The 57,671-nt window shown below is 53.9% G+C and carries 47 protein-coding genes, 2 tRNA genes and 1 riboswitch; of the genes, 25 read left to right on the top strand and 24 right to left on the bottom strand.

Translation table 11 applies throughout. The features are described 5' to 3' along the window. Positions 1-662: 662 nt before the first annotated feature. From I2G69_RS06555 to I2G69_RS06545, 3 genes are all read left to right on the top strand, one after another. Positions 663-1,625 carry a site-specific integrase gene (locus tag I2G69_RS06555; protein WP_195560459.1) on the top strand — a complete coding sequence of 321 codons (963 nt, stop codon included), beginning with the start codon at positions 663-665 and terminating at the stop codon, positions 1,623-1,625. 71 nt (positions 1,626-1,696) lie between these two features. Then, the gene (locus I2G69_RS06550) at positions 1,697-1,903 is read left to right on the top strand and encodes an excisionase (RefSeq protein ID WP_442858886.1); all 207 of its coding nucleotides are present in this window, start codon (positions 1,697-1,699) and stop codon (positions 1,901-1,903) included. A 187-nt stretch (positions 1,904-2,090) separates the two neighbouring features. Next, positions 2,091-3,278 carry a tyrosine-type recombinase/integrase gene (locus I2G69_RS06545; protein ID WP_195560457.1) on the top strand — a complete coding sequence of 396 codons (1,188 nt, stop codon included), beginning with the start codon at positions 2,091-2,093 and terminating at the stop codon, positions 3,276-3,278. A gap of 324 nt (positions 3,279-3,602) precedes the next feature. Here I2G69_RS06545 and I2G69_RS06540 read toward each other — a convergent pair whose 3' ends face one another. From I2G69_RS06540 to I2G69_RS06495, 10 genes are all read right to left on the bottom strand, one after another. Beyond that, entirely contained in the window at positions 3,603-3,938 is a 336-nt protein-coding gene (locus tag I2G69_RS06540) for a type II toxin-antitoxin system RelE/ParE family toxin (protein ID WP_195560456.1), read from the bottom strand. Next, positions 3,931-4,185, bottom strand: coding sequence for a type II toxin-antitoxin system prevent-host-death family antitoxin (locus I2G69_RS06535; RefSeq protein WP_195560455.1), 255 nt, complete (start codon positions 4,183-4,185; stop codon positions 3,931-3,933). Before I2G69_RS06535 ends, I2G69_RS06540 begins: the two co-directional genes overlap by 8 nt. An 87-nt stretch (positions 4,186-4,272) precedes the next feature. Continuing rightward, positions 4,273-6,078 (bottom strand): MobP3 family relaxase, encoded by a 1,806-nt coding sequence (mobP3, locus tag I2G69_RS06530; protein WP_195560454.1) that lies wholly within the window; start codon positions 6,076-6,078, stop codon positions 4,273-4,275. Beyond that, positions 6,078-6,491: a hypothetical protein gene (locus tag I2G69_RS06525; RefSeq protein ID WP_087242096.1), complete on the bottom strand. Its 414-nt coding sequence runs from the start codon at positions 6,489-6,491 to the stop codon at positions 6,078-6,080. The genes mobP3 and I2G69_RS06525 overlap by 1 nt, the downstream gene beginning before the upstream one ends. Positions 6,492-6,939: 448 nt before the next feature. Further along, positions 6,940-7,272: a (deoxy)nucleoside triphosphate pyrophosphohydrolase gene (locus tag I2G69_RS06520; protein ID WP_195560453.1), complete on the bottom strand. Its 333-nt coding sequence runs from the start codon at positions 7,270-7,272 to the stop codon at positions 6,940-6,942. 38 nt (positions 7,273-7,310) lie between these two features. Continuing rightward, positions 7,311-8,336: a topoisomerase DNA-binding C4 zinc finger domain-containing protein gene (locus I2G69_RS06515; protein ID WP_195560452.1), complete on the bottom strand. Its 1,026-nt coding sequence runs from the start codon at positions 8,334-8,336 to the stop codon at positions 7,311-7,313. Next, positions 8,337-11,492 (bottom strand): DUF3427 domain-containing protein, encoded by a 3,156-nt coding sequence (locus I2G69_RS06510; protein WP_195560451.1) that lies wholly within the window; start codon positions 11,490-11,492, stop codon positions 8,337-8,339. A gap of 107 nt (positions 11,493-11,599) precedes the next feature. After that, the gene (locus I2G69_RS06505) at positions 11,600-14,092 is read right to left on the bottom strand and encodes a pPIWI_RE module domain-containing protein (protein WP_195560450.1); all 2,493 of its coding nucleotides are present in this window, start codon (positions 14,090-14,092) and stop codon (positions 11,600-11,602) included. Beyond that, positions 14,082-17,165: a hypothetical protein gene (locus I2G69_RS06500; protein ID WP_195560449.1), complete on the bottom strand. Its 3,084-nt coding sequence runs from the start codon at positions 17,163-17,165 to the stop codon at positions 14,082-14,084. The genes I2G69_RS06505 and I2G69_RS06500 overlap by 11 nt, the downstream gene beginning before the upstream one ends. Continuing rightward, the gene (locus I2G69_RS06495; protein WP_195560448.1) at positions 17,155-18,282 is read right to left on the bottom strand and encodes a restriction endonuclease-related protein; all 1,128 of its coding nucleotides are present in this window, start codon (positions 18,280-18,282) and stop codon (positions 17,155-17,157) included. The genes I2G69_RS06500 and I2G69_RS06495 overlap by 11 nt, the downstream gene beginning before the upstream one ends. Before the next feature lie 371 nt (positions 18,283-18,653). On the opposite strand from I2G69_RS06495, the gene I2G69_RS06490 reads away from it, so the two are divergent. Beyond that, positions 18,654-19,328, top strand: coding sequence for an alpha/beta hydrolase (locus I2G69_RS06490; protein ID WP_195560447.1), 675 nt, complete (start codon positions 18,654-18,656; stop codon positions 19,326-19,328). A gap of 235 nt (positions 19,329-19,563) precedes the next feature. Next, the gene (locus I2G69_RS06485) at positions 19,564-19,812 is read left to right on the top strand and encodes a hypothetical protein (RefSeq protein WP_195560446.1); all 249 of its coding nucleotides are present in this window, start codon (positions 19,564-19,566) and stop codon (positions 19,810-19,812) included. A 460-nt stretch (positions 19,813-20,272) separates the two neighbouring features. Here the strand turns inward: I2G69_RS06485 and I2G69_RS06480 are convergent, their stop codons facing one another. From I2G69_RS06480 to murD, 7 genes are all read right to left on the bottom strand, one after another. Next, positions 20,273-21,544: a methionine gamma-lyase family protein gene (locus tag I2G69_RS06480; protein ID WP_195560445.1), complete on the bottom strand. Its 1,272-nt coding sequence runs from the start codon at positions 21,542-21,544 to the stop codon at positions 20,273-20,275. Further along, positions 21,541-22,002 carry an NUDIX hydrolase gene (locus tag I2G69_RS06475; RefSeq protein ID WP_087234666.1) on the bottom strand — a complete coding sequence of 154 codons (462 nt, stop codon included), beginning with the start codon at positions 22,000-22,002 and terminating at the stop codon, positions 21,541-21,543. Before I2G69_RS06475 ends, I2G69_RS06480 begins: the two co-directional genes overlap by 4 nt. After that, positions 21,995-22,180 (bottom strand): DUF6440 family protein, encoded by a 186-nt coding sequence (locus tag I2G69_RS06470; protein ID WP_087234665.1) that lies wholly within the window; start codon positions 22,178-22,180, stop codon positions 21,995-21,997. Before I2G69_RS06470 ends, I2G69_RS06475 begins: the two co-directional genes overlap by 8 nt. After that, positions 22,177-22,929 (bottom strand): GNAT family N-acetyltransferase, encoded by a 753-nt coding sequence (locus I2G69_RS06465; protein ID WP_195560444.1) that lies wholly within the window; start codon positions 22,927-22,929, stop codon positions 22,177-22,179. Before I2G69_RS06465 ends, I2G69_RS06470 begins: the two co-directional genes overlap by 4 nt. Continuing rightward, positions 22,926-23,951 carry a M42 family metallopeptidase gene (locus tag I2G69_RS06460; protein ID WP_195560443.1) on the bottom strand — a complete coding sequence of 342 codons (1,026 nt, stop codon included), beginning with the start codon at positions 23,949-23,951 and terminating at the stop codon, positions 22,926-22,928. Before I2G69_RS06460 ends, I2G69_RS06465 begins: the two co-directional genes overlap by 4 nt. A gap of 1 nt (position 23,952) precedes the next feature. Continuing rightward, entirely contained in the window at positions 23,953-24,972 is a 1,020-nt protein-coding gene (locus I2G69_RS06455; protein ID WP_191395648.1) for a M28 family peptidase, read from the bottom strand. Between the two features lie 169 nt (positions 24,973-25,141). Continuing rightward, on the bottom strand, positions 25,142-26,536 hold the full coding sequence (gene murD / locus I2G69_RS06450) for a UDP-N-acetylmuramoyl-L-alanine--D-glutamate ligase (protein WP_195560442.1): 1,395 nt from the start codon (positions 26,534-26,536) through the stop codon (positions 25,142-25,144). 172 nt (positions 26,537-26,708) lie between these two features. Between murD and I2G69_RS06445 the strand changes: the two genes are divergently transcribed. The 15 genes from I2G69_RS06445 (at position 26,709) to I2G69_RS06375 (ending at position 47,417) form a co-directional block, all read left to right on the top strand. Further along, on the top strand, positions 26,709-27,986 hold the full coding sequence (locus tag I2G69_RS06445) for a PepSY1/2 domain-containing protein (RefSeq protein ID WP_087234660.1): 1,278 nt from the start codon (positions 26,709-26,711) through the stop codon (positions 27,984-27,986). A gap of 130 nt (positions 27,987-28,116) precedes the next feature. After that, the gene (locus I2G69_RS14515; protein WP_195560441.1) at positions 28,117-28,248 is read left to right on the top strand and encodes a hypothetical protein; all 132 of its coding nucleotides are present in this window, start codon (positions 28,117-28,119) and stop codon (positions 28,246-28,248) included. A 143-nt stretch (positions 28,249-28,391) separates the two neighbouring features. Beyond that, complete coding sequence (locus I2G69_RS06435) at positions 28,392-28,694, top strand: helix-turn-helix domain-containing protein (RefSeq protein WP_237967009.1); 303 nt, start codon at positions 28,392-28,394, stop codon at positions 28,692-28,694. A gap of 319 nt (positions 28,695-29,013) precedes the next feature. Then, positions 29,014-30,249, top strand: a complete 1,236-nt coding sequence (fabF, locus tag I2G69_RS06430; RefSeq protein ID WP_191395645.1) for a beta-ketoacyl-ACP synthase II — start codon at positions 29,014-29,016, stop codon at positions 30,247-30,249. A 12-nt stretch (positions 30,250-30,261) separates the two neighbouring features. Continuing rightward, on the top strand, positions 30,262-31,905 hold the full coding sequence (locus I2G69_RS06425; protein ID WP_207740555.1) for a class I adenylate-forming enzyme family protein: 1,644 nt from the start codon (positions 30,262-30,264) through the stop codon (positions 31,903-31,905). Positions 31,906-32,111: 206 nt separating this feature from the next. Then, complete coding sequence (locus I2G69_RS06420; protein ID WP_195560440.1) at positions 32,112-33,677, top strand: response regulator transcription factor; 1,566 nt, start codon at positions 32,112-32,114, stop codon at positions 33,675-33,677. Continuing rightward, positions 33,662-35,458: a cache domain-containing sensor histidine kinase gene (locus I2G69_RS06415; protein WP_172749735.1), complete on the top strand. Its 1,797-nt coding sequence runs from the start codon at positions 33,662-33,664 to the stop codon at positions 35,456-35,458. Before I2G69_RS06420 ends, I2G69_RS06415 begins: the two co-directional genes overlap by 16 nt. Positions 35,459-35,647: 189 nt before the next feature. After that, positions 35,648-36,961 (top strand): ABC transporter substrate-binding protein, encoded by a 1,314-nt coding sequence (locus I2G69_RS06410; RefSeq protein WP_087234655.1) that lies wholly within the window; start codon positions 35,648-35,650, stop codon positions 36,959-36,961. An 87-nt stretch (positions 36,962-37,048) separates the two neighbouring features. Continuing rightward, a complete protein-coding gene (locus I2G69_RS06405) occupies positions 37,049-41,326 on the top strand; it encodes a family 43 glycosylhydrolase (protein WP_195560439.1) in 4,278 nt (1,425 codons plus the stop codon). Between the two features lie 630 nt (positions 41,327-41,956). Continuing rightward, a riboswitch (cobalamin riboswitch) is annotated at positions 41,957-42,148 on the top strand. A 162-nt stretch (positions 42,149-42,310) separates the two neighbouring features. Next, positions 42,311-43,354, top strand: a complete 1,044-nt coding sequence (locus I2G69_RS06400; protein WP_191441670.1) for an ABC transporter substrate-binding protein — start codon at positions 42,311-42,313, stop codon at positions 43,352-43,354. After that, positions 43,338-44,486 (top strand): FecCD family ABC transporter permease, encoded by a 1,149-nt coding sequence (locus tag I2G69_RS06395; protein WP_242969702.1) that lies wholly within the window; start codon positions 43,338-43,340, stop codon positions 44,484-44,486. Before I2G69_RS06400 ends, I2G69_RS06395 begins: the two co-directional genes overlap by 17 nt. Further along, entirely contained in the window at positions 44,483-45,244 is a 762-nt protein-coding gene (locus I2G69_RS06390) for an ABC transporter ATP-binding protein (protein WP_195560438.1), read from the top strand. Before I2G69_RS06395 ends, I2G69_RS06390 begins: the two co-directional genes overlap by 4 nt. Positions 45,245-45,454: 210 nt before the next feature. After that, entirely contained in the window at positions 45,455-46,234 is a 780-nt protein-coding gene (locus tag I2G69_RS06385; protein ID WP_191363163.1) for a class I SAM-dependent methyltransferase, read from the top strand. A gap of 3 nt (positions 46,235-46,237) precedes the next feature. After that, positions 46,238-46,711, top strand: coding sequence for a methylated-DNA--[protein]-cysteine S-methyltransferase (locus I2G69_RS14195; RefSeq protein ID WP_330608916.1), 474 nt, complete (start codon positions 46,238-46,240; stop codon positions 46,709-46,711). Next, positions 46,698-47,417 carry a DNA alkylation repair protein gene (locus I2G69_RS06375; RefSeq protein WP_243254876.1) on the top strand — a complete coding sequence of 240 codons (720 nt, stop codon included), beginning with the start codon at positions 46,698-46,700 and terminating at the stop codon, positions 47,415-47,417. Before I2G69_RS14195 ends, I2G69_RS06375 begins: the two co-directional genes overlap by 14 nt. Positions 47,418-47,558: 141 nt before the next feature. Here the strand turns inward: I2G69_RS06375 and I2G69_RS06370 are convergent, their stop codons facing one another. Both I2G69_RS06370 and I2G69_RS06365 read right to left on the bottom strand, forming a co-directional pair. Beyond that, the gene (locus I2G69_RS06370) at positions 47,559-47,948 is read right to left on the bottom strand and encodes a YybH family protein (protein WP_195560437.1); all 390 of its coding nucleotides are present in this window, start codon (positions 47,946-47,948) and stop codon (positions 47,559-47,561) included. 66 nt (positions 47,949-48,014) lie between these two features. Next, entirely contained in the window at positions 48,015-48,434 is a 420-nt protein-coding gene (locus tag I2G69_RS06365) for a YjdF family protein (protein ID WP_087234648.1), read from the bottom strand. 509 nt (positions 48,435-48,943) lie between these two features. Here I2G69_RS06365 and I2G69_RS06360 point away from each other — a divergent pair. The 4 genes from I2G69_RS06360 to I2G69_RS06345 all read left to right on the top strand — a co-directional run bounded on the left by I2G69_RS06360 (position 48,944) and on the right by I2G69_RS06345 (position 51,248). Further along, on the top strand, positions 48,944-49,609 hold the full coding sequence (locus I2G69_RS06360) for an HAD hydrolase-like protein (protein ID WP_191406006.1): 666 nt from the start codon (positions 48,944-48,946) through the stop codon (positions 49,607-49,609). Between the two features lie 90 nt (positions 49,610-49,699). Then, a tRNA-Thr gene (locus I2G69_RS06355) sits at positions 49,700-49,775 on the top strand. A 100-nt stretch (positions 49,776-49,875) separates the two neighbouring features. Continuing rightward, positions 49,876-49,961, top strand: a tRNA-Tyr gene (locus I2G69_RS06350). Between the two features lie 288 nt (positions 49,962-50,249). Further along, positions 50,250-51,248, top strand: coding sequence for an ADP-ribosylglycohydrolase family protein (locus tag I2G69_RS06345; protein ID WP_195560436.1), 999 nt, complete (start codon positions 50,250-50,252; stop codon positions 51,246-51,248). Positions 51,249-51,453: 205 nt separating this feature from the next. Here the strand turns inward: I2G69_RS06345 and I2G69_RS06340 are convergent, their stop codons facing one another. The 4 genes from I2G69_RS06340 to I2G69_RS06325 all read right to left on the bottom strand — a co-directional run bounded on the left by I2G69_RS06340 (position 51,454) and on the right by I2G69_RS06325 (position 55,283). Beyond that, positions 51,454-51,894, bottom strand: coding sequence for an ACT domain-containing protein (locus I2G69_RS06340; protein WP_191363167.1), 441 nt, complete (start codon positions 51,892-51,894; stop codon positions 51,454-51,456). 16 nt (positions 51,895-51,910) lie between these two features. Continuing rightward, complete coding sequence (locus tag I2G69_RS06335) at positions 51,911-53,212, bottom strand: phenylacetate--CoA ligase family protein (protein ID WP_087234610.1); 1,302 nt, start codon at positions 53,210-53,212, stop codon at positions 51,911-51,913. Between the two features lie 425 nt (positions 53,213-53,637). After that, the gene (locus tag I2G69_RS06330) at positions 53,638-54,021 is read right to left on the bottom strand and encodes a P-II family nitrogen regulator (protein ID WP_191363168.1); all 384 of its coding nucleotides are present in this window, start codon (positions 54,019-54,021) and stop codon (positions 53,638-53,640) included. Between the two features lie 20 nt (positions 54,022-54,041). After that, positions 54,042-55,283: an ammonium transporter gene (locus tag I2G69_RS06325; protein ID WP_087234608.1), complete on the bottom strand. Its 1,242-nt coding sequence runs from the start codon at positions 55,281-55,283 to the stop codon at positions 54,042-54,044. 462 nt (positions 55,284-55,745) lie between these two features. Here I2G69_RS06325 and I2G69_RS06320 point away from each other — a divergent pair, with 462 nt between their 5' ends. Further along, on the top strand, positions 55,746-56,876 hold the full coding sequence (locus I2G69_RS06320; RefSeq protein ID WP_191396059.1) for a DUF4317 domain-containing protein: 1,131 nt from the start codon (positions 55,746-55,748) through the stop codon (positions 56,874-56,876). Positions 56,877-56,924: 48 nt separating this feature from the next. On the opposite strand, the gene I2G69_RS06315 is transcribed toward I2G69_RS06320, so the two are convergent. After that, positions 56,925-57,200: a DUF1905 domain-containing protein gene (locus I2G69_RS06315; protein WP_191363169.1), complete on the bottom strand. Its 276-nt coding sequence runs from the start codon at positions 57,198-57,200 to the stop codon at positions 56,925-56,927. Between the last annotated feature and the right edge of the window lie 471 nt (positions 57,201-57,671).

Here is a 57,671-nt window from a genome sequence, read left to right as displayed (position 1 = left end):
AAACGCTTTTTTATGGACGAAAGGCGCTATCCATCGAACAGCATGGGAAATGGAGAAGGAGGCAGAGATAATGTGCGAATGTCGCTTCAATTAAAGAAATTTTTATGATAGGCTGATATTTTTTTGAGAATTCACATATAGTAAGTCAGTCAATCGAGGAAAGACGAAAAAAGGCATATCGAAAACAGGTACGATTCTGTATCGTAATCTACAACAGGCTACATCAACACCAAGGCGGCAGGGTGCCGTACAATCTTGGAAGTCAAAAAGGAGGGTATTACAAGCAACAGGTTCCAGCAAAAGCAAAGGTGCAGAGACGGCAGGGCGATCCACCCCACACGGCAGCCAGCCGTGGAGGGACAGAGAACCCCAGGACAACGAGGGTCATGCGGTTTCCCGGCGGAAACCGCTGACGGTGGGGGCGATACACCCCCAAAGCCGTTGCCGTGTCCCGTTCCTCCCGGCTCCGGCCGGGAAAACGGGCACGGGAACGGCCCCATGATGGAAGCGCAACCATCTGAAAAAACGCGCTTGTCTCAACACACCTTTTGCTTTTGAATTTCGCGTGAAAATTCACTTTTTAGAGTGGGAGGGCGGCAAGTAAACGGGCGGGCATGAAATGCACGCACGGTTACTTGTCATGCCTGGAAGGGGGAACCTGTATGAAGAAACTGAAAGGGGCGGCAAAACGGATCTTCGGCGGCCTGCAACACCGGCTGTCAGACTTGGCACGGTTCGGCAAAAGCAAGCACGAGGCCAAGCAAGTTGCACGGGAAGCGTACATAAAAGAACACGGAACTCTGGAGGGCTATAACCCGGCCAAGGTGGACGGGATTTTTAGTATCGGCACCATGGAGACCTACCGGGCCGCTATGAAACCTTTCGCGGAGTGGTGTGCCGCCCACAAGGTGAAAAATGCCGCTCAAATCACCAGGGCCCATGCCGCCGCTTACTTGTTGGAGCGGGAGACCAAGGGGCTGTCCCCCTGGACGGTGAGCCGGGACATGGCCGCCATCAACAAGGCGCTGGGTTTTGATCTTTCCAAGAAGGAGTTGGGTCTGCGCTCCCGTAAGAAGTCAGAGATCACCCGCAGCCGGGAGGAGACGGAGAACGACAGGCGGCGGTTTTCAAAATATCAGGATCAGATCACCGTTGCCAGGGCCTGCGGGTGCCGCCGTGCCTCGGTTACCAGGATCATCCCTAATGACTGTGTCCGCAACAGCCAGGGCCAGGTGGTGGGGATCAGGCTGGTGGAAAAGGGCGGCAAGGAACGTGTAGCGCCCGTTCTCAACGACTTTAAGGAGCGGGTGACCTCCATCGTGGACAAGGCCCAGGAAGCCGCCAGGCCCCTGTTTACGGCCTATGACAGCCACATCGACAACCACCGCTTCCGGGCTGAGTACTGCGCCGCCCTGCTCCGCCAGCTGGAACAGGAGCAGGCCCGGGGAAAACCCTGGTTTGGCGGTGACCTGAGTCCTCAGAACTATATCCATCTCTCTGGACGGGACAAGCACTGCGGCGACACCTACCGGGGGCACCCTACTCAGGTGGTCGCAGCCGTCAGTGGGGCCATGGGTCACAACCGCCTGGAGATCGTCTTTTCTCACTACAACTATACGGAGTAGCCGTCCCCTGATAGTCTGGAAAACGCTTGCCTATGATAAGCTACCTGAGTTTTTCGGGAGTTTTGAGAAAGGTGGTGATTTCCGTGCTGACGGTTCCTATTTGGGAAAAAGCAAATCTCTCTTTGGAGGAAGCGGCGGCCTACTACGGGATCGGGATCAACAGGATTCGGGCCCTGACGGATACAGATGACTGTCCCTATGTGCTGTGGGTGGGCAATAAGCGGCTCATCAAGCGCAAGGCCTTCGAGAAGTATCTGGAAACTCTGTATTCTGTCTAGCTGTAGTGGCAATTGGGGCCCTGATATGGTAAAATAGCCGCCCTGCGGCTATTTTACATTCAATTTGAGCCATTTTTCTCGCCCCTTACGGGGCAACCGAAAAATATGGCACATTATATCACCCCGGCTGCCGCCGTTGTGGTATAATATCCCCTGTCAGGGCTCCTTTTGAAAAGGAGCGATTTATATGGCCGAAAGGAGAAAAGACAGCAAAAACCGTGTCCTGCGGGCTGGAGAAAGCCAGCGCAAGGACGGCACCTATATGTACCGTTACACCGACGTCAGGGGCAAGCGTGTCTGCGTCTACGCCCGCACCCTGGAGGACCTGCGGGGCAAGGAGCAGACGATCCAGAAGGAGCTCAACGACGGGATCGACTACGCCGCCGGAAAAGCCACGGTCATTGACCTGGTGGAGCGGTATGTCAGCTTGAAGCAGGGGGCCCGTTACAGCACCAAAGTCGTCTATGACTACATTCTCGGCATTCTGAGAAATGAGGATTTCGGGTACCGGCAGATCCGGGACATCAAGCAGTCTGACGTACAGGCGTGGGTAATCAAGCTGTACCAGGATGGGCGATCCTACGGCACGATCCGGAGCATTCGCAGCGTCCTCCGGCCCGCTTTCAAGATGGCCTATAACGAGGACGTGATCCGCCGGAACCCCTTTGATTTCAACCTGTCTGACGTGATCCCCAACGACACGAAGAAGCGTGCGGCGCTCCCGGAGGACACACGGGAGGCGTGGATGGAGTTCATCAGAACGGACGAAGTCTATCAGAAGTACTATGACGAGTTTGTGGTGCTGCTGGGGACGGGGCTCCGGGTCAGCGAGTTCTGCGGCTTGACGAGGAACGATCTGGATTTTGAAAACCGCCGGATCAGGGTGGAGCACCAGCTCTGCCGCCAGCGGGACGGCACCTATTACATCGGCAAGCCCAAGACGGCCAGCGGAGAGCGGTATATCCCCATGACGGACGAGGTGTACCAGAGTTTGAAGAACATGATCGCCAATCGCCCGAAGGTCAAGGTGGAGCGGATCGTGGACGGGTACAGCGGCTTTCTGATGTTGGACAAGAACGGAAATCCAAAGGTAGCCCAGCATATCGAAAACGAGATCCGGGGGGCGGTGAAGCGGTATCAAAGGTTGCACCCGGACAGCAAGCTCCCGCCCATCTCGCCCCATGTGTACCGCCACACCTTCTGCACGGAGCTTGCCGCCGCCGGGATCGAGGCAAAGTCGTTGCAGTATCTGATGGGACACGCGACGATCTCCACCACGCTGGACACCTACACCCACATCAATTATGAACGTGCCGCCGAGCAGATGGCGCAGGCTGTCAGCAAGGAAAAGGCCCCTGAAAAGGGCCTTGCGTAGCCGGAAGCATACACCGGATTTACACCAGATTGGTGTAAATCTGCGTAGAATGGTGTAGAGTTACGGAGGGGAGAAAAACCGACAAAATCGGAAAAGTTCTGAAAAATGCCAAAAAGCGATAAAACCGGCACAATTTTAGACGAACTTTGTGTCTGGGAGGATAAGAGGGAACAACTTAATATATCAGAAAGTTATCATCTGCGGGCAGGATTTTATCTTTGTATTGCGGTCCAGATTTTGATATGCCTGCCATAGAAAAAACCGCCTGCATCTCTGCAGACGGTTCCGGTGACAAATCGTTTCTCACTATGGAGAAGATTGTCTCTATTCGTTTGTTTCGTCGTCCTGCACATCTCCAAAGAGGATGCGAAGATAATCCCGGCGGCCGTAGAGCACACGATCCACATAGACATCGTTGTCAAGAACTCGGTAAAAAGTGAGGTAACTGCCGGTCACAAGGAAACGATAATCACTCTCGACATCGGCAATCGAGGACAGGGACGCACCAATCAGACTGTGCTCTCGCAACCTGCGGATGTCCTTTGTGATGTTCCGTACCGTGGAGATCGCCGCGCTGGGATTTTCCAAATTCTTTGCGATATAGAACTTGATCCCGGCCAAATCAGCCTGCGCCTCGTCGGATAAATGCAGGTTATTCATCTGCGATTCCGAGATGTTCCTCTACGGCCTCCAGCGTCAACCAGCCCTTCTCTTCCCCGGACTTGCGGCCCTTGGCCAGCTCGTTCATCAGCCGGAGGGTGGCCTGTGTCCGCTCATAGTCCTGCATGTCCACGATGGCGTAGCGGCCCCGGCCATTCTTCGTTAGAAAAACCGGTGCGCCCACTGCCACGTCACGCAGGACCTCCGTGTAATTACGCAGATCGGAGATGGGTTTGATGTTCGGCATGGTATTCAGCCCCTTTCTTGCCCTTAGTATACCTCGATCTGCTGTAAAATTCAACGGCATTTTTTACTGCGGTTTCGTTGGCGATTGCTACCACCCCATGGTCATGCCGCCCATATCCTGCCGGGGAGCTTCCTCATGGTCATCCGGCTTGTGGCCCATGGCGATCTTCTTTTCCCGGATTTTCCTCCGCAGCTTTCGGTCCACCTGCTGTCCTACCGGGGCGGCAGGGGGCACCGAGTTGTCACGAAAGATTTGACTCAGATGGTGGAGCAGCCGGGTGGCCGACAGGAACACATTGGGCCTGCGCGCCTGATCGAAGTGCTCCAGAAAGAAGTCGGCGTATTCGTTTCCCTGTTCTGCCGATTCATAGAAATACGCCCAGGCCCGCTCCCGGTCCTGTTTGATGCCCTGGCCGGTAAGGTACAGCTTTCCCAGAGCGTACTGGGCGTACTGGTTGCCCTGCTGGGCGGACTCGGTGAGATAGGACACCGCTTTGAGCACGTCTTTCGGGACATCTTTCCCCTCCAGATACAGCTTTCCCAGGCGGTAGGCGGCGCAGGAGTTCCCCTGCGCCGCCGCTTTTCCATACCAGGATACCGCCTCGTCCGTTCGGCTTTGGCCTTGCAGGAGCTTTCCCAGCGCGTACTGGGCGAAGTCATATCCTGCGTCCGCCGCCCGCCGGAACCACAGTTCCGCCTGCTCATCATCGGGGAGAACGCCTCGTCCGTCCCGCCAGCATTTGCCCAGCTGATAGGCGGCCAGAGAGAACCCTCTCTGCCAGAGCCGTTCCAGCACCTGCACCTGCTCCGCCTTTTCGCTCTCTGGATTTTCATACTCCTCCAGTACCTCCTTGGCGCTCTGGTAGACCTCAGCCATCCGCCAGTTGGAGTTCCAGGCGAAGTACACCGCATCCTGGTCCTCATCCACCTCGTCTCTCATGCGGGCGTCCTCGAAGGTAACCGTGCCCAGCCGGAGCCGCTCCGCCTCCCCGATGACCATGTTCTGGATGGCTTTGAACTCCTTCTGCTGTGAGAGAGGCAGGTGTTCTCTGGGGGAGTCTTTGTAGTAACGCTCCAGCTCGTCCCGGAGTTGATTCCACTGTTCATAGCACTCGGCCACCTCGGGAACCTTGGCCAGTTCATCCACGATGGCATCCACTTGGGCCTTTGCCGGCTTCTTCAGGTAGCCGTAGACCTTCTTGCCTTTGTGCTCCTCCAGCATCCCGGCCAGCGTCTCCATCTGCTCTGCGATGACCGGGCTATGGCACAGGCCTGTCTCCATCTCCCGAATGAGCCGCCCCATGGCCTCTATCGCGGCGTCCCTCACCTGCTGATAGGACAGATCTTTCTTCTGGTAGAGAGACAGCAGTTCGTCCCGGAAGATCTCATTGGACAGCTGGGAGCGCATTTTTTCGATGCCCTTTTCTGTTAGAAATCCTTGCTTTGGGTCCGCCGACCAGACCATCATGTGGATGTGGGGATGGTGTTTCTCATCGTGGAAGGCGGCCCGCCAGCGGAAATTTTTCGGGGAAATTTTCATGGCCTGAGCCAGTTCCGTCTGGTGGGCCAGCAGGAGCTTCCGCCAGCTCTCGCTGTTCTCATAGCCCAGCCTGTGGGCGTCCTCCCGTTTCAGGGAGTAGACGAAGGTCCACACCGGCCCGGTGTGCCCGTTGATCTCCTCCATGGTGTTCTCCAGATCGGCAGGACCGTCGGCGGAGAACAGACCGTGAGAGCGGGGACGTTGGGCCATGTATTCCAGGTAGCCGCCGCCGTCATGGGAGGGGGATGGAGCCTCGATCAGCTCCACGCCCTCCCGGGTGGCGATGTATTCGGCGTAGTGTCCGCCGCCGTTTCCCGGCTTGATGTAGCCCGACTTCTGGATCAACCCCGGCATCACTCGGCCTCCTGTTGATAGCGGACAGCGTCCTCGAAACTGATCTCACCGTTGGTCTCCTTTACCTCTTTGACACAGCGGACGCGAGCTTTCCGCAGCTGATCCGGGTCGATCTCTATGTCGGCGGCCAGGATATTCCCCATGAGGTTTTGATCCACCGACAGCTTGAACAGCAGGTGTCCCATCCGTTTACCGAATGCATTCAGCTTGCCTTCCAGCACATCGGCGAGAACCCGGGGCAGGTAAGCATCGGCAGATTCTGCGTCCAGGTAACCGGAGTAGAAACGGATGGCCTTTTCGATAAATTCATTTCTGGTGGAGCAGTTATCTTGCTGGTAGCGCGATTCCACCTCGGTCCAGGCGGATTTACTGAGCCAGACGGAATGTTTCTTATTTTCCTTTTTCAAATTCAAAATCCTCTCCTTATTGCATCAGCGCCGCCCGAAAGCCTGTCACAGCGGGGATTCAGGCGGCTTTTGAGAAAAAACAGCGCCAATCTCAAATCGGGTTAGTCGGAACAGCGCCAACTCCAACCCCTGAAACCGCCCGCACTGCGGGCGGAAGTGACCGCCCAGGCGCCATAAAAGCGCCAGGGCTTTCTCCTGCTTTTCCTTTCGTCCTCCGTAAACCAGTTATGGGGCGGCAAATTCCCCGGATAGGCCTCCTCCACAGCGGTGGAACAACGGGCCAAATCCGCCCTGAAAGCCCCAGGTGGGGCAGGGACTCTGCCCTGCCCCAAAAGAGGGCACACAGCCCCTCACAGGCCGTTACACAGGGGAAGCCGCTTGCTGCAGGGAACGGTGTGCTGCGGCAGAAAGATTCGGCAGTATTCCTCCGGCCCGGACACCAGATGCCGGCGCATCATCTCGCCGCACTGAAACATCTGGAACACCGCATTTCGATATGCTCCAGTTTCTGGGGGATACCTTCCTGGATCTTAGCATGAAACAGCGTTAGATGAACGGTTAAATCCGGATATTCATGGACCACGTCCATAAATGCATTGCCCACATCCAGAGTAATGGCCAGCTCCTCCCGACACTCCCGAATAAGAGCTTGTTCCTTTGTTTCTCCGGGTTCCACCTTGCCTCCAACGAACTCCCAGAGAAGGCCACGGCTCTTATGGGCCGGACGTTGACAGATCATAAATTTATCGTTGTCCCAAATCAGGGCCGCGACCACTTCAACAGCCAAATGCTTCACACCCAATCATATAGTCGAATATTAAAATCTTATGAGCCAAATTCTATTTCACCTGTTTGGGGGTCTGGAGATGCCTTAAATCTACAATGTGGATAATTACTACATCCCCAAAATGTTCCAAATGGTCCATTTCTCTCGACCAATCTCCCGCCGCAATTAGGACAAATGTACTTTGTAAAAGAATTGCTTTTGCGCTCTAATATTTCTTTATCACTTATTTTCAATCGCTCATCTTCTGAAATGTGAAAATCTTTTACAGTAGCAACACGTTTTCTCCCGGAGCAGAGCATCCTGCCCTCGAATTGATATGAAATACAATACTTGCAACCATGGCAATCGTCAATATAATTTGCATATGGCTTGCCATGCCAAGTTCGTGCTTCGATTGGGCAATTATCAACATGGAGTGCAAATCCACGTGAAATAATATCTCTTTGGTCTGCGGCTGCATAAAAATATTGCAAGTATTTGTTTGCTACCGAGTTATACACCCACTTCTTTTCGTCACTTTCGTCAAGCAAAACATTTTGCAGCTCTTCCAGAGAAATTGAATGTTCTTTTCGACTTAAATCAATTTCAATAGTGGAAATATCAGATTCTTTCAGTTTCTTTAACTTTACATCATCGATGGCGTGAGTGACATATACTTCAAGAAATAGCTGTTTTCCGCCAGCATATATGACCACATCTGGAATTACATCTTGGAAGCGTTTCTCTAATTCAACTCTTTCAATTTCAATTTCTTTGGATTCGCAATAGAGTTCAGGAGCCTTTGGCGAATTGGGAAATTGAATATATACTGCGGGCAACATAATTCGATTTGCTTTTGATAAAATCTCCTTTGCTGCTAAGTGGAGTGATGTTTCATATCCATACTCACAGTTGTGGCCAGAATAATGGGCAAAATGATGCATCCGCTTTGCCCCCTTCCTTGCAATCAATGGTTCACCACAGGAGGGACATATACAACCACATTTCAATCCACTTTCGACATTTTCGATACTCGTTGCCACTCCATCTTTTATGGCATAAATCAGTTGATTTCTTTTAATCATCTATCCCACCACCAATTTATTTGTCTTCTTCAAAAACTTCGCCGGGATAGGCCGGTCCAGTTTCCATGTGATATTCATGGGCCGACTCCCGTCATGCTTCACATAGTTTGCCGTTCCCAGGAAGGTATAGGCCGCGGCGCCTCCTGCGATCCGGTCCGCCTTGAATTCCCGGACAAACAGCAGCACCTTGCTCCCTCGCTTCTGGTGATGGATATACCGCTGGCCGGTGGGAGAGTCCGCCGCCGTGGTGCTCTGGCTCTGCCAGTGGAACAGGTTTTCATTGATAGAATAATCGTGATACATAGTGGTGGGCGAATAGTCTTTATCTGCCTTATTCAGTGTCACAAAGAACACATCCAGTTGCTTTTCCGGCAACCACTTGACTCCCTCGCGCACCGTCGCCGGTTTCAGAAAATCCATCGCCACCAGCAACTGGTCCCGGGTGTAGGTGCAGTGGAGATCCAAAGGACAATCGAAGCCAAGTTCTGCTGGCTCGTCAATAAAATCGATCTGCTCGTATCGGTAGCGAAGCAGGTCCAGAAGCTCGCCCAGCAGTACGGGACTGCCCGAGAGAGCATGCAGGTTGCTCAGCGCCTCATCGGATGCCCAACTCTCTGCTACCTTGCCCCAGACGGTCACATAGAACATCTGGAGCATCCGCTGCTCCAGCTCACTCAGCGCTGTGAAGTCCACATCGTTCAGACGGGGCAGCACATCCAGCAAAAATCGGATCCATCGCCGGGAGTCCACAACGGCCAGCCGACCAAGGGCTTTTGTGAGCACCTCCTCCAGCGGTTCGCTAAAATCTGCAATCGTATCCGCCCGGGCGCAGATCCGTGAGAAGGAAGAAAACTTGTAAATTGCCCTGGGGTCCAAGTGGTAATAGTCCAGGAAATTTGCCAAGGTCAGCTCCAGACCGCTGTCCTCCGTAAAGCTGGCTACCCGAGATACAAGCCCGGCAGTATTGCCGTAGGAGGCGCGAATGTTGTCCAGAATATACTTGGCGGCCTTCTTTTCCAACTGTATATAACACCCTTTAGGTGCAGAAACGAATCCGTCTTTAATTTCTCGGATCACGCTGCGAGTGGTGTTAGACAACAGGGCGGCGAACTTGTCCTCGAAATTGTACTTCTTATTGGCCTGGCCGATGAAGTCCAGCACCGTCAGGCACTCCTTATCCTCCGCAAGCCGCAGGCCACGGCCCAGCTGCTGGAGGAAGATGGTCAGGGACTCGGTGGGACGTAGGAACAGCACGGTGTTGACCTCAGGAATGTCAACACCCTCGTTGTAGATGTCCACAACGAAGATGAAACGAATCTCGCCACTCACCAGCCGCCCTTTGGCGGCTTTTCTCTCCTCATCGGAGGATTTTCCAGTTAGAAAGATGGACGGAATCCCGCAATCGTTGAAATAGTGACACATAAACTCCGCATACTCGATAGAAACACAGAAGCCCAGGCCCTTTACCTCATCGATGTCGGTCACATACTTCAAGAGCGAGGACACCACCAGATCGGCGCGGCGATTGGCCACAGCTCCGCTGAGAGTGTATAGATTGGAAAGCTCCCCCTTATCGTAGCCGCCGGCGCTCCACTTCAATGTGTTCAGATCCACCGTGTCGGTGACACCGAAATACTGGAAGGGACACAGCAACTTGCGGTCAATGGCTTCCGGTAGACGAATTTCCGCGGCAATCCGGTTATTGAAATAGGGCAGTACACTTTTGCCGTCCATACGCTCCGGCGTGGCGGTCAAACCAAGAAGAATTTTGGGCTGGTAATAGGAAAGCAACTTTTGGTATGTAGGCGCCGCCGCATGATGGAACTCGTCCACAACGATGTAGTCATAAAAGTCCGGGGCAGTCTTGGCGGTGAAATCCTGAGAGTTGAAGGTCTGAATGGAAAGAAACAGGTGGTCGATACTCTCCGGCCGGTAATTACCCACGAACAGCTCTCCGAAATTGGCGTCCTTCAAAACAGCACGGAATGTGTATAGGCTCTGCCGCAGAATCTCTTCCCGGTGGGCCACAAAAAGTAGACGGCAGGGTTTTCCGGAATTTTGCTTACAAAATCGCTTATAATCCAAAGCGGAGATCACCGTCTTGCCAGTACCGGTGGCTGCTACCACTAAGTTACGAGTATATCTTCGGATAGTACGCTCCGCCTCCAGCTTGTCCAGAATCTCCTGCTGGTAGGAATAGGGAGTGATGTCCATGGTGTAGACTTCGGCGTTATTGGAATCGAAGTATTTTTCCGCCTTTAGTGCCCGGGCCAGCCGCTCCTTTTGATCCTCGGAGTAATACTCAAACTCGCTGGAATTCCAGTAGCTCTCGAAGGTGGCGGCAATCTTGTCAATGGTCTCCGGCAGATCCCTGCGGGTAACCTTCACATTCCACTCCAGGCCGCTGGAGATGGCGGCGTTGGACAGGTTGGCGGAGCCCACATAGGCGGTGGTGAAGCCGGTATTCCGGTAGAAGACATAGGTCTTGGCGTGGAGCCGGGTGCGCTTGGTGTCGTAACTGACCTTGATTCTGGTGTTCGGTAATGCTCGGAGCTCCTCGATCGCCTTCACATCGGTAGCTCCCATGTAGGAAGTGGTGATGATACGCAGTTCTCCTACGTTTTGGGTAAACTCCCGCAACTCATCCATCAGGAGGCGCAGGCCGCTCCATTTGATGAAGGACACCAGCATATCGATGCGGTCGGCGGAGACAATCTCCTTTTTCAACTCTGTGTACATCTGTGGCTCATGAATGGCCCCGGTAAACAGGCTGCTCTGGGCGATGGAGGTTTCCGGCCGACTCAGGTCGGCAGCCGTTTTACCTACGGCCAGCCGGGGGTCCTGCTCCCGTAAAAGCGCAAGAAGCTGCTCTGCCCGCTGCTCAACACTCAGCGTGGCAAAGTCAGCTTCTTGGGTTGTGTTCTGAATGAGATCTACGATCTTATTGGCGAGACCAATCTGCGTGGAGATGTCTCCACCGTTGTCCAGTACGTTGTCCAGGCCCTTCTGTACCACATCCGCCAGATACTGCGCCAGTACTTTCGATGCCTCTGCCTTGTCGATGGGCGCAACCGATTTGCGGGCGTCGGGAATCTCCGAAAGCTCGCGGTTCAGGTCAGTATTGATGACTTGTTCGTAAAGACCAGGTTGCAACATATCAGTCACTCTTTCTACGTGGTTATAGATAGAAAAATAGTGGCGTATTTTGTATCCAGTATACCTGCATTCCCAGCATTCTACAAGCATCAATCACTCAGCACACCTTATGCGTCAAACAGGTATTCTTCCAACCCTTCTGCTAAGTGCAACGGGAGAGGGAGGACAAGCGACTGATTATATTGGATGGGAATATGGCGCAATGCATTGGTATAGAATACCCAATTTTTTGCGTTGTCGCCTGGCTGAAGTTGCAGAGGATACAGTTCAATCATGTCCTTTTCGGCAAACCGCTTCGTAGGATGATCAATTCTTGAAGCCTTGAAGCTACTTGTGTATTGGGGATCATTGGGTTTCGCATGGATGCCCCAATATACATCACTGTATTGGAATATGCCAGAGGAAGAAGTCAATTGCAATCGTTCCTCCGTGGATTTTTTGCTAAGATCTGTGTAATAGTCTGGGACTTCCTGATTGCTTCGAATTCGTATGATCCTCACTCCGGAATCCAGAAGAGACATTTTATATGGACTTTTCGGCATTCCAACATTGATTTCCGTGGGGCAGTACGACTCTATCACATCATAGTAGCCAATTTCTTTATCGGAAATTCCGCTCCATAGAGCCCGTGTTGTTCCATCGGATTGCACAACCAACAAAACGCCGTCCTTTTTGCTATAAAAATGATTTTTTAGTTCAATCAGTTTTTGCTTTGCAGGTACACGACTTGCTTCAACACAACGCTGTTCCAGATTACTGTCCCAAAAAAGTTTGGCCATTTCCAGACAGGCTTCTCTATAAGAAACACCTCTTTTGGAAAAAGCATCACAATAAACTGTTGTTTTCCCTTCAGGGATATTCACGGTGACATACAGAGGGAGAAACCGTGCTTTATTGGCAATACCATGAACCTGTGTACAAAGATGCATCCCAATACAAGGGGTATTGGCCAGCGGCGGAAGCTCCTTGGTCGGATCCAGCAAAGTAACAACACCCAGCTGACGATAGAGGTCATATACCGCATTTTGAATTTTGCTGTACCCTTCATTTTCTTCTGGAGTTATAAACTGTACCACACGGCCTGTTTGGGCAAACGCATTCCGAAGCACCTGCTTGGGATCCCCTCCTTTGGAATACTGATCCCGCCCCGGCAGGACAAAAATGCACGCAGTTACGACATCGGTTTTACCAATCTTATCTACAATTTCATCGCAATATTGGATCTTCGTTTTTGTGCTATCATCCGCCATGGCGTCGGTCAAGCTTCCAACTTCTTTGCATATACAGTGGATCTGCAGGCAGGATGTCTGAGTATTGGGGCCAAAATCCTGTTCAATCTTGGCTTGGATTTGATGCAATAATTTTTGCTGCGCAAAATCGTTCCACAGACCGTAAATTTCAAAGTTGATTTCTTCTGTCTCAACACACTTCTTCACCCACTGGCGGAATTCTTCTGAATCCGAATATCCCTGCGGATCCCGAAGACACGAAAAATTTTGTCCTCTAAGGGAAATACGTGTCGCCTCGGGCTGCTCACATACCATATCGTGATCTCGCAACAAATCAAAGATCGATTGGTAGAGGGAAGCCTTGTCCACCACCGAAACTCCGATTCCAATTTTGGATTCCTTCATTCCCCACATACCATTTTTATAGGGGAGAAGAATGTGGGCGGCGTATGCCGCTGGATCCATCAGAATATCTTCGGCAGATGGCAACGGCTCATATCCCCAAATGTTATAACACTCCTTATCCTGTCCCTTCCAATCTACCTTTTTAGAGATATAGTTGTACGCAATCTGAACCTGACAGTATTTTTCTTCTCCAACTTTGACATGGGCATTGATATTTTCTTTCAAAATTGGTGCACGATCTTTTTTCGAAGCATCAGGAACCCATCGCCGAATACTCATTTGGCATAGAAGTAGAGCCTTTCTCTGCGGAGGAGTGGTTTGCACGGAAAAATCGAACACAAAAGAATATTGATGCTGACTATTCGGATCGGACAGCGGACGGCTGATCAGTTGATTTTTAGTAACGTAGCAAAGCTGAAGTGTTTGCCCATGCAGAATAATTTCCTTCCCCAGCAAGTGATTGATTGCCAAAAGCGGAACCGCTTGATACGCTTCTTCACTCACAGTGCCATTTTCAAAGGTGAGGAAGACTGTTGCGCTGCTTTGAAGTGGTAAAAATGCATCCGGCTTGATTTCTTTGCAAAAATCAGAAGCCAATTTTTTGACCAGTGAAGCCATTGGAGAAGCACGGAGCGATGTCACATAAGTTCCTTTCACCCAAACTTTAATCAGTTCGCAAAGAGCTTGCATATCTTTCTCAGAATAGGGGGAGCAGGAAGTAAGCCACCGGTCATCAATGCTGCCTTTTTTCAGCGGCGCCAAGGCAATAACGCCCTCCATCCAGCTTTCTACCAGTTTTTTTAACGCATTTGTAGGAAGGCCATATTCATCCTTGAAACGCGGGTTATTTTTGCGCGCTATCTCCAGTAACGCCTCTTTCCAGTGTTCTGGAAACCCAAGGTAATAAAGGATACAGCTTTGACCTGGAGCAAGTGTATATGCCAAAGGATAAATTTTATTGTTCATAGGATATATCCTTTCTGTAAGCTTGATAGAAGGGGGCGTAAAGTGTTTTAGCAATTTCGGAACTTTCTTTTTGCGTCATCAGCTTTTCCAGATACTGACCCAGTTCAGAAAGGCAGTCAAAATCCTCTGCTTTTTCAGGGCGGCGGCGAAATGCACCGTCAATAAAGTAGACATGCGGCGCAGGCCTGCTTACATCCGTAACGCGTGCCAATCGACCGAAAATCTGTAAAATCAGCACGAAAAGGGTAGCGACTACATCTTTTCTCTCGTCCTCACTCAGTTCTGCAATGCCAAAAGCCTTGGTCTTACACATTTTGTTCCATTGCCGTGCAGCAAATTGGCGAATTCGCGCATTATATGCAAACAGAGATTCTTGAGTTTCTCGTTTACAATGGGATTCTACGAGTCCGTTCAGTTTACTGCCCTTCTGCTGAATATCGTCCGGAACAGCCATAGGCCGAACCATAAAAAACACAGCCGAAAGCGCAGAATGTCCATATTCATCTACAATGTTGTGTCCACGCTCAATTGCCATTGCAGGCGCAATTAAAATATCTGCATTCATCTGCGCAAAGCGACTGACCTCTCCGCGACGGACTGTGTCTTCGCCGCTGGGAGCATTAATGGCATCGGAGATCATGCGGCAAGTACGTGCCGAACAGTTTATTTTTCGTAAGGCGGTTTCCAGTGTCTGCTGTACTTCCAACGCCTGTGCATAACTATTGACAACCAGCAAAATTTTCCCGGCTTTGCGTTCATATTCTCTGACAATCAAGTCAACTGCCTTTTGTGTGACAGAACGCAATTGTGCCATCCTCTGATCATCTCCAGCACCAGAGATACGTTCGAGAAAGCCGGACTCAAAGAAGCGCGTTTTTTCCAGGAACATTCTTTTTTCGGCATCTGCTTCCAAAATGTAGTTCACAGGCCGATTGACATGGTACTCATAAGAACCTTCTGCCCAGCTGGAACCGGACAAAAGGATTACATGGGGACCGGCAGGATTTCCATGTTGATCCGTCCTTAAATAGGGCAAGTCCTTCATCAGGCTCCTTCCAAATGCAAATTGGCGGAACAAAATGATATCTTCCTCATCCGTTTTCTTCAGCCCAAACAAGTTGCCGCACAACGCAGAGGGAAGAAAATGCTGTTGCTGCCGGAAGCGAGTTTGTAAAAAACCAAACAGCTCATTCTGCCCATAGGAAGTTTCATGACTGGCCTCATACGCATCACTCAGCCCACGAATAAAGTGGTCGAAGTAAATTAAGCGCAAAATCAGTTTGATGCGGGCGTCCTGGATCTTCCTTGCTTTATTTTTCTCAGGTCGTGAAAAAGTCTCACCGAGTTCCGTCAACCACAATTGATACATCCAATCAAAGAAAAACTCATCAGTACTCTTACAGGAACTGTCCAGTACCGCCCACAAGGTGCTTTGCCGAATTCTCTCCTCGTCCTGCATATCAATCAAGTCATAAATTGCTTGATAAACGGCATGAGGAATCTTAAATTCCGTTTCTGTCTGATATAGATCATCCAACAAAGTGAGGGCAGAGAACGGATCACCATACGTAATTTTTCTCCATGTTCCCAGTTCATGGTGCAAGGATTTTACAATACAGCTTAGTACCGTAACACTTTGGCGTTGCATCTCATCATATCGCTGTGCAGCTAAATTCTCTTCCCGATGCTTATTACTTAATTTCATGTATGCACTGCAGTCTTCGGCGCACTCTCGAATATAGTTATTAAAGCTGGTTTCCGGCATGAAGAAATGATCCAGTGTTTTCTGAACCCGGTCACTTTCGTCAAATACAACCAAGTCAAAATCACGCATTGCCAATTCCAGAAAAGTTTCCCGTGCAGTACCGACCCGCGACGCTGCAAAGCCTGCAACTGTTGTGACTACCACCGAAGCCGTATAACAGTCTCGAAGCATTTTTGTTCCTGAACACTGCTCAAAATATGGGCAAAGATAATGCTGATTGCCTTTTTTGAGCGAATAGCATGGCTCTTTACCAAAGACAATCGCTGCATCATGTTGTTCATCCATTCCATCAATCAGACAAGCAGGCGTTAAGTATTGAGAATATGAAGCAGGCAAACAAATTTCATCTGGTTGTGAGACTTGGTTGATATATTTCATCCTCTCGCTGCGGCCAATCAGAGGACTTGCCGCAACTCCGAGGGAGGATAAATATTTTTGCAAGCTTAACGTCTCAGCAACCGTGTCGACAACCACAGCCATACGCAGACCATGTTGATGGAACCAGAAGGACAACACCTTGATCAATGTTGATTTACCTGCACCCACCATACCTACCATGTTGACCACTTCACGGATTGTAAGTTCCGAACATGGTTGAACGGTGGAGCCGTTAACTTCCTTCAGAATATTTGTCTTAAGAATTGTGAAGCAAGGATCTCCTGGGCATATTTCAGCCATCTTTTCCGCAGTACTCAACAGCTCTTTAATGGAAATCGTGATAGGGGGTCGGCAATTTTTTTCAACTGGCATCGACCACGCAGTATCTACTCCTGCACAATTCAGTTTGACACGAACAGTTTCGGAATCCTCGCTTTCCAAACTGTACATATAGCGGTAGGTTCCACTTTCCGCATAAGTGGGCGCCTTTAAATCTTCAACGCGCTCCGGCCAAAAGAGTACCCATTCCTTTGCTCGTTCTTCATACGGATATGGATATGGCCCGATTGCTTTCGAGAAAGATCGCTTCTCATCCACTTGTTGAATGGAAAATGCGCGAACTGCATCGTAACGCTTCTTTCGATATTCTCGCAAGTCATCCTGCCAATACTTTTGAGAGCGATAATATCCGAGTTTGAATCGAGCCTGCTGCAGCGTGTGTTCTATGTTAGAACATTGAGTTGTGCCAATCAGTTGATACTGCGTAAATAAAAGATATGCTTTTGTCGGATCGGCATCCGGTGCGGTTAAACTCAGTAAATATAAAACTGCCTCAATAGCCGCAAAGCGAGACAGTGGCATGGCTTCTTCGATGAGCTGAAACTGAGCAGAAAGAGGTGCATACCAGGTATTCCGATCATTATTCTTCATGGCACGCAGCCTCCTTTTTACTGATTTCAGACTTTAAGGCCCTCAATGTCACACACATTACATTTTCTTGGTTCTTCAAAGCGCGGTTGATAATCGTAGTGTAGTTTTTCTGATTTGCCGTGTATTCATTGGGAATTACATAATATCCTCTCGCATAATCCCCTGTAGGGAAACCATTGTCGTTCAGAATTTTTGTTCGCAGCGCAATTGGATTTCGATACGCTTTCGCATCAATTTCCCACACCTCTCCATCAGAAAATTGAATCTCTACATCATATCGATCCAGTTGAGGCCACAGCACCCAGTGAATGTTTTTCTTTTGGCAGAACGCAACGATATCAAGTTCCAGTTTGCCAGGCGCTGCAAAGTACCGCATGATACCTTTTTTCAAACGATAAAGCCCGCCACCAGAAGCATCCAGTTTCATATCATCGGTCAGATTGGGGATTGTGTCCACACAGTGAGATGAATGACAGATATATCCGTACTTCCCATATGTCATGGTCCATCCACAGCAGGGACATCGATAACTGTCCTCCCAAATTTCTTCATACGCAAATTGAAATGCCTCCATGGTAGCTGGATCATCAGCCAATTCCAATGACATGGCTCGTCGCTCATCAATAGATATGATTGGATGCTCAATGATGTATCTTCTGATCCGACAGTAAGTTTCTTGCCCTAAAACAATGATTTTCTCATAAAGGACACGCTCGTCGGTTCCGTCCATGATATCATTGTCCTGGGATTCCAAATACTCATAGCATTCAGAACTGGGACTATACAAATTTCCACTCCGTTGATACGCTAACGCCCCATAACTATAAAATGGCTCTTCTTTTAAGTTTAAAGAATCGATTCCATTGGGAACCCATTTATCAAACCATTCAAAAACAGGCTTGGTAATAAAAAATTTCAGGAACGCAGCCTCGTCCGCATATTGTGTTATATCCTGCATGCCACCAATTTGATGGCTTGCAGCTAAAAACATATTGATACCATGCTGCAATGCTTTACTGTAAGGATACCGTGTAGGTTCTTTTTGTAAAAGCTGCTCCTTCTCCACTAATCCTTTCGCAATTAGCGCAAATGTTTTCCGCAAAAATATCGCATCCATACAGAGGCCTCCTGCCTTAGGCAAAAATAAAACGGTTCTCTTGCGCGTACAAGAGAACCGTCGATAGTTACAATAATTCAGCCTAAGCATATATATGTCACCATAAGGTAATGACATGCAGTAGGCTCTACCATCTTTACTTTTCTCGTGTACGCTCTTAGTATATATACAATATCCAGGTGCTGTCAAGAGCAAATTTTTATTGGTTGAAACCATGGGCTGCATATCCTGACCAATACTTATGCCGGATTACCTCACCTTACAAATTAAGAACTTTTTATAACATTCCAGACACATCCCGACGATGTACAATAAAAGCGTAGGATAAAAACACTTACAAATCTGATAAGTAGAAACTGAGTGATGCAGATATGCGTACCTTTACAACAGATAACAAGACCATCTCTATCTTTCCGTGCAGCGAATCAGAGTCTCCGGTTATCTACCTCAACACCTTCCTCGATGAAAGCCAAAAGGTATATGAGACTGCACAGGCCACTGGTTGCTCACCGTTCACACTGGTGTCCGTCAGTGATCTGGACTGGAACCACGACATGGCCCCTTGGGACAGTCCGGCTGCCTTCAAAAAGGGGGAGCCCTTCACCGGCGGGGCAGACGACTACCTGCGGCTGCTGATGGGAGAGATCATACCCAGGGCAGAGAAAGAGCTGCCTGGGCCTCCAGCATGGCGTGGAATTGCTGGGTACTCTTTGGCGGGGTTATTCGCCCTGTACGCCATCTACCAGACAGATGTGTTCTCACGGGTGGGGTGCATGTCTGGCTCCTTGTGGTTTCCTGGCTTCAAAGAGTACATCTTCTCCCACGAGCCGAAGCGCCGGCCAGACTGCATATATTTCTCTCTGGGGGACAAAGAGGCCAAGACCCGCAATCCGGTTCTGAAAACAGTTCAGGAAAATACAGAGGAGATCCAGGATTTTTATCAGAGCAAAGGTATTGACACAGTGTTCCAACTGAATCCCGGAAACCACTTTGTCCAGGGGATCGAACGGACGGTGGCGGGCATTCAGTGGTTGCTGAACAGATAGACCGCAGTCCGCAGGTCTTTTATTCTTTGTTTAGGCGTGTGAAAAACTGATACGCCTACCGTTGAGAAAAGACTTGCTTAACACCCTCTACAGAGGTACAATAGCCCAAACAGCAGAAAGGATTAAAATAATGGGTTATCACCGTTTTTCTTCTTGGCAGATAGGCTGCCTGTAAGAGAGTATGTTTCCTTGACGACTCTTGCAGGCGGCCCGAACTGTCAAGGAGTGAGCACAATTGAACAGAGACCGCAGTTACTATCGCAAACAGCGCATGCGTGCAATCCATCGCAAGGAAACGATTCTCCGCCAGCTTGGAGGAGAAGAGAATGTCCTTGCGTGGGAACACGGCGCCGCCGGACGGCTGTCCAAGGGGAAGATCCACTGTTCCTGCTGGATGTGCCGCAGGAAGTCGTATGATGAACCCCAGATCTGGGATAAGCGAGCGGCTATGGATGTAGCCCAGCAACTGCTGGAAATCGAGTAACTTCTCTCACGAAAAAACCGCTTCCGGGCCGGGACTGGCAGACACCTGCCGCCCCTGGTCAGGAAGCGTTTTTGACCCCATATTTGACCACAGTCAGGGCCGGAACACATGGAAACAGCGGATTTAAGAGTGTCAAAAAATATCTGATACCGAACAGAAAGCGCCGGAAAGCACTACAAATCACCATAAAAAATTTGGTTCAAGCGTTTGGGAGCAGGATGCCGCAGGTTCAAATCCTGTCACTCCGACCAACCGGAGAACTCTTGTAGGGTTCTCCGTTTTTTGTATCTTAAAACTTATTTCTGTATAAGGCCAAATGAGTAGTGTATATATTTGAAATTCTTTGGCGCAATGGGGAATGCTGCCGATATAGATGTCGATATGAATTGGGAATGCCAATGAAAAAGTCCATGGCATTCCCGGTTGTTTTTTCAAATCATTTTTTAAACAGATTTCACCACTATGCTTCCAGAATGCCGCGCTCCAGCATGGATTGCGCCGCGAGCATAGCTCCTAAGCGCCCACTGTGGAAATTCAACCCGCCCTGCATCCAGGCGGCATAGGGCTCGCGCAGAGGCGCGTCCGCAGAGAGTTCGATGCTCGCGCCCAGGGTGAAGGCGCCTGCGGCCATGATGACCTGGCAGTCGTAACCCGGCATGTCCCATGGCTCCGGCGTGACAAATGCGTCCACGGGGGCGCCCTTCTGCACGCCCTGGCAGAAGGCGATCAGGGCCTCTTCCCGGCGCAGGAGGACGGCTTGAATGATGTCCGCGCGCGGCTCGTCGGGCTTGGGCGTTACATCGTAGCCGAACTCGTTGAAGAGCGCGGCCGTAAACGCAGCCGTTTTGAGCGCTTCACCCGTGACATGCGGCGCATGGAACGCACCCATAAACAGTTCGCGGTTGTTGCCGAGCGTACACCCGATCTCCTTGCCGGTACCCGGGGTGGTCAGCCGGTAAGAGCAGCTTTCCACCAAATCGCGCCGCCCGGCGATGTAACCGCCCGTGGGGGCAACGCCGCCGCCGGGATTCTTGATGAGCGAACCCGCCATCAGGTCGGCGCCGTGGCTGGTGGGTTCGTCGCGCTGGACGAATTCGCCATAGCAGTTGTCCACCATCACAATGCAATTGGGCGCCTTCTCCTTGGCGATTTTGGCGATGCGTTCGATGTCCTCCACAAAGAGGGAGGGGCGAAGGCTGTAGCCGCGCGACCGCTGGATATAGACCATTTTGATCGAGGGGGTGACGCGCTGGGCGATCGCCGCATAGTCCGGCGTGCCGTCGGGCAAGAGATCGACCTGCTCGTAGCGGATGCCGAATTCCTTCAAGGAACCGTTCCCATCCCCGGCCAGGCCGATCACGCCGCGCAGCGTGTCATAGGGCAGGCCGGTCACGCTGAGCATGGTATCCCCCGGACGCAAAACGCCGAAGAGCGCAACGGTGAGCGCATGCGTGCCGCTCACAAAATTATAGCGCACCAGGGCGTCCTCCGCGCCGAGCGCTTTGGCATAGACCTGGTCGAGCACCTCGCGGCCCCGGTCGCCATATCCGTATCCGGTCGAGGCCGCAAAATGGCTTTCGCTCACACCGGAAGAAATGAAGGCGGACAGCATCTTCTGCTGGTTGTAGTCCGTTGTATCGTCGATGCCTTTCAGGACGGGGGCAATTTTTTCCATCGCGCGGGCTGCCGCGTCCTGGATGCGTGAATCAATTTGAAATGCAGGGTAAATCATGGGGTTCCTTTCTCCTTCTTCCATTTCCCGACGTTCTCCGCATAGAGCGCCATCTTAGGCTGCAATTGTGGATACGTCATATTTGTTGGCAATTCGGCAAAGAGCCGCATTTCCGCCATCTCCATGGGCGGCAGTTCTTCAAAAGTTTCAATTGTTGCGGTATATAGGACGCCGTAATTTTTGTCTACACCGTCGATCGGATCGCCCTCCACGGAATACGCGCAAAGGTACTCCAGATGGTAGCGGACCGCGCCGGTTTCCTCCCAGAGCTCACGCCGCGCCGCCGCCTCCGGCGATTCCCCCGGCTCGATGTGCCCGCCGGGGAATTCCCAGGTTGTCCGCGCCTTTTGCCGGCAGAGAACCCATTTTGCGTCCTTTTTCGCCAGTACGAACGAAAATAGCGGGGAAACGCCGTGCGGCAGGCGGGGATAAAAGGAAATCACCGGCATGTCAGCCATGATACGGCTTTACCGGCGAAATGACGGGTTTTCCTTCGCGGTCGAGCAGGGGGGTCAACCCTCCCGCATATCCGTTGCAGACCTGCAAATAGTTTACACCGGTCACCTGGTCCACCAGGATCCGAACGACATCCATGGTTCCCTGGGAAAAGACCACTTCAAAACGTTTTTCTTTCATAGGTTGTTCCTTTCTTGGACATCCAGCTCTGCAAAATGGTTGTGTCCAGTAAATCCAAGTGTTCGATAAAAGGCTTCGTTTTCCCCCGAAGCGCGGAAAATATAGATGGTATCCACCGGCAGGCTTGCCGCCAAAGCGAGGACAACCCGCGCCCCGAACCCGCGGCGCCGGACATCCGGCCGCACAGCCACCGCGGACAATACCGCCGCCTCCTCCGTTTTTGCAGAGCAGATGGCACAGGCGGCCAGGGAATCCCCCGCGCGAATGGCGGCGGAGCGGGCGGCCCCGTGGCGCGTCCGGTGGGAGAGGTCGAGATAAAACGGCTCAAACGGCGGCGGGAGAAAGCTGGCCGTTTGGCTTGCACATAAAAGGGGATATAACAGCCGGGGGCTGGGGTCCCAGAGGATTTCCGCTTCCTCCACAGGGGCAGCCCGCTCTCGTAACGCCATGATCTCCCCTGTGGCGCGGCGGGGAAACGGCAGCGCCTGGGCTGCCTCGGCGGAACAGAGCACGGTCCGCGCCCCGGCAACGGGGAGGAAGGCGGCCAGCTCGTCAAAGTCCGCACCGGCGCGCGCGTCCAGGATCATCACATCGTCCAGAAGGCATAGGGCTGCCCCGCGGCCCTGCACCCAAAACCGTGCGAACGGGTGAGCAAAGCCGTACGCAGCGGCCGTGGCGCGGATGCGGCAAGCAAAGGCGTTTCCCGAAAAGGAGGCGAGCGCCTCGGGGTGTTCTACAAATGCAATCATTCGCCGCCTGCAATCTTTTCCGCCAGCCGTTCGATCAGCGTTTCGGCCTCATGGAAATCCTTCTGGGAGATGAGGCTGACAGCGGAGTGCAGATACCGGCACGGCAGGGAGACCGCCACCGTGCGGACGCCGCCGCGCGAGACGTGGATGGCCCCCGCGTCGTTGCCTCCGGCCACCGCCTGTTTTGCCTGGCAGGAGACGCCGGTTTCCTTTGCCGCGTCGAACGCCATCTGGTAATATGCGCGGTCGTAGATGGTGCGGCGGTCCATAAAGGAGAGGACCGGCCCGCTCCCGACATGGCAGACCTGCTTGTCCTCCGGGACACCTGCGACATCGGCGGCGGTGGTGCTTTCCACCACGATGGCGGCGTCGGGGTCCGCGATATACGCCGCGGTTTTGGACCCGTTCAGCCCGGTTTCCTCCTGCACGACAAAGGCGAACAGCATGTCGTAGAGCAGCGGCTTTTTGAGCAGGTCGATCAAGATGGCACAGCCTGCGCGGTCGTCCAGGGCGCGGCTTTTAATCATGCCGTGCGCGGTGTCGAAGAGGGAGTCGAAGGTCACCGGGTCGCCCGGGAAAACCGCTTCCTCCGCCTCCTGGCGGCTGAGCGCGCCGATGTCGATATACAGATCCTTGACCGGGACGGATTTTTCCCGCTCTTCGCTGGTGAGCAAATGGATGGGCTTTGCGCCGATCACGCCGGGGATGCCCTTTCCCACGGTGACGGGCTTGCCGCATAGCACCCGGCGGTCGATGCCGCCCACCGTGGCAAAGCGGAGCAATCCGTTGTCTTCAATATACGTGACGGTCATCCCCACTTCGTCCATGTGGGCGTTGAGCATCAACTTGGTCTTAGCGCGGTTCGCCCCCTTTTTGAAGGCGAGAAGATTGCCGAGCGGCGTGACCTCCACGCAGTCGGCATACGGACGGATTTCCTCCAGAATGATTTCGCGGATTTCCTCCTCGCATCCGGAGATGCCGCGTGCGCAGCAGAGACGCTCCAAAAGTGCCAGATCCGCCATTTCAGTCCACCCCCTTCACATATTCCGCCAGCAGGCGCGCCGTATACGCCACGTCCTGGGTGTCGATCACCTCGACCGGCGTATGCATGTAGCGCAGCGGGATGGACACCATGGCCGTGGGGACGCCGGTGCGGGAGACGGCGATTTCGTCCGCGTTGGTGCCGGTTTCCCCGCCCATGATCTCCATGGAGTAGGGGATCTCGTGCTCTTTGGCGAGCTCCAGCAGCCGGTTTGTCATCGGGCGGTTGAGAATGGGCGCCATGCCGATCATGGGGCCGCCGCCCAGCTTGCCGCATTTTGCCGGGTCAACGCCGGGCTGGGCGGCAAAGCTGACGTCCACTGCGATGGCCTCCGTGGGTTCCAAAGAGTAGGCGCCGGTCTGTGCGCCCTGGCCGCCGGCCTCTTCGCGGCTGCTCAACAGGATGGTGAGCCCACAGGAGAGCGTTTGATTGCGCAAAAGCTGTGCACAGCGGATCAATGCGGCGCATCCCGCGCGGTCGTCCAGGGCCGGGGAGGTGATGCGGGTGCCCAGGAGACGCTTCTGCGGCGCGCGGACCAACACCCGGTCGCCGGGGGAGACAAGTTCCTGCGCCTCTTCCGTGGAAAGCCCCAGGTCGATGGCCATCCGGTCCACGGACTCCACCTTGTCCTCGCCGCCCTCGGTCAGATGCGGGGGCATGCAGCAGACAATCCCGGTCAACGGTTCCTTGCCAAACACGGTGACCGGGCTGCCCGGGAGGACCCGGCGGTCCGTACCGCCGCAGCGGTCGACGCGCAAAAAGCCGTTCGTTTCGATACGGGTTACGATCAGGCCCACTTGATCCAGGTGGGCGTCCAAGAGAATCTGCTGTTGGGCGGTTTGGTTTCCCATACGGCAGATGACATTTCCCATGCGGTCGATCTCCGTTTCGCCGCAGTCGGAAAGCTCCCATGCGGCGCGCCTGGCCGCTTCGGATTCGTCGCCCGGCGTGCCGGGCGCTGCGCAGAGCGCAAAGAGCAGTTCCTGTAAATCCTCGGTCATGGTATTCCTCCTGCTTGATACGATACAATCTGTATGATTTATCAAATATATTACGAATCGTTATAAGTGCCAGACGGATTTGCACGGCTTGGAGAAAGACCGCGATTTCCATCGAAAACACACAGTTTATACAATTTGTATAAATGATATTCTATATATTAGGATTGTATTATTTGAGCGCGTTGACCAAGCGCTTGAAGTGGTTTCCACGCTCGGCGAAATTGGCATACAGGTCAAAGCTCGCGCTGGCGGGGGAGAGGGACACGATGTCGCCCGCCTGCGCTTCGGCGCGGCAGATCTCCACCGCCTCTTCCATGGAGCGGGCATGGAGAATTTTGGGGCTGCCCTCCTCATAGGCGGGGGTCGCTTTCACCGCGGCCTCGATCTTCGGGCCGGTTGCGCCCATCAGGACCAGCGTTTTGACCTTGCCCACGATCACTGGGCCGAGGTCGTCGTACGGGATTTTTTTATCGTATCCCCCGGCGATCAGGATGATCTTGCGGTCGTACAGGGAGAGGGTGCCGCGCGCCGTGCGGGTCGGGCTGGTGCCGATGGAATCGTTGTACCACTTCACGCCGTCCAACTCGCGCACCAATTCGGCGCGGTGCTCCACGCCGCCGAAGTTGCGGGCCACCACGCGGATGATGTCGATGGGGACGTCGCCCCAGACCGCGCAGATGGCCGCCAGATAATTTTCTACATTGATGGCGCCGGGGATTTTGATCTCCGACGCATCCATCACATAGGTGTCGTCCTTCCCCTGCGAGAGCAGGATGCGGCCCGCCTCGTCGACCCAAGCGCCATAGGCGCAGCGCCCCCTCCGGCTGAAGGTGTAAAGCTGCCCGCGCACCTCGGGCGCAAAGCCTGCGGTGATGGAATTGTCTGCATTCAAAACGGTCCGCCCAAAGGCGTTCTGATGCAGGAAGATGTTCTTTTTGGCATCGATGTATTCCTGCATATCCTTGTGGATGTCCAGATGGTTGGGCGACAGGTTGGTCACCACCGCCACGTCCGGGCTTCTGCGCATGGAGATCAATTGGAAGCTCGAGAGCTCCACCACCGCGACATCGTCCGGCGCGACGCGCTCAATCTCCGGGAGAAGCGGCCGGCCGATGTTTCCGCCCAGATGGACCTTTTTCCCGGCCGCCTTTAAAAATTCCGAGACAATGGTGGTTGTGGTGGTCTTTCCGTCGCTGCCGGTCACCGCATAGATCTTGCAGGGGCACAGGTCGAAGAAGAGCTCCATCTCAGAGGTGACCGCCGCGCCGCGCGCACGGGCGGCGTCCAGATCCGGCAAGGTGAATTTCATGCCGGGCGTGCGGAAGATGATGTCCTCATCCAGGTTTTGCAGGTATGTCTCCCCGAGATGCAGGGCAACGCCGCGGGCCTCCAGATCGTCCCCCGTCTTGCCGAGTGCTTCCCGTGTGCGGCGGTCCCGCGCCGACACCACGGCCCCTTTTTCCTGAAACAGCGAAATCAGCGGCAGATTGCTGCCGCCGATGCCGCAAAAGGTCACCCGTTTGCCTTTGACCGAATCAAAAAATGCTTCTACTCTGCTGTCCATCGAACCGCCCCCGTCTGATCATTTTGCACCGTTTTTATTTGGAAATCGTTCAGCAGTAGTATTATAGCGCGCAGCAAATCGTTTCGCAATCCAAATTCCGTATAATCGGGCGAACCGCTGCTAAAAATAACCACATCCCATGACCACAAAACAGGAAGGGCGGTCGAATTGTATGACAAAAAACCGGAAAGTGCTGTTTTTGTCCCTTGCGTTGGTTGCCGTGATCCTGGTGCTGGGGGGCACGACGGTGAGCGGCTACATGCAGGCGTCCAAATACAAGATGAATTTAAACTACAACTACCAGCGGGCCGTGACAGACCTGGGCGACTGCGTGGACAACATCGAAAATACATTGAATAAGAGCATCTACGCCAATACGCCCACCCAGCAGAACGGCCTTGCGGCAAAGCTGATGCGGGAGACCAGCATGGCGAAGGCGGCGCTGGGGATTCTGCCGCTGGAGAGCGGCAACCTTGCCAACGTGAATAAGTTTATCTCGCAGGTGGGCGATTTCTCCATGGCGCTGTCCTCCAAAATTTCCGCAGGGGGCAGCATCAGCGAGGAGGAATATGCCTCCATGGAAAACCTGGAGCAGTACGCAAAGAAGCTGAAAGAGGGGTTGGACGGCATCCAGCCGGACTTTGACGCCGGGCCGGTGGACGCCAGCTTCCAGCAGGCAGCGGACGATTTTACGGACTACCCCTCGTTGATCTACGACGGCCCCTTCTCCGACCACATCGGCCAGCAGGAGCCAAAGCTCCTGGCGGGGCAGAGCGAGGTGCCACAGGGCAACGCCCAGAACAACGCGGCGTCGTTCCTCGGCGTTACACAGGACAAACTGACCCACACCCAGGACAGCGCCGGCGGCCTGCCCACCTATAATTTCGACTGCGGCACCATCCGGATCTCCGTGACAAAGGCGGGCGGCGTGGTGAGCGCGATGACGGATGGCCGGGAGATCGGGGAAATCCGGCTGGATGCGGATGGGGCGCGCACCGCCGCGCAGGGCTTTTTGGAGGCAAAGGGCATCCAAAACATGAAGGAAAGCTATTATGTCATCAACGACGGCATCTGCACCATCAATTATGCCTATTCCCAGGACGGCGTGACGTGCTATCCCGATCTGGTGAAGGTGGCAGTGGCGTTGGACACCGGCGGCATTGTCGAGTATAATGCGACCGGCTATATTATGAATCACACGGACCGCGGTGAACTCACGCCAAAAATCACGCAGGAAGAGGCGCAGAAGTCCGTCAGCCCCCGGCTCAAGGTGGAGAGCGGTTCCTTGGCGCTCATCCCCACGCCGGGATTAAACGAGGTGTTGTGCTACGAATTCCAATGCACAGGGGAAAATGAGGACCGCGTGTTGGTCTATATCAACGCCTCCACCGGGATGGAGGAGCAGATTTTCATTCTGATGCAGTCGGATTCCGGGGTACTGGTGAAATAGAGGGAGAGCGTGCGGGATTGCCGCACGCTTTTTCTCATTGACGATCATGCTTATAATCACTATAATGAGAGCATCCAAGCCCCTATCATTTTAAGCCGGGGCTATCTCCTACCGTCCTTTGCGAAGCCTTATGGTGGACCGGCAGCTTTCCTATTACCACTTGGCAAACGAAGGGATTGCTCCGCAGACATTACAGGGAATCCGGCACGATCAACCCATCCCCACGAAAACATTGGACCGGTTATGCCGCATGTCCGAATGACAGCCGGGGGAATTGGTCGAGTACCTGGAAGATGGAAAAGAAGACATATGATTAATGAAGAAAGAATTTTTTCATTCTTCGCTTAGATTGTGGGAAGACGCCTTCCCTGCAAGAAAGAATCGTTGCCGATGGAGGGTGATGGGTTGGACGTTCAGCAACACATCCGCGAACTTATGGAAGAGCGGGGATGGAGTGAATATAAATTAGCGAAGATGGCAAATCTGCCACAATCCACGATCAGCAATTTATTTAAGAGGAATAATGTTCCAACGCTATACACATTAGAAGCGATCTGCAAAGCGTTTGGAATGACCCTGGCACAATTCTTTTCCGAAGGGAAGGAGCCGATGGAATTGACGGAGGAGCAACGGGCGTTGTTTGCAAAGTGGGCGACCCTTTCAGAGGAGCAAAAACGGGTATTGTTCGAGCTGATCGATATTATGTAAATAGAGCGTGTTCGCCCGGGACCGGCGGCGCTATTGCCTTCCCCGCTTTGGGGAAGGTTTTTGTTTTCGTATGGCTTATCCAGCGATTCTTCTTTTATTTTTGATACTTTTCTGTTATAATAACGGATAATAGTATCAGAACAGCGGTTAGCCGGCAATGTCCCCCGGGGGAAAATCAGCTTTTTCTTTGCAGAGTGGGGAAGTGGCCGGCCAGCCGTTTGGCGCCGATTTCCATGCAGAGCCGCCTGCGGACCGATGAATTTCAAGGCCTCCGCGGACTGCTGCAAATTTCAGGGGAAATGAGGAATGGGGAACTGGCATGAAAGAAAAAACATTGGTAATCACCGGCATGGGGGCGGTCACGCCGGTCGGCATAGGGGTAACCGCCTATTGGAATGCGCTGATCGAAGGCCGTTGCGGTGTTGGCCCGATCACGCGCTTTGATGCGTCTGATTTGCCCGTACAGATTGCAGCTGAGTTGAAGGATTTCAATCCGGCCGATCACATGCCCAAGACGCTTGCGCGCACCATGGACCCGTTCATGCAGTTTGCCTATGCTGCGGCGCAGGAGGCATTGGAGAGCAGTGGTTTTCCCATCGAAGCCGAGTCCGACCGGATTGGCATTGTGATGGGCACGGCTATGGCGGGTGTGACCACGGTGGCGCACACCCAGGAGGCGTTTGATGCAGGCCGCCGCGTCGGTCCGCGCTTTGTGCCCATGGCCATCGGCAATATTGCGGCCGCGCAGATCGCCATCGCGCGCGGCATCCATGGCCCGAGCATGACCCTCAATACGGCCTGTTCCGCGGGCGGCGACGCGATGATGGTCGCGGCCATGCTGCTCAACGCGGGCGAGGCGGACGCAGTCCTTGCGGTTGGCGGGGAGAGCATCCTCTGCCCGATCGTGGTGTCCGGCTTGTCGCAGGCCAAGGCGCTTTCGCGCTGCAACGACGATCCTCTCCATGCCTGCCGCCCGTTTGACCTCAACCGGGACGGTTTTGTCATCGGGGAAGGCGGCGGCGCGCTGCTGATTGAAACCGAAGAGCACGCCCTCGCGCGCGGCGCAACGATTCACGCGGTGCTGGCAGGCTGGGCCAACACATCGGATGCACACCATGTCACGGCGCCCTGCCCGGATGGTGCGGGTGCTGCGGCCTGCATGAAGCGCGCGCTGCAGCGCGCCGGGATGCAGCCCTCCGACATCGGATATATCAATGCGCACGGTACCTCGACGCCGCTCGGCGACAAGGCTGAAACATTGGCGGTCAAGGCCGTGTTTGGCGGGCGCGAAAGGGCCCCGCCGGTCTCCGCAACCAAATCCGCAACCGGCCACTTGATGGGCGCGGGCGGCCTGACCGAGGCCATCGCCTGCATCAAAGCAATCCAGGAAGGCATTTTGCCGCCCACCCTGCATCTGGATACCCCAGACCCGGACTGCGACCTGGATTATGTACCCAATACGGCCCGCAAGGTCGAGATCACAGCCGCCATGTCCAATTCCCTGGGCTTTGGCGGACAAAATTCCAGTATCATTCTTTCCCGATACGAGAAATGAGGCGAACACAGTTTGAATAACCAGTATACGTATGACGTCACCATGTTCCGCGACACGTTCGAGTCGCGGTTCACCTATCTGAACGGATTTCTGCGCAATGTATCGCGTTTTAGCACCCGCCCAGCGCTGAACGACCCGATTTCCGGCCGCCGCTGGACCTATGCGGAGCTGAACGCCGAGGCCAACCGCCTGGCGCATGCACTGCGCGCGGACGGGGTCGGTAAGAACGACGTGGTGATGTTTGCGCTGCTCAACTCCCCTGAGTTTGTATTCTGTTACCTTGCTGCACACAAAATCGGCGCGATTGCCTGCCCGGTCAACTACCGGCAGGGCGCGGGCGAGATTGCGCTGGTCATCGACGACAGCCGCCCCAAAGCATTCCTCTACGATGCGGAGTTCGGCGACCTGTCCGCGGGCGCGCTGGGAATGTGCGAACATAAGCCGCATGTCACCATTATGGTGGATTACAAGGGCGGCGCGCAGGCGCCCGACGGCCATATTCTGTATCAGGACTATGTGGCGAATCAGCCGGAAACCGATCCGCCCATCGACTTTGCCCCTCATATTTACGATGAGACCACCCGCCTATATACCTCCGGGACCACCAACCGGCCCAAGGGCGTGCCGATCAACAACGTGAACGAGGTCCTTTCCGCGCACGATGTGATGATGCATTTCCCGCTCGGCCCGACGGACCGCACCATGAATATGACCCCGTGGTTCCACCGCGGCGGCATCCATTCCGGCGGCCCGTGCCCGACGCTGTATGCGGGCGGCGAAGTGGTCATTTTGCGGGACTTCAGCCCGAAACGCTGCCTGGAATATGCGGAAAAATACGAGGTTTCGTTCCTGATCGGCGTGCCGACCATCATCGCTATGCTCGCGCGCGCGCAGGAAAAGGCCCATGCAAAGCTGTCGGCCCTGCGGGGCATTGTGACCATGGGCGCCCCGTTTGAAAAGGCTGCGTGCGAAAAGTATTTGAAGCTCTTGACCCCCAATATTTTCAACGGCTATGGCACCACGGAGACCTTCTGGAACACCTTCCTGCGCCCGTTTGACCTGCCGGATATGGCGGGTTCCGCCGGACGCTCCTGCACGGATGACGACGTCCGGCTGGTCGCCCTGCGCGAAGACGGTTCGCATGCCGAGCCGGAGGACACCGTGCCGCGCGACGGGAAGACCCCTGGGGAGATCATCATCTCCTCCCCTGCGAAGAGCGCGTTCTGCTATTTTAACAATCCGGAGATGACCGCCCAGAAATTCTACAAGGGCTGGCTCTACACCGGCGACGTGGGGACATGGGATGAAAACGAGTTTGTCACCGTTTCTGGCCGGAAGGACGATATGATTGTGTCCGCGGGCGAAAACATCTACCCGACGCAGATCGAGGCCGTGCTGAACGAGCATCCCAAGGTGGCGGAGAGCGCCGTCATCGGGATTCCGGACAAGCTGCGCGGCGAGGTTGTGGCGGCCTATGTCGTCCCCTCGGACGAAAGCTTGACGGTGGCCGAGCTCAAGGAATATTGCATGCACAGCCCCATGTTGTCCTCGTACAAATGGCCGCGCGTGTACAACCTTGTGAAGGAATTGCCGCACACCGCGACCGGCAAACTGATGCATTATAAACTGCGCGAGCAGGCAAAACAATCTAAATAAAATCCGTGGAAAAAATCGCCGTCCGGTTTGGACGGCGATTTTTCTATGAAAAAGTGGGTGGAAAATTGCCCATTTCAGGGGATAACCGTCCTGCGGCGGCCGCTTATGCTTCTATGAATGAAAGAGGTTGCGGCGCTTGTTGGAAAAGCCCGGATACGCTATAATAAGGGTGAAAAAACCGCTGGACGGCGGGGAGGGGGAGCAGGATGTCTACCTATTGCCGCATCTTGATCGTTGAGGATGAATATCTCACCCGTCAGGGGATCAAGGGCATGATCCATTGGGAGCAGGAGGGGTTCCAGATCGTGGGGGAAGCGTCCAATGGGGAGGAAGCCTTGGCCCGGATCGAGGAATTGAAGCCGCAGATTGTGCTGACGGACGTGGTCATGCCGGTGATGGATGGGATCGCCCTGACCCAGGCCATCCAGGAGCGGTATCCGGAAACCCGCGTCATTGTGTTGAGCGGCTACAGCGACTTTGAATATGTAAAATCCATCTTCCAGCACGGCGCGGTGGACTACATCCTCAAGCCCACGCTGAACCAGCAGGAATTGCTGGCGACCCTCTGTAAGGCGGCTGGGCAGATTCCGGATTTCGTGCTCACCCGCGGGGGAGGGGATTCGTTCGAGAGCGTCATCAACCAGGCGCTGTCCGGGTTCCCCGCGCCGGACGCCCTGGAAAAGTTGCGCAAGGTATTTCCCTATCTGCACTTTTTCCTGGTGGGGATGAATGTCCCCTATGTGCTGGGAAATGCAGCCAATCTCAGCCGGGAGGCCGGGATTTTAGCAGCCGGCGCAGAGGAGTTCCTGCCCGGCGTAACCGCGCGGGTGGCCACGATCGACCGCAAGTTTTTGCTGATGATCGTCAATTATGCGGCGGAGCCGTACCGCTCGTTGACGGAGCGCGTCAGAAAGCTGGTGGCCTCCGTACGCGTAAAGTCGCCGCGCGCCTTTTATGTCTACACCAGGGAGTTCAGTGGATTGGGCCTGCTCAAAGAGACCTATACCCGCCTGGCCGCGCTCTCCCGGCAGCGCTTTTATTGCCGGGACGTGTTCATCCAGGGGGAGGATGCGTTTGCCCCGGCCGCCGCAGAGCCGTTCGACGCCGCAAGATTCAACGCATTGATCCGCGCATCCGATATGCGTCAGGCGTTGGAGCAATTGGACGCCTGGCTGCGGCGGGCGGTTGACCGGCATGCCCCCGGGGAATTCGAGCTCAAATCCCTGGTGCAGGATGCGCTCTATCAGATGTTGGCCTTTTGGGAGGAAAGCGGCATGGATGCGGAACGCATCGCTTCCCTCAAGCGCGACTGTTTTATCCGGATCAGCGAAGCAAAATTCGCGGAAGATCTCCTGGAAGCCTTTGGTTGCATCCGGTCCGATTTTCTCACGCTGTTTGAAGAGCGGGCGCCGCGGCAAGGGAAGCGTTCCGTCCAGGAGATCCTCGACTATGTGGAGGAACACTGCGCCGAGGCGCTGACCCTCAACGATGTCGCCAAGCGATTCAATTTCAATTATTCTTACCTGTCCTCGTATTTCAGCGCCAACAACCGGGAGGGGTTCAGTGAATATCTGAACCGCGCCCGCATCCGCCGCGCGGAGGAACTCCTGCGCAAGGGCGATATCCCGGTGTCCGAGGTGTGCGGGATGGTCGGCTATGGGGATCACAGTTATTTCTGTAAGGTATTCAAGAAATTTACCGGGAAAACGCCGAGCGAGTTCCGCCGTCAATGCGGCGCCGCGGTTGGAGGGAAACGATGGAAAAAATCTTAGAAAAACTGCGGTCCAATAGTTTGCTGCTGAAAATTCTATCGGTCATGCTGCTGAGCGTCATATGCGTTGCTACATTGACGCTCAGTATTTCTATCCGGGCGTCCGAGGACGTATATGTGGACACCTTTACGGAGTCCAATTCCCAGATCATCGGGCAGATTCGGGAAAATATGGGCCGGTTCAACGATGAGATTTCCGAAATCATGAGCGTGATCAAGAACAACTGGGCCTTCCGGAGCTATCTCACCAGCGAGGACCGCAGCTCCGCGACCGCGTCGTACACGCAGTACAGCATGGTGTGGAACCTCGAACACGCCCTGCCGCCGGATTATTTTGAGAAGATGAGCATTGTGCTGGTGGGCGTCAACGGCAGCAGCTATTTGAGCAGCGATGCCGGGCTGACCGTTTCAGTGGAAGAATTGCTGGACAGCGCGGTCACACAGGAGACGCGCCGCCAGCCCAACCGCATCCTTTATCAATATGTAGACGACGGCTTCACCACGCTGACCCAGGGGGACAGCGCCATCGTTGCCAGTACAGGCCTGAATTATGCCGGCGGGCAATCGAACTACGGATATGCCTATGTGGTCATCCCGCAGGAGGTCCTGCGCGATTTTTACAGCAGTTTCAGCAGCGACGCAAACAGCCTGATGCTGCTGGACAGCGAAGGGCGCATTATCTCGTCCACCCAAAAGGAACTCATCGGCTTTAAAAATCTGGAGCTTTTGGAGACGGCGCAACAGGTGGAAGAAAACAGCCTGCCCTATGGGGAGATCGTCCAGTCCGGGCGCCAGATGGCCGTGGTTGCCCAGGAGATCCCCCATTGGAATTTCCATTTGGTTGGATTGATCGACCGCGAAAGCATCCTGCGCGCGGTCGGCAGCTACAAGCCCATTGAAATTATGACGTTGTTGGTGGTCCTGTGCGTGTTCGCCATCATGTTCCTCGTGGTGCGCAAAACGACGCGGCCGATCCATTCCCTGGTCGCAGAGATGAAACAGGTAACGCAGGGGGATTTTAGCCGGCACATCCCCGTGGAAGGCAACTATGAGGTGCGGGAACTTGCAACGGCGTTCAATTACATGTTGGATGGCCTCGACAGTTACATGGAGCAGATCATGACCATCGAGGACGAAAAGCGCGAGGCGGAGATCCGCGCCTTGCAAATGCAGATCAACCCGCACTTTATCTACAATACGCTCGCCTCCCTGAAATGGATGATCTGGCAGGGCAATTCCGAAAGCGCTGTGCAGGCGATCGATTCGTTTAGCCGCCTGCTGCGCGGGACCATCAGCAAACGCGAGGAACGCATCCCTGCGGCCGAGGAACTCGACAACTTAAAGGATTACGTCTTTTTGCAGCATTTGCGCTTTGGGGAGCAGATTCAGGTCCGGTTTTCGCTGGCCGAGGACTGCCGCAACTGCCTGATGCCCAAGCTGACCTTGCAGCCGTTTGTGGAGAACGCATTTTTCCATGCGTTCAGCGGGGCGGAGGAAGGGAGCATCTTTGTGTCGGTCCGCCGCCGCGGGAATGACCTGGTCAGCGAAATCATCGACAATGGCTCCGGCATGAAACAGGAGGAGGTCGGCCGCACGCTGTCCACCGGCGGGAAAGCAGACCACTTCACCGGGATTGGCATCAAAAATGTAGACGACCGGATCAAGCTCCTCTATGGCGCGCAGTACGGCGTTTCCATTTCCAGTGAACCGGGCAAGGGCACGGCAGTCACCATCACGATCCCGGCGCAGGAGAAAGAATCCAAAGATCCTACCAATTTATAAAAAAAGTACAAATGTCTATGAAAAAACATCTAAAAAAAATACCAAATGAGAGAAAGAAATTGCTAATACCTATGGATTGGTTTTTAGTAAAATAAGATACAGATGAAAAGAAACAATGCGTTTATGCAAGCCGCCCCTCTTATGGGCGCTGTCAAAAAGGGCTTGCAGAATATGACAGGAGGGGTTAGCATGCGTTGTTCCCGTTTGCTGGCCCTGGCGCTGGCTTTTTGCCTGTTGTGGGGGTTGACAGCCTGTGCAAAAACCGGTGGTGGACCGGCGGAACAGCCGGCCATGGAGGCAGAAGAACATACATTGACCATATGGGCTTGGGACGATACCTTCAATGTGAAGGCGGCGAATTTGGCAAAGGCGTATTATGCAAAGACCGATCCGGGCGTCCAGGTTGACATCGTCACCATGGCCCAGACGGACATCATCACCCGGCTCAATACCGCGTTTTCTTCCTCCAACTATGAAGGGCTGCCCAACATTGTCCTGATTGAGGATTACCGGATCCAGAATTTCCTGAAGTCGTACCCCGGGGAGTTCCGGGACCTTTCCTCCATTGTGGACCCCAATAAATTTATGGAATATAAGCTCCGTGTCATGACGGAGGAGGGTAAGATCTATGGCGTCCCGTTTGACAGCGGCGCAGCCGCCCTGTTTTACCGCACGGATTACCTCCAAGCGGCGGGATACACGCAGGAGGACATGCAGAACCTGACTTGGAACGAATACATTGAAATCGGTAAGGACGTCAAAGCGGCGACCGGCAAATATATGTTGACGTTGGACCCCAGCGACCTGGGCCAGGTGCGCATCATGATGCAGTCCGCCGGGGCATGGTATGTAAAAGAGGACGGCGAGAGCGTGGACATTGCGGAAAATGAAGTGCTCAAGGCGTCGCTTTCCACGTACCAGCGCATGGTGGATTCCGGGATTGCATTGCAGGTGTCCGGCTGGGACCCGTTTGTGAAGGCTTTCCAGGAGGGAGAGGTCGCCAGCGTCCCCTCGGGCTGTTGGGTGATGTCCAATATTGTGAAAGCGGAGGAGCAGAGCGGCAAATGGGCCGTGGCGCCGATCCCGCGGTTGGACGGCATCCCCGAATCGGTCAATGCTTCCAGCATTGGCGGTGGGAGCTGGTATGTATTGAGCAGCGTCCCGGGTGCGGACCTGGCGGTGGACTTCTTGGGGAAGACCTTTGCTTCCAACGAGCAGTTGATCGACGACCTGGTGAAGGACATCAGCTTGGTGAGCACCATGAAGTCCGCAAAGGATTTGAAATACCGAAGTGAGCCCAGTGAATTTTTTGGAGGCCAGCGGATCTATGAGGATCTTGCGGCCTGGACCGAGCAGATCCCGCCGGTCAATTATGGGCTGTATACCTATACCATGGAGGACATCATCGCCCAGAGCCTGCAATCCATTATGCAGGGGGCCGATATGGATGAGACGCTCAAAAACGCCCAGACACAGGCGCGCGCTTCCGTCCTCCACTCTTAATTTGTATACGGCCGCCGGCGAGGCGGTTTGTAGAGAAGGCTGAAAAGCCAGGACAGAAGAAAGGCAATAGGAAGGAGAAACGCAAACATGAAGAGAACCAAACGCAGGGCCCTGCCTCTGCTGCTCTGCTTGTGCATGCTGTTGCAGACTTTTGTTTCTGCGCCGGCACTGGCGGCAACCGAGAGCGGGGAACCCGGAGACCTGCTCTACTTCGTCAACTGCGCCGCAACCAATGTGGCGGACGTGGCGGAGGGGGACGCCATGGGCGGGTACCAGTCCGTGACGGACCAGCCCTATGGCGAGGACGCTGGGACGGGGAACGCCTGGGGCTATGTAGAAGACGAATACATGGTCCGCGGCGGCAATGCAGACAGCGTTGTCAAGACCGATACGTACTGGTACACCAGCGACAGCATCCAGTATGACCCGGAGACCAGCGGCTTCCGGTATAACTTTGCTGTGGAAAACGGCAGCTATGAAGTCACTGTTGGCATTAAGATCCCCGGTTGGTGGGGCGCCAGAACGGTGGACATCGATCTGGAAGGCACCCGCACTACGGATCAGGCCAGCGTGCCCGGCGGCTCGGCGACCAATGCGACGTTTGAGCGCACTTCGGAGATTATGGTCACGGACGGCGAGCTGAACGTATTTGTCCATAACTCCAAGCGTACCTCTGCGGATGGAGACCCCATCCTCAGCTACATCCTGGTCAAGCGTGGCGAAGTGTATGACAAGGCCACTTTGACGGATAAGATCGCGGAGATCGAGGGCAAGGTGGAAGCGGACCAGGCGGCCGGCGTTGTCTATGCAGAAGAGCCCCTTGGCGAGCTCTATGTGGGCGAAGAAAATAAGGAGGACAACCTCCAGGCCCTGAACGCTGTCCTGGCATCTGCGAAGGAGTTGGCGGCGCAGGACAACCCGAGCCCTGCAGACGTGAAAGAGACCTGCGAGCATCTGGACACGGTCTACTCCGACCTGCGCTCCATCGAAACCTATGATTCCTTCTCCGGCGTCAACGGCGATGTATGGAAGGACACCAACGGCAAGCCCATCCAGGCGCACGGCGGACAGGTGCAGAAATTGCCCATGCCCGACGGGACGGAAAAATGGTGGTGGGTCGGTGAGGATAAGACGACCGGAAGCCACAGCAATGGCATCAGCGCGTATTCCTCCGACGACCTGTACAACTGGACGTTCGAAGGCTATGTGATGCGTTCGGTCCCGAACCGTGAGGCGTTGGATACGGACCCGTATTTCACGGCCCTCTACGGCGACCTGACCGAGGAGGAGAAGGACTATGTCTACCTCTGCATCAACAAGGACACGGCGATTATCGAGCGCCCGAAGATGATTTATAACGAGGCAACCGAAAAGTACATCATCTGGTTCCATGCGGACGGCCCCACCGAGGAGTCCACTTCCAGCTACGCGGCAGCAGCAGCGGGCATGGCGATCAGCGATACGCCGAACGGCCCGTTCACCTTTATCCGCCGCTCCCGTTTGCACCAGCTTCCGGAAGAGGAGTATCTGGAGGACAACGGCGTGCTCGACTGGTATGAAGAGCCGCAGAACCGCGGTTTTGCCCGCGACATGAACCTGTTTATCGACGACGACGGGACGGCGTATATCATCTATTCCAGCGAAGAGAACCGCACGATGTTTATCTCCCGCTTGAACGACGAGTACACGGACCTCGACGTGCCGCAGGAGCCGGTCGGCCTGGCAAAGAACGGCGTGGACTTCGTCCGCCTGTTCCCGGGCGGGCAGCGCGAAGCGCCGGCCCTGTTCAAGTATGACGGCACCTATTACATGATTACCTCCGGCGCAACCGGCTGGAGCCCGAACCCGGCCCGCTATTGGAAGGCCGACGAAATTCTCGGCGAGTGGACCGACATGGGCGATCCTTGCATCGGCGATACCGATGGGAAGACCTTCTGGTCCCAGAGCACCAATGTGATCCCGGTGGACCCGGAGAACGGCAAGTTCATCTACATGGGCGACCGCTGGGGTTATGGAAAAGAACAGGATTTCAGCGCGGAAGCGCTTGCAGATTCCCGTTATATCTGGCTGCCGGTGCAGATCGACGCCAGAGGGAATATCAGCCTCCAGGAATACAACGATTGGGATCTCAGCGTATTTGATTCCATCAACAACATCAAGCTGAACAGCGAGATGGATGATATCTATTATGGCACCGAGAACCTGCCGGAGCAGGTAAACGTCAGCATCCGTGAGGATGAGGGGTGGGTGACCAAGGACGTCAATGTCTCCTGGGATTTCAGCTCGCTGATTCCGGGCGCAGAAAATACGGTAACCGGCACGCTGGAAGACGCCAATGGCCTTACGATAACGGCCAATGTCGTTGACATCCCGGAGAACCTGCTTTACTTTATCGACAGCGGCGCTACGAATGGCTCCGAGCTGTACGATGTCATCAAAGAGATGGCCCCGAACCTGGTCAATACCGAGGCGTATGACCAAGCCTATACCGAGGGTAGCTGGGGCTATACCGGCACCGATGACGACATCGCACCCAAGAATCCGGAAAGCCAGGACGCTTATACCAGCGGTTTCTGGGCAAAGGGCGGCAAGAATATCGATTACAAGCTACCGTTAAAGGCCGGCGAGTATCAGGTTTCCCTTGGTTTCCAGGAGTGGTGGAGTACATCCCGCCCGATGAAGGTCGTTGTTTCTTATGAAGGCGCGGACGGGCAGACGGTTGAGACTACGATTGGCACATTCACCAATTCCGGCGAACAGGCTTATCTGTTCCCATTTACGGTAGAAAACGACGCGGATGTCACCATCAGCGTTCAGAGACAGAATTCCAACAACCCCGACCCGGTCCTGAGCTGGATTGCCCTGACCGGCGAAGTGGAGGAAGAGCCGAGCGAGCACATGCTGACGGTCACCTTCCCGAACACCGTCGAACTGAGCATCGATGGCGAAAGCCAGACGATTGCCAACCTGATCGGCGCATATAAAGATGTCGTAATGGCGGGAGATGCGCTCGAGCTGACCTTTACGCCGCGCGTAGAAGGCCGCGAGATCGCAGGCGTCACCGTGAATGGCGACGCCATTGCGGAAGACAGCTTTGACGTTGCCGAGTATGTGTACAGCGCGGCTATGCCGAACGCGGACACCACGATCGAGCTTGGCTTCACAGTGGTAGACAAGCAGAACCTGCGTGCTGCCATTGAGATTGCAGAAGGCAGAGCGGACGAGGCGGAAGCAGCCGTTCCGTCCGTGAAGGAGAAGTACGAAGCGGCTTTGCAGGCGGCGCAGGACGTCGAAGCAAAGAAGACCGCAACGCAGGACGAGATCAACGGCGCATGGAGCGACTTGATCGACGCGCTGCACTACCTGAGCTTTGTCGCAGGCGACAAGAGCCAGCTGGAAATCCCGATGGAGATCGCAGAGTCCATCAACCGCGACCTGTTCACGCCGGACAGCCTGAAAGCGCTGGACGAAGCGTATGCAGCAGCGGAAGACCTGCTGGACGATGAAGAAGTCCTGGAAGCGGACATCACCGCAGCGGTGGATGCGCTGTATGACGCCATTTATGGCTTGGTCTACCGCGCAGACGTCACCGAGCTGGAAGCGCTGGTCCTCAAGGGCGACGGCATTGTCGAAAATGCAGATCAGTACATCCAGAACGACGCATGGACGAGCTTTGAGACCGTCCTGGCCGAAGCAAAGACCGTGCTGGAAGATGCAAATGCAACGCAGGATGCGGTGGACACCGCAGTGAAAGACCTTACGGCAGCGATTTCCGCCCTGCGCCTGATCCCGGATAAGGATGCGCTGGAAGCATTGATCGGGGAAGCCGAAGCGATTAACACCAATAAGTACACGGCGAAGAGCGTCGCAGCGATGAAGGCCGCATTGAGCACCGCGAAGGCAGTGCTGAACGACGCAGAAGCGACCGAGGAAGAGGTCGCAGACGCAGTCGAGACGCTGGAGAACAGCATCGACGGCCTAGTTGAGAAGAGCACCTCCACGGGCTCGAAGAACAGCGGCAGCACGTCTGCAAACGTTGGCAATGCATACGGCGCAGCGGGCGTGGTATCCGCAAGCCAGAACGTGGCAGTGAATGCCTATGTGGTTTCCGACACGACGGTCAACTTCACCTTGAAGAGAGGCAGCGCATACTGCTTCAAGATGACGGTCGTGAACGGCAACGCCATGACGCCGGGCTTTACGGTCGGCAACGGCGATGTGCTCAAGACGCAGTTTGTGGCGAAGGTTGGCAACGATTCCTACTACAGAGTCTATGCGATCGGCACGCCGGGCCAGAGCACGGGCGTTTACACCACCCTGCCGGGCCAGAACGCGGTCAAGCACTGCACCGTAACGGTTGGCTAAGTGTTTCCTTAGGGCTTCCAATATGGAGCAGAAAGCAAACTCTTTGCGGTTTGCTTCCGTAGGGAACGCCGTAGGCGCGGAAGGCACTGTGTGCCCGCCGTAGGCGCGAAAAGACGCTGTGCGTCCATTGCACGGTGACGATTGCGTAATCGTGGACGAGACATCGAAAGAAAAGGGAAGTTTTTTTCCTGATAAACAGCAAGGCCCTCACCCTGGGAATTCCCAGGGTGAGGGCCTTGCTATGTTTTATCCTTCTATTTCTCACATGTGGTGGGACTGTAATTTTTGCCTGTATGAAAATTTTCGCTTGCCTCTGTAGGGCCTTCCCATATGGAGCGGAAAGCAAACTCCTTACAGCTTGCTTTCGTAGGGAACGCCGTAGGCGCGAAAAGACGCCATGCGTCCGCCGTAGGCGCGAAAAGACGCTGTGCGTCCGCCGTAGGCGCGAGAGACGCTGTGCGTCCGCCGTAGGCGCGAGAGACGCTGTGCGTCCGCCGTAGGCGCGAAAAGACGCCATGCGTCCGCCGTAGGCGCGAGAGGCACTGCGTGCCCGCGAAAGACGCTGCGCGTCTGCAGTTCATGGAGATCGTTGACATTTCCCATACCGTGTTTTATACTGAAAACGACAAAAGAATCAAATGGGTCCATGGTTCAAACCACACGAGGGTTTGATGAAAAGGGAAACAAGTGCGAATCTTGTACAATCCCGTTGCTGTGATTGCGGAGCCACTTCCAAGATGCCATTGATAGAATTCCTGTTGAGAAGGCGGAAGATGGTGTGGATGCATCAGTCAGAAGACCTGCCATGGACTCGGTGGCCATTCTGCGGACGACGGAGCCGGTTGCCAGAAAACGCCTAAGGGGGACGTATACCCTTTTGACGGTCTGGAAGCCCCGCCCGCAACACTCGTTGCGGGCGTTTTTTGTTGTCTTTTGTCACGGAAGAACGAAGTGATTTCAGATCGAAAAAGGAGTGGAAAAATCATGAAAAAGAGAATCCTTGCAACCCTGTTGGCGCTTTCTATGCTGCTTAGCGTTACAGCCTGTAGCAGCAGCCCGCAGACGTCCTCCCAATTGGAGAGCGTGTCCTCCAGTGAACCGGCCGGTTTGGACGCCTCCTCACAGGAAGCATCCCAAGACGAGTCCGATTATTATCCCGTGACCGTAGAGGTGTATAACAACGCGCGGGAACTGGTGCCCTATACCTTTGAGAAATGCCCGGAAAAGACGTTGGTCTATGGGAGGAACAATGTGGAAATTCTTCTGGCGCTCGGCCTTGGTGATAAAATTGAAATGGTGGCGGATTGTAGCAGCGTACTGCCGGAGTATGCAGAGGAATTTGCCAAGCTGGATCTTCTAAAAAATCACCAGGACGTCGGCTATTTTGTCAAGGAATACGCTTTGAGTTTGGAGCCCGACATGGTCATCGGGTGGTATTCCTTGTTCAATATGGAGGATCGCATGGGGGACGTCGATTTTTGGCATGACCGTGGAATCGGAACCTATACGACCATTAATAGCGTGCTGCGTGGGGACGAATCCTTGGAGAATGAGTATCAGGATATCCGGAATCTTGCAAAAATTTATAACCGCCAGGAGAAGGCGGAAGAAATCATCGCCGATATCCAGCAATATGTCGACCAGGGAAAGCAGGCCGCGGAGGGAAAAGAGCCCCAACGCATCTTGATCGCAGAAAAATGGGAGGGCGAATACGACATCTATCATGCTAAGACAGCTGCGGGCGATATTGCGGCGCAGATGGGCGCCGAACCGCTTGGCCAGGCGGGATGGACCGATGAGGAGATCGTGGATGCCAACCCGGAAGCGATTTTCGCCGTACATGTGAGCTCTGTTCCGGACGAAGAGGCAATTGCCCTGTATACGGAAAATCCTGCATTGGCCAGCGTGGACGCGGTCAAAAACGGCCGTATCTATCCGGTGGAATACAGTCTGGCGTATGCGCCCGGGGTCCGCACCAAAGATACGGTAAAACTATTCCTCAAGAGCCTCTATGGGATTGAGGCATAAGATGCAGCGGGGGGATAAACCCGTTCTTGGGAAACGCCCAAGCACGGATAAAACCCTGTCCCAGCGCCTTACAACCGGCGTGTTTCACGGAATACCGGCATATCTCTGCGCAGTCGTCCTTTTGCTGGTAGTTCTGGTGGGGTCCGTGCTTTTTGCTGTGACCGTCGGGTCCGCGGACCTGACGGTGCGTCAGGTGTATGAAGTCATCCTGTTTGAATGGTTCCACATCGGGGACCCCGCAACGCTGGCGCAAGGGGCCGCCCACGACATCGTCTGGTATATCCGGTTGCCCCGGATCGTGCTGGGGGTGGCGGTCGGCATGGGATTGGCGACCGTGGGTGTTGTGATGCAGGCCGTCGTGCAAAACCCGCTGGCGGACCCGTATATCCTGGGGATTTCTTCCGGCGCATCCTTGGGCGCAACGGCGGCAATCCTGCTGGGGATCGGCGCCTTTGGCTCGAATAGCGTCGGCGTCTGCGCCTTTTTGGGCGCGTTGGGCGTATCCTTTGCCGTCATCGGTCTTTCCCACCTTGGAGGCCGTGCAACGCCGGTCAAATTGGTCCTGGCGGGCGTGGCGCTCAGTTCGGTTTGTTCTGCCATTTCCAATTTTATCGTCTATGTGGCGGACGATCCCGGCCGCTTTATGACGGTCACCTTCTGGCTGATGGGCAGCTTGGCGGGGGCGGAATGGGAGAGCAACGGCGTGATTTTTTTGGTTGTGCTTCTGGCGATCGCCTTTTTCTTGACGCAGAGCCGCACGCTCAATCTCATGCTGCTGGGGGACGATACGGCTATCACGCTGGGAACCAATTTGCGCCGTTACCGGCAAGTGTATCTGGTGATGGCCTCGCTGGTGGTCGGCTTCGTTGTCTATGCATCGGGCGTCATCGGATTTGTAGGGTTGATGATCCCTCATGTAATCCGCGTGCTGTTCGGCGTGGATCATCGGAAGCTGTTGCCCCTGTCCGCTCTGGCGGGCGGCATCTTCCTGGTTTGGGCCGACGTGGTGGCCCGGACGATCCTTCCAAATGCGGAGTTGCCGATTGGAATCCTGATTTCGATTGTGGGGGCGCCGGCGTTTGTCCTGCTGCTTGTCAAAAAGACTTATCAGTTTGGAGGGAGGCCGTCATGAGGATTGATGCAGAGGGCCTTTCGTTCTCCTGGGGAAGCACGCAAATTTTAAAGGACATCTCCCTGCGCGCGGAGGACGGTTGTTTTGTCGGGCTGATTGGGCCGAACGGCAGTGGGAAGAGCACCTTTTTGAAATGTATCTATCGCGTATTGCAGCCCAAGATGGGCTGCATCCGGCTGGACGGGGAACCGCCTTCCCATATGAGCCATAAAGAGGCTGCAAAACGCTTGGGCGTGGTTGCACAGCACAATGCCTATGATTTTGATTTTCTGGTAAAGGATATGGTGCTGATGGGGCGCGCGCCGCATAAGCGCGCGATGGACCGCGATACAGCGGAGGACTATGCGATCATGCGCGAAGCCCTGAAGCAGGTGGGCATGGAGGTGCTGGAAAACCGCCCGTTTTCCAGCCTGTCCGGTGGGGAACAACAGCGTGTGATTTTGGCGCGCGCACTGGCGCAGCGCACAGAGGCTTTGATCCTCGACGAGCCCACCAACCATTTGGACATCAAATACCAGCTGCAATTGCTCAACATCGTCAAGTCCATGCATAAGACGGTCCTATCCGCTTTTCACGACTTAAACCTGGCGGCCATGTACAGCGACGTCATCTATGTGGTCAAGGATGGTCAAATTTATAGCAGAGGAACGCCGCGCGAGGTGCTTACAGAGCGGATGATCGAAGAGGTATATGGCGTGCGCGCCAAGGTCCGCACCGATGAAGACGGGCAGCTTTTGATTATCTATCAGGCAAAATAAAAAGGGAAGGGCCTGCCTTGGAGGTTTTCCTCCAAGGCAGGCCCTTTGGCGTGCATTTTTTCGGGGCAATTGAGGGCCGGATAAAATTTGTTTGGTTCGCGGGCTGGAAAGGAATGCATGAAAATTCCGCAAAAGGATTTGCAGAGATTGGGATACGGCTTTATAATAGAAATAGCAATGATGAAACCAGCCAAGAAAGAGGGGAAACCGATGAATCGAGAACAGTACACAAAATATAACGCGGAACAGTGGGATCAGTGGGTTGAGGACGGGATCGAATGGGGAATCCCGATCTCCCACGAGGACTATTTGGCGGCAAAAAACGGGACATGGGACGTATATCTCACGCCGATGCGCCCGGTGCCGCACAGCTGGTTTCCAGCGCTCAAGGGGGCGCAGCTTTTGGGGTTGGCCAGCGGCGGCGCACAGCAGATGCCGGTTTTTGCCGCTTTGGGCGCAAATTGTACGGTGTTTGACTATTCCAAAAAGCAGCTGGAAAGCGAGCGGATGGTGGCGGAACGCGAGGGCTATTCCATCCAGATTGTGCGCGGCGATATGACCAAGCCCCTGCCCTTCCCGGACGGCCAGTTTGACGTGATTTTCCATCCGGTCTCCAATTGCTACATCGAGGATGTATACCAGGTATGGCGGGAATGTTACCGCATTCTCAAGCCGGGCGGCATCCTTCTGGCGGGGATGGACAATGGAATCCCTTACTTGTTCAACGACGATCAGACGCTTGTGGTGGAAAATGCGCTTCCGTTTAACCCGTTAAAAAACCCGGAGCAATTTGAAAAGCTGATGCGGGACGGGGACGGCATGCAATTCAGCCATTCGCTGGAAGAGCAGATCGGCGGTCAGTTAAAAGCGGGGCTTCGGCTGACCGACCTCTTTGACGACCGCGACCGGCCCGGCCAGGGACGCCTGCGGGACTTCACGCCCACCTATATCGCAACCCGCGCGATAAAACCGGAAAAGGAAGGAATGTAAAGCGTGGACGGTCTGTTTCTATACGACACTGAAATCGGTCGCATCGCGATTGGAGAAAATGGGGGCGCGATTGCCCTTCTGCGGCTTCCCGGCGAAGAGGTGCCGGGAACGGTTGTGCAACACGAAACGGAACTGCTTCGCAAAGCGGCGGAGCAGCTCCGGGAATACCTGCGCGGGGAGCGGAAGATGTTCGATTTGCCATTGGCGCCGGAAGGTACGGCGTTTCAGAAAGCGGTCTGGAGCGCTTTGCAGGAAATCCCCTATGGGCAGACGCGGTCCTATGGGGAAATCGCCGCGCAGATTGGCCGCCCCAAGGCGTGCCGCGCAGTCGGTATGGCGAACCACTGCAATCCCATCCCGATTTTTATCCCCTGCCACCGCGTGGTGGGGGCGGACGGCAGCTTGACAGGCTATGCGGGCGGATTGGAGTGTAAAAGAACCCTTTTGGATTTGGAGAGACGGTATGGGGCGCGCTGATGCATCTTTGAATATGGAATGGGGCTGGGAGGCTGTCCGGAAGGAATTGCAGGCGATGGCAGAACCGGACTATCGGGCGTTTGCTTCCGGCCTGATTCCAGGGGGAACGCCCATGCTGGGCGTGCGGCTGCCTGCGCTGCGTGGGTTGGCCAAGCGGATTGCGCGCGGGGACTGGCGCGCCTTTTTCCGCGCGGAAAAGGGGAAGTGCTTTGAAGAGACGCTCCTGCGCGGAATGGTGATCGGCTATGCAAAGGCTGATGTAGAGGAGCTGCTTGCTTATACGGAGGCGTTCGTCCCGGAGATTGGCGACTGGTCCACCTGCGACAGCTTCTGCAACACCCTGAAGTTTGTCCGCAAAGATCCGGAACGGGTGTGGGCGTTTTTGCGGCCCTATTTTTCCTCCGAACGGGAATTTGACGTGCGCTTCGGCGTCGTGATGCTCCTGGATCACTTCATCCAAGAGGCGTTCATCGACCGTGTCCTGGAGACCCTGGACAATGTCCGGCATACGGGGTATTATGCGCAGATGGCAGTCGCCTGGGCGCTTGCGGAATGCTATGCGCGCTTTCCGGAGCGGACCATGGCCTATCTGCCCAATAGCCGGCTGGATACGTTCCCTTTCAACAAGGCGTTGCAAAAGATGACCGAATCCCGGCGAATCTGCAGGGAGGAAAAGGAACGGCTGCGCGCCATGAAGCGCCGGTAACGGCGTTTAGGCTGCTTGGTCAAGGGGAAATAAGGCCAGAAGGCCGCAACTGGAAACGATCACAAAGCCAGAGCAACGGATCGTAAAAAAGGGGAAGCCACTGTATCAACAGCGGCTTCCCCCTCTTTTGAATGTGGTTCATCAGTCGTCCAATAGGGCGGTCCCATAGGAGTTGTCAATGGCGCAGAGCCATTTTCCACCGATGCGGCGATAGACATAGGTCGCACGGCGCTCCATGCTGTACGCAGATTCCGCCTTATTGTCCGCGTCCAGAAGCGTTTGCGACAGGACCAGGACCGTGTCCCCCGCTTCGGTCATCCGCATTTTTCCCTGTGTGGGGACGAGGCTGTTCTGGAAATAGGCGGCAATCTGGATGAAAGCTTCCTTGATGGCTTTCTTGCCATGGGCCTCCTTTTCCCCATTGATCATCAAGACGGCGTCCTCCGTATAAAATTCCATCAGGTCGTCAAAGCGTTCCTCACGGATCGCCTGATCCGCCTGCTGGATGAGAGATTGAATCTCTGGATTCATCGATCAACACTCCTTTCAAAACGCTAGCCTTTAAAATACGGTGGAAAAGGATGCGGAGCAGGATGTTTACCTGCCCCTGTGCTTTTCCTTTTTGCGCTGTTGGCGCAGGGCAAACCGCCGCGCTTTTTCCTCTTCGGATTGCTGTTTGCGGACTTTTTTGCGCTCTTGTTTGCCCAGTTCCCGCTGCATTTGCAGGGCCTGTTGCGATTTGGTTCCCGTTCCGGTGTGGCAAAGCGCCTGCTTTGCTGCGCGCCGCGCCCGTTTGGGGTTCCGAATCTGCGAGGGGATTCCCTCTGCTGCAACGGGTGGACTGAACCGCATGCTATCCCAGTGCTTGAGTAGGAAGTCGTATACCTCGTAATCTTTGGGTTCTGCGCCAAAGACCACCCGGCATGCTTCCACCTGGCCGCTTTCGGTGCGCTCATAGACGCCCACCCAAAACGGTTCCTCAAAAAATACCGTGAGTTTCGCTGCTGTTGTGTCCATTTTGATTCCTCCCATTGTATAATCCTGCAAAGAACGGACGACCCATGGGAGGGAGGGTTACTGGCCGGGAGATCCCCGGCGCGCGGACTACCAACCGCGCCGTGTTTTTATCCTTGCCACTCTATCATACCGTCTTTTTGCTTAGCCCGCAAGAGCGCTTCCGGAAAGGGATGCTGGCTTTTTCTCTCCGGTTTGGAAAACATGTTTTTAACTTGCTTTTTATAGCCTTTGTCTTGACAGGATAGGGGAAAATGGATTAAAGTTGGAAAACGTATGGGAGAACTTTCCGATGGCCGGAACAGGTGTGCGTAGAACCACAACGTCTACAGGAGACGGAGGCAGAATGGAAAAAGCCCCACCGGGAGGAAGCTTCCCGACAAATTAGGATATACTAGTATGGCTGCGGACAGGTTTTGCAAAGCGGACAGGCTGTTGCACAAGTCAGGCGGCAGCAGGTGGCCTATGGATCAAAGTCTCAACCGGGAAATGGAAGGACGGAGGAACTACCGATGAAATGTAATTATAAGATTGTTCTGTTTGACTTGGACGGAACCCTCTGCGAATCGGGCGAGGGAATTTTAAACAGCGCCAAGTATGCAATCCGTGAGATGGGATTTCCCGTCCCTCCGCCGGAGGTCATGCGCAAATTTATCGGGCCGCCCATGGGACAGAGCATGCGCAATTTTTGCGGGATGAGCCAGGAGCAGGCGGAAAAGGCCGTTGCGCTGTATCGCCAGCGGTATAACCGGATCGGTTGGAGAGAAAACCGCCTGTATCCGGGAATCGAGGCGCTATTAAAGGATTTGAAAGCTTCCGGCGCAAAGCTGTCGACGGCCTCCTCGAAGCCAAAGCCGATCTTGGAACACATCGTCCAAGCGTATGACATCCGAACATATTTTGACGCGCTGGTGGCAGCCGGGCCCGACGGATTCCATTCCAGCAAGCCGGAGATGATTGCGCAGGCGATCCGGGAGTGCGGCGGCGCAGAAAAGCGCGAGGTTGTCATGATCGGAGACACCCATTTTGACGCGCGCGGCGCGGTTGAGGCTGGGGTGGACTTTTTGGCGGCAGCTTATGGCTATGGGACAAAAGAGGAGCTAGCAGAGGCTGGGGCGGTCTGGTTTGCGGATTCGGTGGACGCCCTGCGGCCCTATCTCTTTTCCAACGAAAATTAAACCAAATTTTTCAAAAATCTTTGCATTTCGGGCTTGACAAATGGACAAAAAGTATGGTATATTAGTCAAGCACTCTTGAGTGATGCAAATGCTGGTGTAGCTCAGTTGGTAGAGCAGCTGATTTGTAATCAGCAGGTCAGGGGTTCAAGTCCGTTCACCAGCTCCAGCAGGTTATCTGCTTTTGGCGGACACGGAGCTTGGTGTTTGGGAAAGGTTCCCTGTCAGCGCCAGAGACAAGCTTGCTTCTGAAAAGGGGCGGCACATATGGAGGAGTTCCCGAGTGGCCAAAGGGGGCAGACTGTAAATCTGTTGCTTTTCAGCTTCGATGGTCCGAATCCATCCTCCTCCACCAAAGTGAGTCTGAACGCGAATTGCGTTCAGACTTTTTCTTTTTTCACCGCCTGCTGCCCGTGCCTTTCACTGCATCTAAAGTGCCTACCCACCTTAGATTACGCCTGGATGCAACCTGCGTTTAGGCTCTTTTTGTCTGTATGCAGCTGCTTATGATAGGAAGGAGCCTAGCGTTTTTTAAGAGATCGGGGTACTTTTATCCTAGCATGTCTGGAACATGAATGCAGGGTTGCAAATTTTTTGATAAAATGGAGCGTATCAGATAAAGGAAAGGAGTTAGGCAACGAATATGGAGTTCCCACATATACAAATAACCCCTTTGCAAAGGGTGGAAGGGGCGATCCTGGGCTTCGCCGTTGGCGATGCGCTGGGGGTTCCTGCTGAATTTATGAGCCGGGATGAACTGGCGCGCACCCCCATTAAAGACATGCGGGGCGGCGGCGCGCATGGCCAGCCAGCCGGCACCTGGTCGGATGATACGAGTATGACGCTATGCATGATGGATTCCTTTATGGAAAAAGGGGTTGACTATGAAGATCAAATGCTTCGTTTTTCGGATTGGCTTTGGAATGCGGCCAATACGGCCCATGACGAGGTGTTTGATGTGGGAGGGACAACAAAGCATGCAATCTTTGCTTTTTGTAAGGGCGCCCCTCCTCTGGAGTGTGGGGAAACAGCTGAATTTTGTTGTGGCAATGGCTCCCTTATGCGGATCTTACCGGCCGCCTTGTATCTTATAGGAACATATAAAACTTCAGAGTTGGATGATCGAAGCGCCTTGATCGTCCACAATATATCAAAATGCACACATGCACATCCGCGGTGCCTGATGGCGTGTGGGGTTTATTGCGCAGTGGTGTTCCAATTATACCGTGGGGGCCATTTGCGGGACGCAGTAAAAGCAGGGGTTTTGTCCGCGCTATCTTACTATAAACAAAAATCGGAGTTTGCAGATGTATATCCCGAGTTTGAATTGTTGAAGGATATTGATCTATGGCCGGAAGAACAGATCCGAGGAAGCGGTTATGTGATTCATACCTTGCAGGCAGCGCTATGGTGCCTTTTGAAGACTCCCAGCTATCAGGACTGCATGCTCACAGCGATCCGCCTGGGGGAGGATACCGACACCACAGCTGCCGTTGCCGGCGGCCTTTCTGGGCTATGGTATGGCGTGCAAGCAATCCCAAATCACTGGCTCGAGAAACTTGCAAAATGTGGCGGCTTGAAGTGGAAAAGTAAGGCGTTTTTTAATCACTGCTTTGGAAATGTGGAAGGAAGCAACGGATAAAACCATTTGGTCCACCAATTTCAAATTAAAAAATTCCTGCAATTGCAACCATGGAGCAAACACGCGATAGGGGAAGCCTTGCGGGGACCTTCGCCCATTGCAACCGCAGCGGCAATATGAAAAGTGTGCGCACAAAAAGGCATCCAACAGGCGCCTGTTGGATGCCTTTTGACGTTTATTGGGATCGTTTTGCCATATGCTTTTATTAGTCGCTGAACAAAGAGGACAAGTCGTCTTGCGACAGGGGGCGTGCCTGGTTCTGAACCAGCACCCCTACGGCCTTTTCCGGATCGTTGACGCGGAAGGCCATATAAGCCACATCCTTTTTGCGTGCAATAAAGGCATAGGAGTATTCCACATTGATGCCGCCTTCTCCAAGTGCAGTGAGCAGTTTCACAAGGCTGCCTGGCTTGTCAGAGAGTTCAACCGCCAGGACCGGCGTGACCGCACAGATATAGCCGGCATCTTTGACGACATTGACCGTTTTATAGGGGTCGTCTACAATCAGGCGCAGGATTCCAAAATCCTGCGTTTCGGCAATGGAAAGAGCGCGCATATCGATCTGGTTTTCCTCCAAAAGCCGGGTGAATTCAGCCAGCTGTCCAGGCTTGTTTTCCAGAAATACGGAGATCTGATTGATAGTCATTTCCAAAGCTCCTTTCTCAGTACAGGTTGCGTTTGTCGATTACACGTACCGCTTTGCCTTCGCTGCGGGTAATGCTCTTAGGCGCTACAAGCTTCACAACCGTATAGATTCCCAGCATGGCTTTCAGAGCGTCCACCAGTTCCTTTTCGCGGGAAGAGACTTGAGAGAGGTTGTCGGAGAACATCTCGGGCGTCATCTCTACCTGGACCTCCAGCTTATCGCTGTTGTTTTCACGGCTGACGACGATCTGATAGTTGGCAGGGTATCCCTTGTTAAGCAATACCGTTTCGATCTGAGACGGGAATACATTGACACCCTTGACGATCAACATGTCGTCACTACGGCCCATCGGCTTGGACATACGCACATGGGTACGCCCGCAGGGGCATTTTTCGTAATTGAGCACACAGATATCACGTGTGCGATAACGAAGCAACGGGAAAGCGTCCTTGGTAATACAAGTGAAGACCAGCTCGCCGACGCTGCCTTCCGGCAACACTTCACCGGTTTTTGGGTCGATAATTTCAGGGATAAAATTGTCTTCGTTGATGTGCATACCGTGCTGGTCGCTGCACTCAAAAGCGACGCCAGGGCCGGAAATCTCGGTCAAGCCATAGATATCGTACGCTTTGATCCCTAGTTTGTTTTGGATATCCTGGCGCATCTCCTCGCTCCATGCTTCTGCGCCGAAGATACCGGCCTTCAATTTGATCTTATCCCGCAGGCCGCGTTCAATAATGCTCTCTGCCAGATAGGCGGCATAGGAAGGGGTACAGCAGAGGATGGTGGAGCCCAGGTCACACATGAACTGAATCTGCCGGTCGGTATTGCCGGAAGACATGGGCAGGGTTAGGGAACCGACTTTATGGGAGCCGCCATTCAGGCCGGGGCCGCCGGTGAACAGGCCGTAGCCATAGCAGACGTGTACCACATCTTCTTTGGTGCCGCCGGCCGCCACGATTGCACGGGCGCAGCATTCGTCCCACAGGTCAATATCGTGTTGCGTATAGAAAGCGACTACCCGGCGGCCGGTTGTGCCGCTGGTGGACTGGATACGCACGCAATCCTCTAGCGGGACAGCCAATAGGCCGTATGGATATGCTTGGCGCAAATCTTCCTTGGTTAAAAAGGGGAGTTTATGTAGGTCGTCAACGGAACGGATATCGTCTGGAGTAACGCCCTTTTCCTCCATCAGATGACGGTAATAAGGTACATTCTCGTAGACACGTTTCACGGTCGGGATCAGGCGCTCGTTTTGCCAAGCTCTGATTTGTTCCCGGCTGGCACACTCGATTTCAGATTGATAATAATGCTCCATAAAGGGGATCTTTCCTTTCTATATAATGATAATGGGATAATCGTGTAGGAATCCAACGATTTTATAGAGATTATACCATTTTACCTAGATAAAGTAAATATATTTAGTGCGTTTATGTGGACGTTTCTATTGGCGTATCTTTTGTTTTTTCCACCATAGAAATGGATTTGGAGAAATACCGGAGCCTAAAGCGCCTGGGGCTTGTTGCGGCCGGGAAGGGATTCCGTGGGACCTCGTTTTTGCGCCTGAGCGGATGGAGGAATGGCTAAAGCGCATTTCGAAGAATATTTTGTGGGGTTGTTTTGCGTAAAAATTCAAAGTGGAATCATTTTCTGAGAGGCTCTGACAACCCGGAGCTGTCTAAGAGATCGAAAAAGCAGCTGCCGGTTTTCGCTGGCAGCTGCTTTTTCGATATAAACCGTATGTTAGGCCCTTGATGGGGTTTCGCCGGATTCGCTTGCGGATTGAAGCGCCGCATAGCCGGTCTCACCGGTGCGGATCTTTAATGCATCGGTAATTTCATAGGCGAAAATCTTTCCATCGCCCACTTCACCCGTATAAGCAACCTCTTTGATCTTCTGGATGGTTTTGTCTTTCCACTCTTCCGAAGAGACGACGATTTCCAGCTTGATTTTTGGCAGCAGCATGACGTCGATTTCCTGCCCGCGCACGACGGTTTTATAACCGCGCTGGGCGCCGAACCCCATCACTTGATAAGCCGTGACGCCGTTGACGTCAATTTCATGCAGGGCTTCCTTGATGTCCTCAAGCTTTTCCTCGCGGATGATGGCTTCTACCTTATACATCATATTCTATGTATCCCCCTTCATCAGTCTAAACCGTTAAACGACGGATATGCCCGCTCGCCATGCTGGGTCATATCAAGCCCAAGCAGTTCCTCTTTGTGTTCAACCCGCAGCTTGGTAAAGATCCGGGTGATCCCGACGCACACCAGCGTCCCCACCACGGCGACTGCGATTGTGATCAGGATGCTGACGACCTGTGCGGTAAAGAGCCCGGCCTCGCCAAAGACCAACCCGTTCCATCGCGCAACTGGATTGATGTCCGTCCTTGCGAACAATCCGGTGGCAATGCCGCCCCAGATCCCGCCAATGCCATGGCAGCCAAATGCATCCAGCGCGTCGTCGATCTTGAGCTTGTTCTTTAAGAAATTCATCGTGAAGTAGCAAATGGGGCTGACCACCGCCCCGATGACAATCGCTGCCCAAACCGGGACAAAGCCCGCGCCGGGCGTGATGGCAACCAGCCCGACAACCAGTCCGGTGGAAGCGCCCACCAGCGTCGGCTTTCCATCTTTGATGACGTCGATCAGCATCCAGGCCAGCAAGGCTGTTGCAGAGGAAAGGGCCGACGTCAAAAATGCATGCGCGGCAAGGCCGTTGGCGCCCAGCGCAGAGCCGGCGTTGAATCCGAACCAGCCAAACCAAAGAATCGCCGCGCCCAAAAACACAAACGGGATGTTGTGGACACGATAGGATGTGTGTTCCACACCGCTGCGCCTGCCGAGAAGGATCGCCAGGACCAAACCGCTCACACCGGAGCTGATATGGACAACGTTGCCGCCGGCGAAGTCGACAGCCCCCATTTCGGCCAGAAGCCCACCGGCTCCCCATACCATATGTGCCATGGGATAGTAGACAACCAAGGACCATAATGCGATGAAGAGAAACAGCGCCTTATAACGCATACGTCCTGCCACAGCGCCAGTGATCAGCGCCGGCGTAATCATGGCGAACATCATCTGGAAAACAACATACGTGAGCGACGACAGCGTCGGCGCATAGGACAATGCTTCATTAAAGTCCAAACCATTGAGGCAAATATACTCCAAGCCGCCGATTATGCCGCCGTGGTCCGCACCAAAGGATAGGGAAAAGCCGCATACAATCCACATAACGACGGAGAGGCCCATAATACCAACGCAAGCCATAATGGTGTTCACGATGTTTTTTCGCCGCACCAAGCCCCCATAGAAAAAAGCCAACCCTGGCGTCATAAAGAATACGAACGCCGCACAGATCAGTACAAAACCGTTATCCCCTGTACTCATACGATCACCCTCCTAAAAATTTAAAAATAAAATAAAAAAAGGCGTTCCCATCCCTTGGGAACGCCTTTGCTCGCTACTATTATAGCGAAGCAAATTAGAAAAGTCAATGGTCAATTTATAATTTCATTCGATGCTTTTAAAATATGCCTGGTTAAAATATATCTGGTTTTCTGGCCTTATCGCATCAGGCGCGGATTTCCAGATTAAAGAGCATACGGGGCATGGGGATCGTGCGAATCTGGAACATCCTGTCGAAGCGGGAAGAAACATTTTGAGAGGGATGGGCTGTGTGTTATAATAGTTCCGGCTCTTTGACGGGGGCATTTGAAGGACGCCGGTACGCATGGCGTCAATATAGCGATGACGCTGCAAAACCGTATCGGGGAATTTTAAGGCGCATATCTGCCTGCCAGCGGATATGCAGTGGAAATAGAGGATTCATTAGAGAAAGAAGGGGTTGTAATGAACGAAAAAGAAGTCGCAGAAATCCGCCGCCGGTTCCGGCCGGAGAAAAGTAATATCGCCTATATTCGGGGCTGTTATGTCAATGATAAGCGGGAGATTGTATCTGAATTCCGCCAGTCGTTCGCGCTGACGCCGCAGGAAGAATCGGAGAAGCTCTTGGCCATCTTAAAGAGGACGCTCTCTGGGACGCTGGGGAAAAATTTGATTGATATTGATTTCACCACCCGCCAAGTCGTAGATAGCGAGGAACATAGCTTATTAATGGAACTTCGGAATTCTTCTCTCAACAATGAAGAGGCGGCGCAGGCGCTTTTCCAGCGGATTGTCCAGTCTTTGTCTATCGAGGGGCATTATGTGATCCTGCTGGCGTATGATACATACGATGTCCCTTACCGCTCCAAGGACGGGGAACAACAGGAGGACGCCTCTTCCGAAGTATATTCCTATTTCTTGTGCAGCATCTGCCCGGTCAAGATGACAAAACCGGCATTGAGTTATTATGTAAACGAGAATATGTTCCACAACCGGAAGGAGGATTGGATTGTTGCGGCGCCGGAGATCGGTTTCTTATTTCCTGCATTTGAAGACCGAAGCACCAATATCTACAGTGCCCTTTACTATACGCGCGATATTGCGGAGAATCATCAGGAGTTCGTGGACGCGGTGTTCCACTGTGAAGTCCCCATGCCGGCGGCCGAGCAAAAGGAAACCTTTGAATCGATCCTTGGCGAAACGTTGGCCGAAGATTGCAGCTATGATGTGGTGCAATCGGTGCATGGCCAGTTGAGCGGCATGATCGAAGAGCATAAGGCCAACAAAGAAGTAGAGCCCCTGGTGCTCTCGAAAACAGCGGTCAAGCGGGTATTGGAATCCTGTGGGGTGCCGGAAGAACGGACGGCCACTTTCGATGAAAAATATGATACAGTATTTGGTGCAGATACGGAGCTCCGTCCGCGGAACATTATCAATAGCAAGCAATTTGAGGTCTGTACGCCGGACGTCACGATCCGGGTGAATCCGGAGCGCAGCGATCTTTTGGAAACACGTGTGATCGATGGCAAGAAGTATATTTTGATCCGTGCGGAAGAAGGGGTTGAAGTAAACGGCGTGCAGATCCATATCTCGTAAGAAAAAGGCGTGAAGAGGAATCCTCTTTACGCCTTTTGATTTCCATCCCTATCGTTTGGCGGGGATGCGCTCTACCAATGTGACATGGACCGTGTCCCCCGGCTGTTTGCCGATTTTCGCGCGGATATCTTTGCGCAGGCCAAGAATGTGGCGGACAGTTTTCATGCGCACCAGGCTGCCGTCGTATGGTTCGCCGTCGAATGTTGCATGGACGGGAACCCGGCTTTTTCCAAATGCTGCTTTTACATCAAAGGGGATTTCGATATACGCACCGTCGATGTTGGGGACTTTTTGAATTTCCGCGTCAAAAGCATATTCGCCCATGATCGAACCTCCTTCCGGTCCTTTTATCATGCCCCATCCTACCGGCAAATTTCACAGGGGATGGCGATCGTGTTGTAGGAATAGGCTTGTGATGCAATGGGAGATATGGTAGATTATATAGGCAAGTTATTGGCGCTTTCCCGGCCTTGGAAAGAGGCTGGAAAAAGAATTTGAAAAAAGTTTCAAATTTTTTTAAAAAAGGTGTTGACAAAAGGGGTAGGGTTTGGTATTATATTCGAGCACCTTACGAAACGGCCCAAGCGAAAGGGACAAGGCGAGAGGCCATAAACCCAGACGGGAAGCTGGTTCGAGGGTTATGAAGGACCTTGAAAATTAAACAACGTTACGAAATGAAGGACCCGTAATGACTTTGAGAGAGACGGGAACATCCGGAAGGATGTGAACGGAACTTTCGGACGAATGAGAATCCAGACTCAACAAACTGGAATACACGTTAGTGTATCGAGATAG

The sequence above is a fragment of the Anaeromassilibacillus sp. D41t1_190614_C2 genome, from assembly GCF_015558525.1.
GTDB lineage: Bacteria > Bacillota > Clostridia > Oscillospirales > Acutalibacteraceae > Anaeromassilibacillus > Anaeromassilibacillus stercoravium.
The sequence above is the reverse complement of the archived record's forward strand: the minus strand, read 5'-3'. Positions and strand labels throughout refer to the sequence as shown.

Excerpts from the sequence above, each read along its gene's own strand:
- I2G69_RS06555 (WP_195560459.1), top strand. The coding sequence starts at position 663 with ATGAAGAAACTGAAAGGGGCGGCAAAACGGATCTTCGGCGGCCTGCAA.
- I2G69_RS06545 (WP_195560457.1), top strand. The coding sequence starts at position 2,091 with ATGGCCGAAAGGAGAAAAGACAGCAAAAACCGTGTCCTGCGGGCTGGA.
- I2G69_RS06540 (WP_195560456.1), bottom strand. The coding sequence starts at position 3,938 with ATGAATAACCTGCATTTATCCGACGAGGCGCAGGCTGATTTGGCCGGG.
- I2G69_RS06535 (WP_195560455.1), bottom strand. The coding sequence starts at position 4,185 with ATGCCGAACATCAAACCCATCTCCGATCTGCGTAATTACACGGAGGTC.
- mobP3 (WP_195560454.1), bottom strand. The coding sequence starts at position 6,078 with ATGCCGGGGTTGATCCAGAAGTCGGGCTACATCAAGCCGGGAAACGGC.
- I2G69_RS06515 (WP_195560452.1), bottom strand. The coding sequence starts at position 8,336 with ATGATTAAAAGAAATCAACTGATTTATGCCATAAAAGATGGAGTGGCA.
- I2G69_RS06510 (WP_195560451.1), bottom strand. The coding sequence starts at position 11,492 with ATGTTGCAACCTGGTCTTTACGAACAAGTCATCAATACTGACCTGAAC.
- I2G69_RS06505 (WP_195560450.1), bottom strand. The coding sequence starts at position 14,092 with ATGAACAATAAAATTTATCCTTTGGCATATACACTTGCTCCAGGTCAA.
- I2G69_RS06500 (WP_195560449.1), bottom strand. The coding sequence starts at position 17,165 with ATGAAGAATAATGATCGGAATACCTGGTATGCACCTCTTTCTGCTCAG.
- I2G69_RS06495 (WP_195560448.1), bottom strand. The coding sequence starts at position 18,282 with ATGGATGCGATATTTTTGCGGAAAACATTTGCGCTAATTGCGAAAGGA.
- I2G69_RS06490 (WP_195560447.1), top strand. The coding sequence starts at position 18,654 with ATGCGTACCTTTACAACAGATAACAAGACCATCTCTATCTTTCCGTGC.
- I2G69_RS06480 (WP_195560445.1), bottom strand. The coding sequence starts at position 21,544 with ATGATTTACCCTGCATTTCAAATTGATTCACGCATCCAGGACGCGGCA.
- I2G69_RS06475 (WP_087234666.1), bottom strand. The coding sequence starts at position 22,002 with ATGGCTGACATGCCGGTGATTTCCTTTTATCCCCGCCTGCCGCACGGC.
- I2G69_RS06470 (WP_087234665.1), bottom strand. The coding sequence starts at position 22,180 with ATGAAAGAAAAACGTTTTGAAGTGGTCTTTTCCCAGGGAACCATGGAT.
- I2G69_RS06465 (WP_195560444.1), bottom strand. The coding sequence starts at position 22,929 with ATGATTGCATTTGTAGAACACCCCGAGGCGCTCGCCTCCTTTTCGGGA.
- I2G69_RS06460 (WP_195560443.1), bottom strand. The coding sequence starts at position 23,951 with ATGGCGGATCTGGCACTTTTGGAGCGTCTCTGCTGCGCACGCGGCATC.
- I2G69_RS06455 (WP_191395648.1), bottom strand. The coding sequence starts at position 24,972 with ATGACCGAGGATTTACAGGAACTGCTCTTTGCGCTCTGCGCAGCGCCC.
- murD (WP_195560442.1), bottom strand. The coding sequence starts at position 26,536 with ATGGACAGCAGAGTAGAAGCATTTTTTGATTCGGTCAAAGGCAAACGG.
- I2G69_RS06445 (WP_087234660.1), top strand. The coding sequence starts at position 26,709 with ATGACAAAAAACCGGAAAGTGCTGTTTTTGTCCCTTGCGTTGGTTGCC.
- I2G69_RS14515 (WP_195560441.1), top strand. The coding sequence starts at position 28,117 with ATGGTGGACCGGCAGCTTTCCTATTACCACTTGGCAAACGAAGGGATT.
- fabF (WP_191395645.1), top strand. The coding sequence starts at position 29,014 with ATGAAAGAAAAAACATTGGTAATCACCGGCATGGGGGCGGTCACGCCG.
- I2G69_RS06420 (WP_195560440.1), top strand. The coding sequence starts at position 32,112 with ATGTCTACCTATTGCCGCATCTTGATCGTTGAGGATGAATATCTCACC.
- I2G69_RS06415 (WP_172749735.1), top strand. The coding sequence starts at position 33,662 with ATGGAAAAAATCTTAGAAAAACTGCGGTCCAATAGTTTGCTGCTGAAA.
- I2G69_RS06410 (WP_087234655.1), top strand. The coding sequence starts at position 35,648 with ATGCGTTGTTCCCGTTTGCTGGCCCTGGCGCTGGCTTTTTGCCTGTTG.
- I2G69_RS06405 (WP_195560439.1), top strand. The coding sequence starts at position 37,049 with ATGAAGAGAACCAAACGCAGGGCCCTGCCTCTGCTGCTCTGCTTGTGC.
- I2G69_RS06400 (WP_191441670.1), top strand. The coding sequence starts at position 42,311 with ATGAAAAAGAGAATCCTTGCAACCCTGTTGGCGCTTTCTATGCTGCTT.
- I2G69_RS06395 (WP_242969702.1), top strand. The coding sequence starts at position 43,338 with ATGGGATTGAGGCATAAGATGCAGCGGGGGGATAAACCCGTTCTTGGG.
- I2G69_RS06390 (WP_195560438.1), top strand. The coding sequence starts at position 44,483 with ATGAGGATTGATGCAGAGGGCCTTTCGTTCTCCTGGGGAAGCACGCAA.
- I2G69_RS06385 (WP_191363163.1), top strand. The coding sequence starts at position 45,455 with ATGAATCGAGAACAGTACACAAAATATAACGCGGAACAGTGGGATCAG.
- I2G69_RS06375 (WP_243254876.1), top strand. The coding sequence starts at position 46,698 with ATGGGGCGCGCTGATGCATCTTTGAATATGGAATGGGGCTGGGAGGCT.
- I2G69_RS06370 (WP_195560437.1), bottom strand. The coding sequence starts at position 47,948 with ATGAATCCAGAGATTCAATCTCTCATCCAGCAGGCGGATCAGGCGATC.
- I2G69_RS06365 (WP_087234648.1), bottom strand. The coding sequence starts at position 48,434 with ATGGACACAACAGCAGCGAAACTCACGGTATTTTTTGAGGAACCGTTT.
- I2G69_RS06360 (WP_191406006.1), top strand. The coding sequence starts at position 48,944 with ATGAAATGTAATTATAAGATTGTTCTGTTTGACTTGGACGGAACCCTC.
- I2G69_RS06345 (WP_195560436.1), top strand. The coding sequence starts at position 50,250 with ATGGAGTTCCCACATATACAAATAACCCCTTTGCAAAGGGTGGAAGGG.
- I2G69_RS06340 (WP_191363167.1), bottom strand. The coding sequence starts at position 51,894 with ATGACTATCAATCAGATCTCCGTATTTCTGGAAAACAAGCCTGGACAG.
- I2G69_RS06335 (WP_087234610.1), bottom strand. The coding sequence starts at position 53,212 with ATGGAGCATTATTATCAATCTGAAATCGAGTGTGCCAGCCGGGAACAA.
- I2G69_RS06330 (WP_191363168.1), bottom strand. The coding sequence starts at position 54,021 with ATGATGTATAAGGTAGAAGCCATCATCCGCGAGGAAAAGCTTGAGGAC.
- I2G69_RS06325 (WP_087234608.1), bottom strand. The coding sequence starts at position 55,283 with ATGAGTACAGGGGATAACGGTTTTGTACTGATCTGTGCGGCGTTCGTA.
- I2G69_RS06320 (WP_191396059.1), top strand. The coding sequence starts at position 55,746 with ATGAACGAAAAAGAAGTCGCAGAAATCCGCCGCCGGTTCCGGCCGGAG.
- I2G69_RS06315 (WP_191363169.1), bottom strand. The coding sequence starts at position 57,200 with ATGGGCGAATATGCTTTTGACGCGGAAATTCAAAAAGTCCCCAACATC.